Raw genomic sequence first — 51967 nt, 5'->3', positions numbered from 1 at the left:
AGCCCAAGAAATAACCAACGGAGTAGCTCCACCGTTTACGTCTACCAACATTGCGTCATTTAATTCTGTAACAGCAGCTTTATTGAAAGCCAACTTGTTGTTTACATTTTGTTTTTTCATTTTCTTAAATTATTTTTAGTTAAATGTGCCTACTCTTTTTGAGGATTTTCGGCTTACTCCTTTTATCTGACTTTTTTAAAACGATTCTGATTTACTGATGAATAATTTAGATCTATTGTTATAACTAAAGCAGTTTGTGCGTCATCATTCATCCTGAAATTGAAATAATTTTAAAAAATATATATTTAATTTGAGGCTTTGTAATCTTGATCGTCAATCAACTAATCCGGATTACTTCATTACAGTTTTTTTGATAGATTATTAGTCTAATGCCCAAGCTACCAAAGCTCCCACCACTGCACTTGCCAATCCGGCACAAGGTCCTGATGAAGCAATAAGTGGAGTAGCACCACCATTTACATCATACAGTTCAGTATCATTCAACTCAACCACAACCGCTTTGTTGAAAGCCAACTTCCCGTTTAAATTTTGCTTTTTCATCTTAATTGAAATTAGTCGTTTTACAATTCTCTAGTAGCCATATACAATCCTACAGAAAGAGCAAACCCTTCCACAGCAGCCCAAGCGATAACCAACGGAGTAGCTCCACCGTTAACATCTAGTAACATTGTATCATTTAATTCAGTAACAGCCGCTTTGTTGAAAGCCAACTTGTTGTTTACATTTTGTTTTTTCATTTTCTTTTTTATTGATTACTCCATAAAATAAATTATTAAAGACATTGCCGCCAGATGTAACAGAGGACTGGTTCCACCATTTATCCCGATTGACTCGGCATCATTTAACTCAGTAATAGCTGACTTATTAAAAGCCAGGGTATTATTTGCATTTTGCTTTTTCATTTTTTATGGCATTTAAATTTAAAATGCTTACTATTTTAAGGATTTTCAGCATCCTCCTTTATGTATTTTTAGGAATTAAGATTTATATCAGGATTAATTAATAAGATGGTATAATGGACTAAAGCAGTCTGCGCATAATTATCCCTGTCAAAAACTTCTTTCTTAAAATTTTTATTAGAACTGGATTACTGTTCTTGTTACTTTAATAGTAACATTAACACATACACATCCTGTACATGTAGGACCGCCAATGATAGTTGAACCGTCTTCTGCCATAACTTCTGCAGCACCACCATTGATGCTTCTTAACATTGAGTCATTTAATTCAGTTACAGATGCTTTGTTGAAAGCTAATTTTCCGTTTAAATTTTCTTTTTTCATTTTACTTGTTTTTAATTATTAGTTATTATTTAATTACTTGATTAATAGAGCCGTGAGCTGAATAACAACTTCATTAAAGGCACTTCCGCCGTTAATTTGTTGCATTAGGGAATCTCTCAATTCGGTAACTACCGCTTTATTAAAAGTCAGTTGGCTACTTTTTTCCAGCTTCTTCATACTATTTCATTGCTTCTTCATGCATCATATCAATAACTTTGATGGTTATGATGATGATACTGATTGAAATACCCACGGTTTCAGTAGATCCACCATGAACATTTGACATTGAAAAATCGTTGAGTTCAGTAACAGCGGCTTTGTTGAAAGCCAACTTGTTATTTACATTTTGCTTTTTCATTTGTAAAGTCCTGGGTTAATTATCGGATAATTGGACGCGTCATTTGGCTAACTGCATCTTTGATGGCATCTCCAATGGCGTCGATAAGATCATTAATTGAAGCACCACCATTGATTTCAGCCAATACATTCTCGTTTAATTCGGTAACAGCCGCTTTATTGAAAGCCAACTTGTTGTTTACATTTTGTTTTTTCATAATCTTTTAAATTACATTTCAGCAACTACTATTGTTAATCTTGTTGTTACAGGAAGGCAAAAACATCCTGAGCAATTATTGCTGCTTGTGATGATTTCCGGTGCCCCACCATTTACAGTTTTCAATGAAGATTCGTTTAATTCGGTAACAGCGGCTTTATTAAAAACCAACTTGTTGTTTACATTTTGCTTTTTCATGATGCTTACAATTGAATAATTGTCTCCTGACGGGTTAATTTGATAGTAACCGGATAACAAACACATCCTGAGCAAGTTTCACCTCCAACGATAGTTGAAGCAATTCCTCCGTTTACTGAAGTCAATAATGAGTCATTCAATTCGATAACAGCTGCTTTATTAAAAGCTAACTTGTTGTTTACATTTTGCTTTTTCATGATGCTTACAGTTGGATAATTGTTTCCTGACGTGTTAATTTGATAGTAACCGGATAGCATACACATCCTGAACAAGTTTCTCCTCCAACGATAGTTGAAGCAATTCCTCCGTTTACTGAAGTCAATAATGAGTCATTCAATTCGATAACAGCTGCTTTATTGAAAGCCAACTTGTTGCTTACATTTTGTTTTTTCATTGTTTTTGTTTTATAGTTTATTAAATTTTATACTTACTGTTTCCGGCCGCAAAACCGAAGAAGACAAATTCATACACAGACAATTGGATCAACAAGTCAAGGGAGCATTTGCTTTACTTTGGGCAATATTTCTCCTGCCTTTAATTCAGACTTGCAAAGCCTAATTAAAAGTTTTGTTTGCCGGTGTTGGTTACACGCAGCCAATCCTAAAATCTGTATTTATTTATTCGGCATCCACGCCTATATCCATCAGAATAATCGTGAATACACTGATTGGGCCAACAACAGTCAAGTAACTGGTTCCTCCGCTTACTGAAGCTAATGCCTGATTATCCAATTCGGTAACAACCGATTTATTAAAAACCAAGCTGCCATATGTTTTTTTACTTTTCATATTACTGAGCCGTTTGTTTGATAGTTCTTGTAATCAGGGTACATAAGCACCCTGTAGAAGGCCAGTCGATAGATCCGTCTGCACCGCCGTTAACTCCCATTAACTGGCTTTCGTTCAATTCAGCAACTACCGTTTTACCAAACCATAATTTACTGTTCTGCTTATCCGTTTTCATTATAAAGTCTGAAATTGATAATTCTCTTCCCTTGTCCAATTACCGTTGCTGCTAGAGATACAAAAAGTACAGCTCATGTCGCTTGGAAGCGTATTCATAGGGTTTGGAAAACGTGTTCCCCCACCAACTTTAATCATTTGGTCTGCATTTAATTCAGTTACAACAGCTTTGTTAAAAGCCAGTTTGTTTGCGTTTTGTTTTTTCATAATGTTTTTAGTTTTATTAATTATCAGATTGTTATATGCGATATTTGGTTCAAATTCTGGATCATGGTCGGTACCGGCATATCTTCAGTACCTTCCACAATTGCTAATGGTTTCAGATCAATCAATTCGACAGACACTGCTTAATTGAAATACAGTGCTTTCATTAATTATTTGATTATACCATTAACCTTTTTAAGCGTTAGCTAATTCCAGTTCTCTTGTTGTGAAACAGCAGTGTCCAGAGGTTTCCAGTGTTCCGCCGTTTACTTCTAACAATGAACTTTCATTTAATTCTAAAAGAGTAGATTTATTAAAGGCCAGAGTGTTTTTTGTGCTAGTTTTCATCTTTTGTCTATTTATAATTCGTTTTGTGTAAAATTCCCGTTGCTGCTTGATATACAGAATGAACAACCGGTTGTCATAATTGTAATTACTGTCATTGGTCCTATTGTTGATGTTGTTGGAATTGCTCCGCCTACAACATTCATTTCAGAACTGTTCAATTCAGTAACGACAGCCTTATTAAAAGCCAATTTGTTATTGTTTTGCTTTTTCATAATTAATGTGTTTACAGTTTATAAAATAATGATATGCAATACCATGACTGCAATCTCTTTAAGAGAAAGCATAAGCAACGTGTAAATCAGTCAAAACTGGATTTAAAAAACTTTTAGTGTAAAATTCATTTCCAAAACATGATTCTTTTCAAAAAAGACTGGATTTGATCCAGAAAGGATTGCTGCGGTACATGCAGATCCTTTTCATTGATTTTGAAAATTGAATTCGAACTTAATCTGTTTCTTTTGTAATTGCTCATTTTCTTTAATCAGACCTATAAGCAATGCTAGTGTAGACATTTTGAATAGTAACTTTTATAGAATAAAAAAATTACTATATTTGCAGAATGTAAATTCTAGCAATAACTTGTTAGGTTTATATTTTGTTAAATTTTCTTATAAAACAGAGTCTTCCACACTCTGTTTTATTTTTTCTGTTTTATTTTGACTTTAGGTGGCTACTTAATTTCACCACCATAAAAAGTCCAAAGCAGAAATAATCAGATTTCCTTCAAATTTCTTCGACAAAGTAAACAGGTTAATTTCGAATAAAAAAACGAACACGCCCCATATTTATAAAATACAGGGCGTGTAGATGAATTTTAAATAATTGATTTGCAGCGATTTAAACTCAAATCTAATTTATTTCATTTATTTTTTTGATATATACCGATGGACTGATTCCAGTGGCTGCTTTGAAGTATTTAGTAAAAGATTCAGGACTTTTATAACCTATTTCTTCGGCAATTGCGCTAATGGAATATGACCTCAATTTAGCATTGTTCTTCAATTCGAGAATGATATAATTTATCCTTAATTCGTTTGCATACGTACTAAAACTCTTTCCTAATTCGGAATTAATAATTTTAGAAAGGTAAGCGGTATTCGTTTTTAGCTTTTTAGCCACATAGTGCAATGTGAAATCCTGTCTTAAAAACTGTTTTTTCTCTTCCAGCTTTATGAGTTTCTCAAGGATATCGGCCACCGTTTCATCTTTTATATTGAAACCTGAATTACTGTTTTGTACTTCGGTATCACCTGTATCAGGTTCTTCATAGTTTAATTCAGATTCCGAATCATCTAAAAATTCATTTTCATTGCTAATTTCCTCTGCAAAAGCTTCAACTTCAGCATCTTCCTGAATGGTATCTTCATATAAATCCTCCGTCTCTATCAAAGAACCTATAATCGGCTCATTAACACTTGAAAGTTGGATATTTTTAGTTTCTTCTTCGTAGTTTCTGATTTTAAAAAGTAATTCATCAAATTTCAGCTGGTTTTGCTTTTCAATTCCCCTTTTATTGATATAAACGACAAATACAACCACAAACAAAATCAAGACTATCAAAAACAAGCCCCATTTCTGGTTAATAAGTGAAGCTTCCCTGTTTTGCAATTCTGAAATATCGATTTTATGCAAGTGGTCGATTGTATCGATTTTTTTCTGTCCTATTTTTTTTGATTTGTCTATAAAAAGTTGGAAATAATAGTTTGATTTTTCTGTATTCCCCAAAAATTTATAGTTTTCAGCCGTCAGATAGTACATCTCTGATAGATATTCGATAGGCATTAACCCAACATCCTTGGAGTCTATCATTTTCAACAAAGTGGTAATTGCCGGATTATAATCCTTCTTTAACGTGAAAATTTTTGAAATATCAATCTGAATAGGTGCAATCACATTGATATTCTCTGTTACTTCTGCAATCTGCAATGCATTTTGCATCACTTTTTCTGCTTCGCCCAATTTTCCTTTATCAATATAGTAAAGTCCAAGTTGCTTTAAGAAATGAATTTCATGCTCTTTCAGATTATTCTCCCTACACTCCTTAATACTTTTATTGATATAGATATAAGCAGAATCAGGTTGTTTCAATTTGATGTAAGACTTAACCAGTCCAAGTTTCACATCAAGCAACCGTACCTCATTAAGATCTTTCTTCAGATTTTCTTTGTATATGACCAATGCTTCATCATACTTTTCCAATTCGAACAGGATACTCGCCTTTTTAATCAGTATGTAATTGTATGTTTTTTCATCATTTGATTCCTGGCATATGGCCAATACCTCATCGTATATATTCAAGGCTCCTTCAAAATCAAACTGATTGAACAAATAATTCCCTTTGTTAACTTTTACAATCAATTCAAAGTCCTTGTCATTACCCGAAACCTGTATGGCTTTATCGAAATAATAAAAAACACTGTCCTTTTCACTTAAGGCTCCGCATAAGTCGGCTAGCATACAATATGTGAAAACAATTTCCTTGGTCTGACCACTGTTTTTTAATGACGATAGTAACTTATGGGAATATTTTTTTGCTTTTTGCGGATTTGCATATATATACTTTTTGATAGAATCATTGATTCTGTCATTTTTTTGAGAAAAAATCGGAGTATTTATGAGAGTTAAAAAAGTGACACAAAATAGCCAGTTTTTTTTATTTAATTCAAGCAACCTATTGAAAATCATTTATTTAAAAAAATTAAAATTATCCATTTTTTATAAATTTAAGGCTTATACATTTTTCCGGTCAGCTTTTTTCAAATAGATTTGGGTATCAAATTAAAAAGCCAAAGATTATGAAAAAAATTAGATTTCAAAAATTAGATTTTAAAAAGATTAACATTGTAGAGTTAAATTCTGAAGAAGCAAGCAAAGTTTATGGGGGAACAGCTGCTGGAATCGATACTGATCCAAGAAGTATTTTCACAGGGAGATATTGCCTTAACGTTCAGGTAGAGTTACAAATAAGTCTTTAAAAGAATTAAAAAAATAAGAAAAAGCCAGGCTCAAGAGTCTGGCTTTTTTTTGTCAACAAATCTGATTTAATTTTTAAAACTTTATTTAATAATTGGGCGTGTGAAATCCTTAGTGACTTCCACAATTGCATCAACTACTGCGTCACAAATACAACCGGAACAACTTCCTCCGTTTACAATATACAGTTGGTCATTGTTTAATTCTGCAACACTGGCTTTTGTAAAAGCCAGTTTGTTAACTGATTTTGATTTTTTCATGACAAATCAATTATGGTAAACAATATTCAGCAATACCAATATAGGCACCAAAAATAGCCCCATAAGCTGCTCCAAAACCAGTTCCTAAGCCAGGAATCACTGATCCGGCTGCAGCTCCGGCCAGTGCTCCTGTTCCTGCTGAACCAATAGTTCCCAATACACATTGTGCACTAATATCTGCACCTCCGGATATAGCATTCAATTCGCCGAATGTTAATTCTGCAGTTTGATCGAAAATCAATTTATTTGTTTTCATAATACTGAATTTAATGGTTTATATTTTAAATTTTCTTCCTTACTCTCTTATGGATTTTCAGGTTACTCCATCTCAAAAAACAGATTAATCAAAAATTGTTTTGATACCAATTGCTACGGCTGCGATACAACCAGTTGATGAAACTGCAGCAGCTTCAACTGCAGCAGCACAAGGCATCGAAGATGTCACAGCAGGAGAAGTACCTCCGTTAATATTATACATTTGATAGTCATTTAGTTCTGCTACATTAGTTTTAGCAAATACAAGCTTGTTTACATTTTGTTTTTTCATTTTCTTATAGTTTTATTTTCCCTACTCTGTTAAAGAATTTTCAGGTTCCTCCTTGCTTTACAAATCAAAAACCAGTTTAATTAGGTCCGCATTCTGTTTCTCTTTCTGTTAATTTGAGCGAAAGTGTATAACCTATAATGTAGGAAAAACACCCAGGTGTTGAACCTCCGTTCACACCATTCAACTCGCTATCATTCAACTCGAAAAGAGCTGTTTTAGTGAAAACCAGTTTGTTTACATTTTGATTTTTCATTTTCATATGGTTTAAATTATTTCCTTACTCTTTATAGGATTTTCAGGTTACTCCTTACAATTGAAATTCCTGACATCATTCAAAATTAAGCTTTACATCGTATCATTTTTTTAATAACCTAAGCGGCTTGGGCATGATATAAACTTCAATCAATAAGTCATAAATCAATTGCTACTCTTTATATTCTATTGCAGAATATTTTTAGGTTTCATTGCATCCACCAATGGGTCACAGCAACAGCCGGAACAGTCAATCCCACCGTTAATAGTTGAGCCGCCGTTGATTTCTGACAACAAAATCTCGTTTAATTCGGTTATTGAAGCTTTTGCAAAAGCCAAAACATTTCCACTTTGTTTTTTCATAATATTCAGATTAATAGATTAATTAGCATTCCCTTCTTCCCCAATAAGTCCTGATGTGAAGATTGCCGGAGTCATGTAAATAACAACCTGTGGATAACCAAAAGCATTTGTTCCTCCAAGTACATCTTCCATTTCTTTACTGTTTAATTCTGCAACTGACTTTTTATCAAAAGCCAACTTGCTGTTTACATTTTGTTTTTTCATAATTGATTATTGCAGAATAATTGTTTCATAATACTCCCCAATAGTACCGGGCCCGTTACTGCTGGCTATACAGTAAGTACATCCTAAAGGATTAGTTGGATACTGATTGTAATACCCGGTTCCTCCTTGGATTTTGTTCAACTCTTCAATGTTCAATTCGGTTACGTTTTTTTTGGCAAAAGCCAATTTGTTTGCATTTTGTTTTTTCATGATTATAAAATTTTAGTTAATTAATTGATTTATGGCAATTGCAACGTCTGTGCAAAATTCACTGCTGCCGAAACGATAGCTGCATTAGTCCCTGCGGGCATGTTTTGTACAAAAGATGCTACTGCCGATTGTATGGCATCTCCCAAACCGGCTCCATGAAAAGCCATCAACTGATCATCGTTCAATTCAACAATGGCTGTTTTTTCAAAAAGCAGTTTGGTATTCGCTGATTGATTTTTCATTGTTCTTAATTTTTGAATTAGTCCCTACTCTTTGACAGGATTTTCAGGTTCTTCCCCGAAAGAATTAATTACTTTAAAAACAATGGTTTAATAAGGATTACACTTTAAAGGATTCTTTTCAGTGCCTCTTTAAGCCTGAAGACAATTAACCTAACTCCGGTTTGCTTATGATCAAGTTCCTCTGGATCATTCAATTCAAAAATTGTATTCCGGTTCAGTCTTTTGTTTTTTTTCAGATGCATTGTTTGTAATTAAAACTTTCTTTCAACAAACAAGCCTTGTGAGAAGTAATGGAAGGGCAAAAACATTTATCAGATTATAATCTGCTTCACCTCTGTACAATAATTCCTTACAACAACTTGCCGGTTTTTATTTTGTTAAATTTTCGGATAAAACAGCATCTTCCACATCTGTTTTAAGCAAGCGAAATTGAATGGCGCCTTATTCATTTTCGTTGAGCCAAAGTAAAAGAGGATTTAGGAAGTAAAAAAATGAGAAACACACCTTTTTATAAAAAAGTGTGCTGAAAAACTAATACAAATAACACAAAATCAAATAATTACACTATTTAGTGTTTTCCATGTGCTGATTGATCTTTTTAATATAAATAGTAGGAGTTATACCGGTTGCTTCCTTAAAATAACGGGTAAAAGCATCAGGCCTTTTGTAACCGATTTCGACTGCAATCGCGTTAACAGAGTAAGATCTTAACCTCGCATTGTTCTTTAATTCGACAATAACATAGTTAATGCGGAGCTCATTGATATAAGTACTGAAGCTTTTCCCCAGTTCGTTATTCACGATTTTAGAAAGATAAGCCGTATTGGTTTTGAGTTTCTTGGCTACGGTATGCAGCGTACACTCCTGTTTCAGGAAGTATTTCTTTTCTTCAAGTTTGACTAAACCTTCAAGGATTTCATTAACGGTTTCATCCTTAATTATGAATCCGGAACTGGTTTCATTAGCATGATTTTCATTAAATTCTTCCAATCCTTCTGATTCTTCATCAGCAGTTACTGAATCAGTATCGGATTCATTTTCGGTGAAAACAGGCTCATTTCCCCCAACTTCAATATAGGTAATGGTGTTTTTGGCTATATGATGTTCCTGATCTTCGGTATAAGATTCCTTTTCGGCATTGCGCTCGGCTTCATATTCATCTATTCTTCTGATAAGACTTTCAAACTTCGATTGGTTTTCACGATCGTTTCTTCTCTTTCTGAAATAAAGAAAAATTACAAAAACACCTAAAACCGAAAAGGCAGTTATTAAAAACCATTTCTGCATAACCAGGGAAGCTTTCTGGCTTTCTATTTCAGAAACATCCATAGAATGCAGGTAATCAATGGTATCAATCTTTTTCTTACCTATTTTTTTGGATTCGGCTATATATTTTTGGTAATACTCATTGGATGATACTGCATTATCTGTCAAACGGTAACTCTCTGCCAGCAAATAGTAGATTTCTACTAAATATTCTACCGGTATGGTATCCGCATTATTTTTCTTTAGTAAACCTTCCAAGGTTGCAATTGCTTCTTTCTTCCTGTCCTCAAGCAGGTACAATTTCGATTTATTGAGCAATACATGATAAATTATATCCTGATCGTTAGTTTGGGTTACCATTGATTCCGCTTCAGCAAAAACTTTTTCAGCTTCACTGAATTTCTTTTTGGCAATCAGGTAAATCCCCTTTTCAACCCGGAAATTAATCCCGAAAACAACATGTTTATGTATTCTCGAGTTCCTGATTCCCGAATCAATGTAGACCAATGCCTGCTCAGGCTGCTTCAATTTTATGTAAGTCCGGGCAATGCTGAGTTGAACCTCCAATCCAATTGCCGGCTCAAAACTTTTAACCTTACTGCTCTTTTTAAAAACTTCTAATGCTTGGCTGTACTTTTCAAGTTCATAATCAATGCGCCCTCTTTTAAACAAAACATATTCGTAAAGACTCTCATTATTATTGCTTTTGGCCAACTCAAGAGATTCATTATAAGTAACAAGTGATGCTTCATAATCAAATTGACAGAAAAAATAATTCGCTTTATTAATCTTGTAAATAAGAACCAGATTATACCTTCCTTTTTCCTCTGCCTTTTGTATTGCCTTATCATAATAATACAATGTGCTGTCTTTCTGCTCCATTGCACTATAAATATCAGCAAGATGAAAATAGGCGTTGCACTCACCGTTGATCAGTTTGTTTTCTTTTGACAGTTTCAATAATTCAAAGCTGTAATGCTTCGCTAATTCTGAATTGTTAAACTGGTATTTAACAATCGAATCATATAATGCCATCTGATCTTGGGCATGGACACTACCTATAATAACAAAAAGAAAAAAAAAGTACTTTTTCATGGTAAACAATTGTAAACACTGGGTATTAGCAAAAACGTTTTTTATAAAAAAAGGTGTTTGTTTTTTATTTTCAAAAGCAGAAAACAATACATTTGAAAAAAAATCAGACAAATATTATGAAAAAAAACAAAGTAGAAAAATTAGCCTTTAAAAAGATTGGTGTTTTAGAACTTAACGGGCAACAATTAATGGAAATCAACGCCGGTGGTATTACAACAAATGGCAGTATTTCAGATCAGAGAACCATAACCACCACTTCTTTGAATTGCAGAACAGAAGACGGTGCACTACCTACAACTAATCCATAAAAAAATGATATGAAAAAAGAAAACAGACTGAAATTACAATTCAACAAGCAATCTGTAACTGAACTGAATGCTGACCAAATGAAAAATTTATATGGTGGTGATAGTGGCATACCAACATCTGACAGAACTGTTTCATCCCTATGTTCAGCTCTTTGCGGAACAGAAGACGGCGGACTACCTCCAACTAATCCATAAAAAAACGATATAAAAAAAGAAAACAGACTGAAATTACAATTCAACAAACAATCTGTAACAGAACTGAATGCAGATCAAATGAAAAAGCTATATGGTGGCGATAGTGATGTGCCAACATCTAACAGAACAATTTCATCCCAATGTTCATCTGTTTGCGGAACAGAAAGCAAAAGTAAATAACACCTAATTAAAAAGGAGAGCCATTGCTCTCCTTCTTATTATATGTAGTAAATTCCTTTTAAAACACCACCCTTACAAAAGGCATCCACGGATCTGAATAAATCCGGTTATCATCATCATACAGCACATTATAACGGATTCCTATCGTAAAATTATTACTGCGGTAACCTGCTCCTATAAATAAAGCTGTGTTCCAAAAATTGTCTTTCATCCCGCCTACACTTTCTTTAAACTCTACATTGGCACGAAGTTGCTCTAATTCAGCCGAAAGTTGTATATAATCTATAGGATTCACAATAGCTCCTACGCTTCCTCCGTAAATCCATGACTCATAATAGTTTTTGTCTTTCGAGTAACTCCCGTTTAAACCCACTCCTAAAGATAAAGTAGGGTTTACATTATAATACATCATCGGGGAAACGGATACATTCGTGTAACGGTTCCCGAAACCAAGTCCTATCCCTCCGCCAAATTGTACTTTCTTCCAGAATTCTCCTTTAGCCTTTGGTATTGAATCGTTTTGTGCTCCGGAAATTGCACTATTAAAAAATATCCCGAAAATAAAAATCATTTTAACAAAGTTCCCACCAATTTTTAACATCATTTTAAATATTTAAAAATTAAACACATAAATGTACTATTTTGTTTAAAAGATTAGCCGAAAAGTTTATACTTTTGCATAAATTTTTTAACCTAAATCGTCCTCAGACCAATATTATGGATAGGTTTTCCTTTTTAAACGCAGCACACACGGCCTTTTTCGCCGATTTATACGAACAATATCTACAAAACCCTGATAGTGTAGAGCCTAGCTGGAGAGCTTTTTTTCAAGGTTTCGACTTCGCAAATGAATTTGGAAGTCCGGTTGACCAGTTAAATGCGATCTCAAATGGTGACGCACCCATCAGCGGTAATGCCGAAAAGTTACAAAAAGAATTCAACGTTCTTAAACTAATTGACGGGTACAGAACCCGTGGACACTTATTCACTAAAACCAATCCGGTACGCGACAGAAGAAATTATGCTCCTGTTTTATCATTGGAAAACTTCGGATTAAGTGATGCCGACTTAAACACTGTTTTCGATGCCGCTAAAGTGGTGAACCTACAACCATGTTCTTTACGCGATATCGTAAAACACCTTGACAATGTATACTGCCAACACATCGGTGTGGAGTATATGTACATCCGTGACCCGAAAGTAATCGACTGGATCCAACGCCGTTTGGATATCAACGACAACTTACCTAATTTCAATACCGACCAAAAGAAACGCATCCTTAAGAAATTAAACGAAGCGGTTTCTTTCGAGAACTTCTTACATACTAAATATGTAGGTCAGAAACGTTTCTCGTTAGAAGGTATCGAATCTGCAATCCCGGCTTTGGATTTCTTAATCGAAGCTGCTGCCGATAAAGGTGTGGAGCAATTCGTAATGGGTATGGCCCACCGTGGACGTTTGAACGTTTTGGCTAATGTTTTCGGAAAACCGACTCAGGATATCTTCTCTGAATTTGACGGAAAAGATTACGACGACGATGCATTGTTTGACGGTGACGTAAAATACCACTTGGGTTTAACGGCCAACAGACAAACCGCTAACGGAAAAAACATCAACATCAATTTAGCACCAAACCCTTCGCACCTTGAAACTGTTGGTGCCGTGATTGAAGGTATTACCCGTGCCAAACAGGATAAATATTACCCACAGGATTTCTCTAAGGTATTGCCTATCGCCGTTCACGGTGACGCTGCCGTAGCCGGTCAGGGTATTGTCTATGAAATCATCCAGATGGCTAAACTGGACGGATATAAAACCAATGGTACCATCCACGTGGTGTTCAACAACCAGGTAGGATTTACCACTAACTATTTAGATGCACGTTCATCTACTTACTGTACCGATATCGCCAAAGTAACCTTATCTCCGGTATTACACGTGAATGCTGACGACGCTGAAGCTGTAGTACACGCTATGTTATTCGCCCTTGAATACCGCATGGAATTCGGGACTGATGTATTCATCGATTTATTGGGATACAGAAAATACGGGCATAACGAAGGTGACGAACCTAAGTTTACACAACCTATTTTATACAAAGCAATTTCAAAACATAAAAACCCAAGAGACATTTATGCTGAACAATTAACAGCAGAAGGTGCCATCGACGGAAATTATGTAAAGTCTCTTGAAGACGAATACAAAGCTTCTTTGGAAGAAAACCTGGAAAACTCACGCAAAAAAGACTTAACGGTAATTTCTCCGTTCATGCAGGATGAGTGGAAAGGTTTCGAACAAGTGGAAGCGGAAGGAATGCTTCAGAAGTATGAGACAAAAGTAAGCAAGGAAGTAATTGACGCTGTTGCCAAAACAGTAACCGAATTGCCATCCGATAAAAAATTCATCAGCAAAATCACAAAACTGATCGGTGACAGAAAAACCATGTATACCGAAACAGATAAACTGGATTGGGCTATGGGTGAAATGTTAGCTTACGGATCTTTATTAACGGAAGGATACGATGTACGTATTTCCGGTCAGGACGTTGAGCGTGGTACATTCTCACACCGTCATGCTGTTATTAAGGTAGAGGATTCAGAAGAAGAAGTAATCTTGTTGAATCACATCCCTAACAAAAAAGGTAATTTCTCAGTATACAACTCACACCTTTCAGAATATGGTGTGTTAGGTTTCGAATACGGTTATGCTTTGGCTAACCCGAATGCCTTAACGATCTGGGAAGCTCAGTTCGGGGATTTCGGAAACGGTGCTCAAATTATGATTGACCAGTACATCTCTGCTGCAGAAGACAAATGGAACAACCAGAATGGTATTGTAATGTTATTACCGCACGGATACGAAAACCAGGGAGCTGAACACTCTTCGGCACGTATGGAGCGTTTCTTACAACTATGTGCACACCATAATATGTATGTAGCCGATTGTACGACACCGGCCAACTTCTTCCACTTATTAAGAAGACAGATGGTAACGAAGTTCCGTAAACCATTAGTAGTAATGACACCTAAGAGTTTACTACGTCACCCGGAAGCGGTTTCTTCGGTAGCTGAATTTACTAACGGTGAATTCCAGGAAGTAATAGACGATGCAAACGTAAATGCTGCTGATATCAAAACATTGGTATTCTGTACGGGTAAATTCTACTACGACTTAAAAGCGGAAAGAGAAGCAAACGGAAGAAACGATGTGGCCTTGGTAAGATTGGAGCAATTGTTCCCGTTACCGGTGGAACAAATGAAAGCCATCATTGCCAAATACCCTAATGCGGATGATTACGTTTGGGCTCAGGAAGAACCAAGAAACATGGGTGCTTACGGATTCATGCTGATGAACTTCAACGAAGTGAAATTCAGAGTGGCATCACCTAAAGCATACAGTGCACCGGCAGCGGGAAGTTATGTACGTTCCAAAAAACGTCATGCCGCGGCTATTGCGATGGTTTTTGACAAAACCTTATTCCAATAAAAATTGTATTTTTGATAAACTGATATATAACAACACTTTATAAAATTATAACCGATGATTTTAGAAATGAAAGTCCCTTCACCGGGAGAGTCAATCAAGGAAGTAGAAATTGCAACTTGGTTAGTAAAAGACGGAGACTATGTAGAAAAAGACCAAGCCATTGCAGAAGTTGATTCAGATAAAGCAACACTGGAATTACCGGCTGAAATGAGCGGAATCATTACGCTTAAAGCAGAAGAAGGTGATACGGTAGCTGTAGGTGCTGTAGTTTGTTTAATCGATACGGATGCAGCTAAACCGGATGCTTCGACAAGCTCAGCAACCGTAAAAGTAGAGGAAGCTCCAAAGGCTGAAGCGCCTAAAGCTGCTCCAGCTGCAGAAACTACGTATGCTACAGGTTCAGCTTCACCGGCTGCCAAAAAAATATTAGCAGAGAAAAACATCGATCCTGCAACTGTATCCGGTACAGGTAAAGCAGGAAGAATCACTACCGAAGATGCAGCAAACGCTGTACCTTCAATGGGAACTCCAACAGGAGGTTCTCGTGGTTCTGAAAGATCAAAATTATCAATGTTACGCCGTAAAGTAGCAGAGCGTTTGGTAGCTGCTAAAAACGAAACAGCGATGTTGACTACTTTCAATGAAGTTGACATGACTGAAATTTATAAATTACGTGATCAGTACAAAGAAGAATTCAAAGCAAAACACCAAATGGGATTAGGCTTTATGTCTTTCTTCACTAAAGCGGTAACACGCGCTTTACAATTGTACCCGGATGTAAACTCAATGATCGACGGTCAGGAGAAAATTTCTTATGACTTCTGTGATATCTCAGTTGCAGTTTCAGGACCAAAAGGATTAATGGTTCCGGTAATGCGTAACGCTGAATTGTTATCTTTCCGTGGTGTGGAAGCTGAAATCAAACGTTTGGCTTTACGTGCACGTGACGGACAAATCACTGTGGATGAAATGACAGGTGGTACATTCACGATTTCTAACGGTGGTGTATTCGGATCGATGTTATCGACTCCTATCATCAACCCTCCTCAGTCTGGTATCCTTGGAATGCACAATGTAGTGGACAGAGCGATCGTTAAAAACGGACAAATCGTTATTGCTCCGGTAATGTTCGTAGCATTGTCTTATGACCACAGAATCATCGACGGACGTGAGTCGGTTGGTTTCTTAGTGGCTGTGAAAGAAGCATTGGAAAACCCAACAGAAATCTTGATGGGTGGTAATCCAAGAAAAGCATTGGAATTGTAGCTTCGACAGGCTCAGCTACCGTTTCAAGATGGTTTAGCCTAACCTATAAAGAATAAAAAACATAAATCCCGAACGGGTCACTGAGGTTCTCGAAGTGACGTTCGGGATTTTTATTTACTACCTATAACGCTGCATAAACTCCGAAGGCGTTTCACCACACTTCTTTTTAAACAGTCGGGAAAAGTAGGCATAATCAGCATACCCTAAATCGGTGGCAATTTCACTGAAACTGAATTTCTGCGTGATCAGTTCGCGCTTGGCTTCCAGAAAAACCCGTTCCAGGATAACATCGGTCGTGGTCTTGTTCACCATATCCTGCGTGATGCGGTTCAGGTGCTTTGGGGAGATGTGCAGCCAATCGGCATATTGCGACGCTGCTTTTTCGGTTTTGTAATGCTGCTCCACCAAACGCTCAAACTGCTGAAACTTTTCGGAATAGGAATTCAATTGCAATTGCTCCAAAACAGCATCTCCTATATATAAACGGGTACTTCCGATATAAACCAATTCGGTCAGGGCGATAATTTTAGGCACCTTCAACACATGGGCCGAAATCCCTTCGCTCAAAATCTGTCCAAACAACCCACTGAAATATGAAAGATCCTTCTCCTCCAGATACAAAACCGGCGGATTCTGGATGCTGTGAAAAAAAGGATAGTGGTTGATCTTCCCACTGGCAAAGTGTACATCATAAAATGATTGCGAGTGCATAAAAATAAATCCGCGGATATCATCCGACAGTTCCCAGTGGTGCATCTGTCCCGGATTCAAAAAGAAAAGACTGCCCGGTTTGATGTCATACGTCACAAAATCAACTTCATGGATACCGCTTCCGTGTGTGAATAGTACAGTCAGGTAAAAACTGTGCTTGTGGGGCTTGTGGATGTTCTTATGCGCCGTAACAATATGGTTTTCCATCGTATTCACATGAAAACCTTCCACTTTATTCCGCCCTTCAAAGTGCTCCAGATTCAGTACCGCAAAATTCTTCATAACCTACTACTCTCTTTTATGTCCTAAAAGTACAAATAGTAGCGTGATTTAGCAATAGACAAACGGCGACATCACCCTACCTTTACCTAAAAAATAAGTCATGTCAACTTTCTTAAATATTATCGGGGAAAAATGTCCAAAATGTCATCAGGGACAGGTATTTGCTAAAAAAGGGAACATCTTTCTTTTTCAATTACCCAAGATGCATACGAACTGTTCACACTGCAACCACAAGTTTGAAAAAGAACCGGGGTATTTCTTCGGATCAATGTTTGTGAGCTATTCGCTTTTAGTAGCCGAAATGGTGGTCTTCTTTTTGATTGCCTTCCAGTTCATCGAGAGCTTCTTAACGATTGTGGGCTTAATTGCAATGCTGGCCGTGATGTGGAGTACCTTCAACTTCCGCCTCTCTCGGATGATCTGGATCTATTTACTCGATGGCCCGAAACGCCGTCTTTAAAATGTGAACTGATAATTGAGTTATGAGTTTTTTGTGATTATCTGATGAATGTATTAAACAAACGCACAAAATTAATCTTTCTTCAAGCAATACTATGGACTAAGTGCTAAGGACTAAGAACTTTAAAACGTGAACTCCAAACTAAATACGGAGAACTACCAATTAAGTTTGGTGAACTACTTACTTAATTAGGTGAACTCCAAACTAAATACAGAGAACTACCAATTAAGTTTGGTGAACTACTTACTTAATTAGGTGAACTCCAAACTAAATACGGAGAACTACCAATTAAGTTTGGTGAACTACTTACTTAATTAGGTGAACTCCAAACTAAATACAGAGAACTACTAATTAAGTTTGGTGAACTACTTACTTAATTAGGTGAACTCCAAACTAAATACAGAGAACTACTAATTAAGTTTGGTGAACTACTTACTTAATTAGTAGTTCTCATTTTCAACTAATTTTTATAAAAATTAAAATTATTTCTTCGGCTTTGAGAATTATTTTATTTATTTACAAATCATTGAATATCTGTGTTTTATAAAATTAAAACAATACTTACCTTCCTCTTTTTGTATACAAAATTGGCTTTGCAAATTAAAAAAATAAGAATATTCCTATAGTTTGGCATGAGTTTTGGTTTTTGATAATTAATCATCTAAATAATAACTAATTAAAAAACGAAAAATCATGGCTAGAAAAAAACTTTCACGTGTACTTGACTTAGAAAAAGCACGCACACGACTGGCGGCAATCAAGAGTATCGAAAATACTTTGGATTTGGGGAGCGGCTTTACTGCCCGCAATTATGAAGATCAGATTAATTCGCTTAATGCTGATCTCGAAGCGTACAACACGGCACTGAGTACCGTAGACAATTTGTACAACAACTGCATCACCAAGATTGATGCGATAAAAGACTGGAACGAACGTATATTGGCCGGAGTAGCCACCAAGTACGGAAAGAACAGCTCACAATATGAAATGGCCGGCGGTGTCAAGAAAAGCGACCGCAAGAAGCCAATACAAAAAAGGATGGATACATAGCGTCCCTGTTTTTGATTGATGATTGCCCGCTCTCCTTAAAAAGAGGCGGGTTTTTTTTGTAATTTTACCAACCCAAATTTGAACTGGAGGGAAAACACAATAACATGAGAGCAAACCTGTCCCTTTTCACCAGACCTTTATTTTTACTGGGTTTGGTACTACTCATTGCCAATGACTTTTATTTAAAATATGCCTTTCCGGGAATAGTGTCCGGAAAACTCTCGGATTTTGCCGGTTTGTTCATTTTCCCGTATTTCTTTTCGGTGTTTTTTGAGAAGAGAACCAAAATTGTTTACGTGGCTACGGCTTTGTATTTTACTTTCTGGAAACTGGAGATTTCACAACCCTATATCGATTGGCTTTCATCACTTACTCATCTTCCGGTTTACCGAACCGTTGATGTAACAGACTTGATTGCTTTATTAATTCTTCCGGTATCCTATCAGTATTTCAGGAAAGAATTAGTGTTGCCGGTAAAAGGGAATTTAGCAATCCAAATGACCGTCATACTAATCAGCGCTTTTTCATTTGTGGCGACAAAATTGCCGGAAGATGTTCCCGTTATTAATATAAAATCCGGAAAAGCGTATATGATCCCGGTATCAAAGGAGCAGTTACAAAAAGAATTCAGCGATCTAATATCAAGCAACACGTTTTATGATTCTTTTTATTTAAATGGATATGAAACAACTATTTATGTAAAGCTAGAAGTAAAAGAATATGACAAAAACAACTCCATAATAATTTTAGAAGAAATCCTAGATTATAGTATTAAAGGTAATCCATCAAGAGAAAAAGAAGAAGAAATAACAAAAAAGTTAAACCGCTTAACACGCAAAGATTTTGAAAAACACTTTAAAGCCCACCTAACGCAAAAGTATGGTTCGGCAAGAACACTTAAATCCGGATTATCAACTCAATAAATCCCAAACTAAATCCGTAACATGAAAGCAAACCTCAACCATTTATACCGTCCCCTTTTTTTACTTGGTTTAGTACTACTCATTACCAATGACTTGTATTTCAAATATGCTTTTCCGGGAAAAATTACAGGAAAACTGTCTGATTTTGCAGGACTTTTCATCTTCCCCTACTTCTTTTCGGTGTTTTTTGTGAGACAGGCCAAATACATTTACATCGCTACCGGATTGTTTTTCATCTACTGGAAACTGGAAATTTCCCAACCATTTATTGATTTTATTTCGGCAATGACAAATCTGCGCTTTTACCGTACGGTTGATTTCACCGATTTATTTGCGTTGCACATCCTACCTTTTTCGTATCACTATTACAGGAAAGAAACACAAACCTCAACAAAACCAAATTTCGCCATCAATGTAATCCTTCTTTTCATTTGCTGCTTTTCGTTTGTGGCCACAACGCTTCCGGAAGAACAGGATATCAGTTTAGACCTTACTTCCGGAAAAGGGTATATTCTTTCGGTAAGCCAACAGGAGATAAACAAGGAATACAACGATCCAAGCCACATGTCCACCGGCAAAGATGCCTTCAGGATTGACGCTTTGGAGACTATGGTATATACCGATATTGAAGTTAAGAAATACGATGAAAAAAAGACTTTGGTCATCCTAAAAAAAATAGACCGTTATACTCTTGAAAAAGCAACACTTTTCGGAAATGACGAAGAAAAGTATGATGCCATGGAAAAATTGCAACTGAAGGATTTTGAAAAATACTATGAAGACCACCTGACCGAAAAATATGGCCCGGTGAAAATCTTACAGCCGAAATAAAACGAAACTTTATACCCAAAAAACAAGCAGAAGAAAATCCCAATCATTTAAAATGATACTTACCGTAAAAAGAGACAGGATTTTTTGTAAGTTTAGTTGCTTTAATCTTAATTACCGGAATTCATCGTTGACATGAGAACAAATTATACCCTTTTCTCCCGACCGCTATTCATACTCGGATTAACACTCCTTATTGTCAATGACTTTTACTTAAAGTATACTTTTCCTGGCATCATTACAGGGAAACTTTCCGACTTTGCCGGACTGTTCATCTTTCCGTATTTCTTCTCGGTTTTTTTTGAAAAAAGGACCAAAATAATTTATATGGCGACCGCCTTGTTTTTTATGTATTGGAAACTGGAAATCGCACAGCCGTTCATTGATTGGCTTTCGTCTGTCAGCAACATTACCTTTTACAGAACAGTTGATAGCACCGATTGGATTGCACTTTTAATTTTACCGGTTTCTTACCGCTATTTCAAACAGGAATTGGCACTACCGGCAAAAGGAAGTTTAGCCATCAATTTTGTCATTATATTGATCAGTGCTTTTTCTTTTGTGGCCACATCGAGAGCAAGATCAATGCCTTCCTTTGAAGTCAATCTTAGTTCAGGAAAAGAATTCATTGTCCCTTACGGCAAAGAAAGAATCATAAAAGAATATTCCTCTTTTACTCAAGAAGAATCAGGTGATACTTACGATTATTTCCCAATAGAAAACACAGCCGCATTGGTTGATGTTGAAATTGAATTAAAGGAATACGACAAAACGAATACAATCATTATCTTAAAAAGAATCATCAACTATCAATTGGATACAGATGAAATTACCAGAAGCCAACAAGAAGATATTGCCCGCATGATGAAATTTACGGCAGAAGATTTTGAAAAAAATTACGAAAAACACTTAATCGAAGAATTTGGTTCGGTAAGAACCTTACCAAAAAAGTAAAACTATGAAAAAAAGCCAGAAACAAGCCGCTATCGGTTTTATCTTCATCACGATGCTTATCGACATCATCGGCTGGGGAATCATTATTCCGGTTATCCCGAAACTAATCCAGGAACTTATTCACGGTGATATCAGTGAAGCCGCAAAATACGGCGGATGGCTGACCTTTGCGTATGCCATTACCCAGTTTGTATGCGCACCATTGGTAGGAAACCTGAGTGATCAATACGGACGCCGGCCGGTATTGCTTTTATCGTTGCTGGGATTCAGTCTGGATTACCTTTTCCTGGCTTTTGCACCTTCAATTGTCTGGTTGTTTGTGGGACGTATTATCGCCGGGATTACCGGAGCGAGTATCACCACGGCTTCGGCTTATATTGCAGACATCAGCACCAATGAAAACCGTGCGAAGAACTTCGGAATGATAGGCGCTGCCTTCGGATTGGGATTCATTATCGGACCGGTTATCGGTGGGTTATTAGGGCAATACGGTTCCCGTGTTCCGTTTTATGCCGCTGCTGTTTTGTGTATGCTGAACTTTTTATACGGTTACTTTATCCTTCCCGAATCGTTGTCTAAGAAACACCGCAGGGAATTTGATATCAAAAGAGCCAATCCTATCGGTTCTTTTATGAGTTTAAAGAAATACCCGAAATTGATCGGACTGGTTATAGCCGTTTTTATTCTGCATACCGCTTCGCATGCCGTACAAAGCAACTGGAGTTTCTTTACCATGTACCAGTTCAAATGGGATGAAAAGATGGTCGGGATTTCGTTGGGAATCATCGGACTGTTAGTAGGTATCGTCCAGGGCGGTTTGATCCGTTGGATTAACCCCAAACTGGGCAACGTAAAAAGTATCTATGTGGGAATGGCTTTATATACAATAGGAATGTTTCTGTTTGGTTTTGCATCAGAAAGCTGGATGATGTTTGCTTTCCTGGTTCCGTACTGCTTGGGCGGAATTGCAGGGCCGGCACTTCAGGCCGTTATCGCTTCACAGGTACCGCCGAATGAACAGGGAGAAATTCAGGGGACTTTAACCAGTTTAATGAGCGCATCGGCCATTGTAGGTCCGCCCCTGATGTCAAGTGTATTTTATTACTTTACCCATGACGAGGCACCTTTCAAATTTGCAGGAGCACCGTTTATATTAGGCGGACTGGGAATGCTGTTGAGTACCTTTGTAGCTTATTTTGCATTGAAGAAACACCATGCTACAGAACCTATTCTTGAAGTTGCAGAAGTAGAAGAAGCATAAAAAATAAAAAAGCCCGCCCTGTGATTAAAACAAGGCGGGCTTTCTTTTTGTACTATTTTCTTAGTGTTTCACCACTTTAATCGTCTTTTGCTGTTGGCCGGCTTTCAGTTTAATGAAATACATTCCGTTAGCCAGTGACGTCAAATCTACGGTAGCATTCAGATTAGTTACTGTCTTTTTGAAAAGAACTTTACCCGAAACATCCATTACTTCTGCTGAATCAACAGCCACATTACTATCGTTCATTGCAATATTTACGATTCCGTTAGTCGGATTCGGATACAAAACAAAAGCCTCTTTACTGAAGGTATCAGTACTTAACGAATTCACGAATTCGGTGTTACAGACATCCGTTACAATGGGCGGATTGAAATCAAAATAGATCGAAGCCGTGTTCGGGATAATATCACCTATTGCATAACCGGCTTTCGGTTTTACTCTAAACGTAATATACCCGTGACCGATGTTTGTATTGGCAACAGAAGGCGGTAATTGAATCGCATCGAATTTCCAGTTCAATACATTGTTTTTACGCTCCAGAACATAAGAATGGCTCGTACTGATCGTTTCAACAGTTGTTTCATCCAACTTACCATCCAATACATCATTCACCTTTACATTCACGGCTTCATAGTTTCCGGTATTTTCAAAACGGATGGTATACTTCAGGTAATCACCGGAAGAAAACTGGGCATGTACAATTTTACCCCCATGACTTTCAGTCTTGTCATTCGGATCATAAGGCCCTACAATAATCTGTGTAAGATTACTGCTGTTGTTTTGTGCATTTATGTCTCCTGCAACACCGCTTGAAGCAATACTGTTCGTAAGTGTTTGTCCCAAAGTGACCGTAGGAATCGTTGGCACTTGCATATCAACCGTGATATACCGTATCTGGTTAGGCATCAGGTTTGTGAAGTTATAGGTAAATCCGTTCGCAATAGGAGTTGTTCCTGATTGTGAAACTGAACTTATACTCACTGCAGCATCATGGGTAAACGTCAAAGTTCCGTTTGCAATCGTTGTATTCCCGCTGTTCTTATAAGCAATCTGGTTTTTATAAGTAAATCCCGGCCTTGGTGCTGTTAAATAAGGAATTACATTCACACCCAAATCGGTGTATGGCATTTCGGTTAACGCAAAATTAAGCGTCGTGATTCCTGAATTGGCAGGAACCGATATATTATTATAAGTAGCATTTACAATACTGTATCGTGGCAATAACTCAGGACGGATTGCATACGTTACATTATAAACAGATGAAGGGTTTGATTCGTAAACCGTGTATCTGCCGCTTGCCGAACTCACAGAAGTAACCGGACCACTATTAATATGATAATTAAAAGTACCGGCATCCACATTGGTTTCACCTGCTTCCTGGGTACCGTTGTTATTGGTATCCACAAAAGCATTCATCCGGATACCGCTTGAAATATTCAGGGTTGTCAAAACACTTGTTTGGTTCGCAGCTGTTGAGCCATCATAATCAGCATCTGCAATAAAACCGGCATTGACATATCCGTTGTTAATATCGTTTTGGGTAATCACGTGTCTGGCCGTATAAGCCGTTGCGTTTGTAGCTCCGACATTTAAAGTAGCGATTGGACTACCTGTAATCTCTGCATTCGATCCCGAAACAGTCACATTCGTCATGGCAGAGTACCCATTATTGGTAAGACTGATTTGGTAATCCACAACGTCCCCAACACTGGTAAATCCGTCCCCGTTCAAATCAACATATTGATTTTGTACATTTAAATCTATGAACGAAATATTAGCACTGGTCACAGCAACACACCCGTTACTATCGTAGACATACAGATCATAAAAACCCGGATCAGGAACAACAAATACACCGAAACTTTGTGTAACGGGTGCCGTACCATTACTGGAGGATATTAAAGTATAGGTAAATGGTGGTGTCCCCCCTGTTACTAAAGCTGTTATTTGCAAACCGGATATGGTATGTGTCAGATTGATAGGCTGTGGACTCAAAATAGTAGCATTAAGCGTTACGGTAGCATTATCGGAATCGGTAACAAGAACTGTATATGTTCCGGCTGGCAATCTTGAAAAGACAAAAGTATTGGGATTAAAAACTTGAGGAGACAATGCTACAGGTGCCAAACTAACAAAGTAAGGCGCAGTGCCACCTGACACATTGATGGTTATTCCTCCGTCATTTGAACCGGAACACAAAATATTCTGAATTGTTGTGGTAACCGTAAGTTGGCTATAGATTGCATTACAACTAAACAATACAATTAATAAACATATTTTTTTTATCATAGATTGGGTTTTGTAGACTTGAAAGCAAGCAAAAGTAAAAAAAAGCCCGGATGGTTACGGACTTTCTTTTTTACTACTCTTTTAGTATTTAACCACTTTAAGGGTCTTTTCCTGTTGGCCGGCTTTCAGTTTGATGAAATACATTCCGTTAGCCAGTGACGTTAAATCGACAACAGCATTCGGATTATTTATTGTCTTCTTAAAAAGAACCTTACCTGAAACATCCATTACTTCTGCTGAATTAACAGAAACTGAAGCATCTTTCAATGAAATGTTCACGATTCCGTTTGTGGGATTCGGATACAGCGTGAATGCTCCATTAGTGAATTCATCATTACCCAACGAATTCACAAATTCGGTAGTAAAAGTATTCGTCACGATTGCCGGATTGAAATCAAAATAGATCGAAGCCGTGTTCGGGATGATATCGCCTATTGCATAACCTGGTTTTGGCTTGATCTGGAAAGTAACCTGTCCTTTTCCGGCAGGCAGTAAATCGATTCCGTCAAAACTCCAGCTCAGGTTATTCCCAATCCGCTTCAGGTCGTAACCATGACTGGCATCAACCATTTTCACGGAAGTTTCATCCAAACCGGCATCCAAGACATCATTGATCCTTACGTTTTCTGCATAATAGGTTCCGGTATTTTCAAACTGAATGGTGTAGGTCAGATAATCATTTGCCGTAAAAGCCGAATGAAGAATCTTACCACCATGGCTTTCGGCTTTATCATTGGGATCATATGAACCCACAATAATCTGGGTCAATGCAAATGCATTATTATTCGGATTGATATCATTCACTGGGACCGTTGCCGAAACAGTATTTGTCAGTGCCTGCCCAAGACTCACCGTTGGAATCGTAGGTACCAGCATCGTAACGGTAATATTTCGTGTTTCCCCCGGCATCAGGTTACTAAAATCATAGGTAAAACCTGTAGCAGTAGGATTAGTCCCTGATACAGAAACATTAGTTACCGTAACATTGCTGTCTTTAGTAAAAGTTATTGTTCCGGATGTTACCGGCAGGTTACCGTTATTCTTGTAAATGATTTTGTTCTGGTAAGTAAATCCGGGTCTGGGCGGTGTTCCGTTTAACAAAACCTTAGTTTCCAAATCCAGAAAAGGAGCTTCAACGATTGGGAAACCATATAAGTTAACCCCTGAAGCAGGATCAAAGCTAACATCTGTATAACTTGCCGTAGACAACGTATACTGTGAAGCAAAATCCGGATTGATCACATACGTCAGATCATACGAATTAGCCGGATTCGACTCATTGATAAAATAATCCCCATTTGACGATGCAACATAATTGACAGTACCACTATTGTTCAGCTCATAGCCAAATTGTCCCTGGGTAAAGTAAGGCTCGCCAACTTCTTTAATTCCGTTAGCATTCGAATCGATAAAAGCATGCATTCCAATTCCTTCATTGACAACGGTAACAGTGGCAATGGCGTTATCAAAAATTAGAATATTGTTTGTACCAAACACCGAGTATTCAAAAGTATAAACTCCAGTGGGTATTCCTGATAAAACACTTACAGTTCCGTTTGGATTCAGGGTAAAACCGGAAGGCATCGATGTTGCCGATACAGAAAAAGAAGACGGGTTAACCAGATTAGGTCCTTGGTAATCATTACTCAAAACCGAGTAAGTCGAAGTTGAAATACCTCCATTTACAGGATACACCGTAAAAGCATCATCATTGGCAATAACCGGAAGTAATGTTACTGTGGTTGTGGCTGTACAATTCCTATTATCTGCAATCTCAACAGTATAAGTTCCAGCCGGCATATTTGTAAATATCCCTGAGGCCATATAAGGCGTTGCGAATGCGGCAGGTGCTATAATCCGGCATCTGAGAGGTGCCCCTCCGGTACCGTTCACCACAATGTTATTGTTAACCACAGTTGCCGTCACAGTTGGCTGGGTAAGTGGCATAATCATAATTGAACCGGTATAAACAGAACAGTGCAAAACGCTGTCCCATACCTGAAAAGTATAACTCCCTCCTTGGGTTATGGTAAAAACATTAGGAATTTGATACGGACCTCCATTTACCGAATACTGATAAGTACCGGAACCTCCTGTAGCCATTACTGTCACTGTTGCAGGATTTGTACAGTTCAGATTTTGTGTTAAAACCGCACTCGCACTGATACCCGGATTCGACCCAAGACTTAAAGGCCCTGACCAGTTACTTCTGGTTGTCGCATCACAGACCGTACGTACATAAACATCATATGCCGTACAGGGAACCAAACCTGTAATTATGTATGAATTTGCACTTGCAACAAATGATGGCGGTTGGGTTGTGGGAGCCGGTGAACCGGCAGGCTGTATAAAAATTTCCCAGGCAGTTGCCGGCCCTGAATACGTCCAGTTTGTTGTAGCCGTGGTACCGGTTAAGTCAGATGCACTTAAGTTGGTTGGTGCATCACAGGTTTGCCCGTAAACGGAAAACAAACTATTCAAAACCAACAAAAAGAACAGTAGGTAGCTTTTCTTCATAGAAAAAAGTTTAAAAAATTTAAAGCGAATAAATTTTTTGAAAAAAATCAACACTTTAACAGAAGAATACAGTACATCTTTCAAAATTCAGTGATTCCATAAAATAAAAAAACCGGAACACTCCGGTTTATTACTTTCACTTGTCTTATGATCACTTCACGCCCTTGGGAAGCGCTGCTGTTTTCCTTCTCATGTTTCGGGCCATATCCGTAATAATCGTGGCATAATCAGGATTGTGGTTATCCCAGATTTTCCAGGTCCCGTTTTGCTTCTTGATAAAATACGTTTGCATGTTCACATGACTGTAGATATTTCTCAGATTCCCGTCGTCATCCCTAAAATCGAGGTTCCAGAATTCCTGTACCGTAACCACGGCCATCGTTTCATTCAGGGAGCACAGCTTAAATCCATACAGCTCAAAATTAGAGCGGTTGTTTGTACTGTTGAGTAAATACCCCAACTGGGAAATCTGGCTGATCAAATCGTGTATTCTTTGTGTAAGCGGACCGTCATCAAAAATAAAATCCGACAGGTTGCCCAAATCAACTTCCGGTAATTTCAAAAGACTATTGAACTCTTCCTGGCAATAATTGGTAATCAATTCCTGAAACTCCGAAAGCGCTTCTTCTTCTTTCTTCATTTCACTATTAACAGGCACTTCATTAACCACAATTGATCCGTCATGCGACAAAAAATGATTCAGGGAAGAAAAACCCAAAAAGATGGCCAGCTTATCAAGTGTTTTAAGAAAGCGGAGATCCGGATTTTCATAACCGGAATAATCATTGGTAAAAATACGCTGGAGTGTCGCACTCGAAATAGTAGTCCCCAATTCATTCTTTCTGTTCCCCTGAAGAAAAGCAGATTGGGCTAAATTCACGGAAATAATCTCGGATAAAATAATGAATTGTGCCCTCTTCCAGTTTTTGACCCCGTTCAAAGAACTGTTAAGAACAGGAGGAGCAGAAACTATGGTCTTTTTCAGTTGTTCAATAATGTTTTCCATAATTGGAATAGGTTAAATCAGTTCGCATGTCCTTCAAAAATTTATGTTGAAGATAAGTCAAACTTATGGTTGGTTTCAATACTAATTTACAAAAAAATTAACAATAATTTTGACATATTAAATTAACAAACCAAAAAAACCAAACAAATTATGAAACCAACCAACCTAAAATCATGGGCTAAAAAGCTTGGGGTGCTGCTCCTTGGAGTTTTCACCCTAGCCGCCTGTGAAAACGACAAAAAAGAATCCGGCCAAGAGCAGGAAAAATTAATGGACGGACACGTAAACCTTTTAGACAAAGGACGATACGGATGCGAACCTTTCTCAGAGCAGTATTTAAAAAGTATCAAAGTCATTACTCCGGAAGAATATCAGGCCAGAATTTCTGAGTTTCGTCCCGATTTAAGCGCTGCTGAACAACGAAATGCATTCACGGCCAAACTGGATGTTTCAAAATACCTGCCTTCACCACCGGTAGGCGATCAGGGAAGTGAAGGTTCGTGTGTAGGCTGGGGTGTTGGATATGCAGCACACGGTATAACACGATACATCAACAACACTATCCATCAGTCTAACTGGGCTGGTGCAACAAGAAGTGCTGCTTACGTTTACAATCAGATTAAAATCAGCAATTGCGGATCAGGATCATATCCGAACGACGCCATGAACCTGATTAAAAACCAGGGACAGTGCAGTAATTCCCAAATGCCTTATGTAGCGGGAGGCTGTTATACCCAACCAACAACCCAACAAAGAACGTGGGCATCGGGAAGAAAAACCGGAGGATGGTTCAACATCAGTACTACCAATGTAAATGACATCAAATACTATTTAAGTCAAAACTATCCCGTAGCTGCCTGTTTTGATGTAAATCAAAGCTTCTATGACATGCGCAACAACAACCACGTATGGGCCAACTTATACGGAGCGCGTCAGGGCGGTCACTGTGTTTGTATCGTAGGATATGATGACAACACACGTCAGTTCAAAGTACTAAACTCATGGGGAGCCAATTGGGGACGCAGCGGATATTTTTATGTAACCTATGACAACATGGCAAGAGGAGCCTTCAACTGGCTGGGCTGCATCACCCCTAATCCGAATGCCAACTCACCACAACAATAGTTTTGCTCTGTAATTTTGGTTAAGTTTGTACAGCAAGACAGAAAGAAAGCCTCACATGGTGAGGCTTTTTTTATGCAATAAGCCGAATGCTGTTAATTAATGCAACAATTAGTATCTTTGAAGCAAATAAATCAGAATGACACTTTCCTCTTCATCAAAAATATATTTTGCCAGCGACCAGCATTTGGGAGCACCCACACCTGAAGCCAGTTTCCCTCGTGAACAAAAGTTTGTAGCCTGGCTGGACGAAGTGAAACAGGATGCAGAAGCCATTTTTTTGTTAGGTGATTTATTCGACTTCTGGTTTGAATACAAAACTGTCGTCCCAAAAGGCTTTGTACGTGTATTGGGCAAACTGGCCGAAATACGCGACAGCGGAATTCCGGTGTATTTCTTTGTGGGCAACCACGATTTATGGATGGACGATTATTTTCAGATGGAACTTAACATTCCGGTTTACCACACCACCAAAGAGTTCACTTTCAACAACAAGACATTCCTTATAGGACACGGAGACGGTTTAGGCCCGGGCGACAAAGGATACAAACGGATGAAGAAAGTATTTACCAATCCGTTTTCAAAATGGTTGTTCAGATGGCTTCATCCCGATATCGGAGTAAAACTCGCACAATACCTTTCTGTTAAAAACAAATTGATATCAGGAGATGAAGACGTTAAGTTTTTGGGTGAAGAAAACGAATGGCTGGTGCAATACGCGAAACTGAAGTTAACCACGAAACATTATGATTATTTTGTTTTCGGGCACCGTCATCTTCCAATGGAAATCGATTTAAACGAAACCTCGAAATACATCAACCTTGGTGATTGGATTGGGTATTTCACCTATGGTGTCTTCGACGGAACGACCTTCGAACTCAAAAAATATTGATTCACTTTTTATTTCCTTAAAATTAAAGTACTTTTGTGCCGTCTCAAAGGGGTGCCGATTTCCACATTAAATCAGGAAAAAAGCTGAGATTATACCCAACGAACCTGGAACAGGTAATGCTGTTTAGGGAAAAAAAGTGCAAAACGCACCATGATCCGCTTTGCGGAAAATCATTAATTAATATAATAAAGAATAATTGCCCCTTTTATTTGTAAACTTTTTACGAATGAAAAATTTATTCGACCGTACGAAACGTACATCCACAGTAATTGCCTTATTGAGCACTTTACTGTACTCATTAACTTCTTCTGCCCAGGAAGAAGCCAAGGACTCCGTTAAAACAAAACCCCTCGAAGAAGTTATTGTAAAAGCAACAAGAGCCGATGAAAAAACACCCGTTACTTTTTCCAACTTTACCAAAAAGGACTTTTCAAAGCGAAATTTAGGCCAGGACATTCCCGTATTGATGAACTACCTGCCTTCGGTAGTAACTACAACTGATGCCGGAAACGGAGTGGGCTATACCGGAATAAGAGTTCGAGGAAGTGATGCCACACGCGTAAACGTAACCATCAACGGAATTCCGTACAATGATTCTGAAAGCCACGGAACCTATTGGGTAAACATGCCTGATTTTGCATCTTCAACCGAAAGTATCCAATTGCAACGCGGTGTGGGAACTTCAACAAACGGAGCCGGAGCATTTGGCGCCAGCTTAAACCTGGCAACTGAATCATCAGCTAAAGCCGGAGGTGAAATTGCAAATTCTTACGGAAGTTTCAATACCCACAAACACACGGTAAAATTCAGTACCGGATTACTGAACGAAAACTTTGAATTAAGCGGACGGTTATCACAAATCAAATCAGACGGTTATGTCGACAGGGCATTTTCCGATTTAAAATCATATTTCTTACAAGGTAATTACTTTGGAAAAACTACCCAGATCAAAGCCTTGGTTTTTGGAGGAAAGGAACACACTTACCAATCGTGGAACGGCATTGATGCAGCTACCTTGCATGACGACCCAACTTTCAATTCGGCTGGAATGTATACCGACGAATTTGGAAACACACGTTATTATGACAACGAAACAGACAATTACCAACAGGATCATGCCCAGCTACACTGGAACGAAAAACTGAATGATAACCTGAACCTTAATATGGCTTTACACTATACAAAAGGAAAAGGATATTACGAAAATTATAAAGAAGATGCTGCCTTTAATGATTACGGCATGACTCCTACTGCAGGACAAACCTCAACCGATTTAGTACGCCAAAAATGGTTGGACAATCATTTTTACGGTACCACTTTCTCTTTAAATTATAAAACAGAAAAACTGGACGCTATATTTGGCGGAGCCATAAACAAATATGAAGGTGATCATTTCGGAAAGGTAATCTGGGCACGTTATGCATCTACCAGTGAATTGGGAGACCATTATTATGATGATTACGGAAACAAAACCGATGCAAATGCATTCTTAAAAGCTACTTATCAGATATTAGATAATTTAAGCCTTTACGGAGACCTTCAATTGCGTAATGTAAATTATGAAGCAACAGGTGTACAAGCCGATAAAGTAACCGATGATTTTAATTTCTTTAATCCGAAAGCCGGTTTAACTTATGAATTCAACACACACAACAATCTGTATTTTTCATATGCCAAAGCACACCGCGAACCTAACCGCACCGACTATGAGAACGGCTCCCCGAAACCTGAAAAACTGGATGATTTCGAATTAGGGTGGAGATATAACACTGAAAAAATCAAAGTCAACCTGAACGGATATTACATGGCTTATAAAGATCAGTTAGTATTAACCGGAAAATTAGACGACGTAGGATCGCCCATTCGTGAGAACAGTGGAGACAGCTACCGTTTAGGAATTGAAGCTGAGGCTAAAATTGCCCTTAGCCCAAAATGGTTCATCGCACCAAACATCAGTATCAGCGAAAGTTTAAATAAAGATTTTTATACAGATGCTTCGGGAACATTAGAGCCTTTAGGGAACACCAATATTGCGTATTCTCCAAAATTCATTGCCGGAAACATGATTGCTTTTTCTCCGGTTAAAAACGTAAGCATTGCATTGCTTTCTAAATTTGTTGGCAAGCAGTACCTGAATAACATCAATGATAAAAACTCTTATCTGAGTGATTATTTCATCAATGACTTTAGCTTCAACTGGAACATCCCAATGAACAAAGTGTTCAAAGAAATCAGCATCAACGTATTGTGCAATAACGTATTCAACAGAAAATATGTTTCCAACGCTTTTGATTATGGCGGAGGCTATATCTATTATTACCCACAGGCAGGTGCCAATTTCCTGACCGGCGTAACATTGAAATTTTAATTAAAAAGGAGCCTGACGGCTCCTTTTTACATTATTAATTATACACTGTTAATATATTACCCGATACTTGTGCCCTGTAAGCTTTCAAAGGATATGGCGCTCCATTGGCGCTCGACCCGACAAGCAGACTATACTCATAATTTTCACATGAACACTTCACATTTAGTCCGTTAATACTCATCCTCGAACAGGAACTAGGCTCATGACTTGGGCAACTCAATTCAAAAGCATTATACATACCTTCTCCCACTTTCATTACCACAACCCCTTTAATACCTATACCTGCATTGTCTATTATAACAGGAAAATTCACAAAATTAAGATTATTATAAGCCGGTAGGTTCATATTAATCTCAGTAGAAAAACGAACATTCGGTAAATATGGGTTATTGTTGTTAAATCCTTCGGGATTACACGAAAACAAAAAAACACTGATTAAAGCTAAAATCTTCTTCATTTAATTTATCAAAACTTGTTCAGAACAAATTTAATTTAATTACATTTGTATAACGCACAAACAAACAAATAAATTACAAACTGAAAAAAAATAGTATCTTTGTATAAAGAAATCCCGTCGCGATGGGATTTTTTCTATTTATATAAATATGACGTTATGAGCACAGTATCTTATTATACAGCCGCAGGATTAAAAAAACTAAAAGAAGAGTTAGACCAACTTAAAAATATTGAACGCCCTAAAGCATCACAGGCAATTGCCGAAGCAAGAGACAAAGGTGATTTATCAGAAAATGCCGAATACGACGCTGCGAAAGAAGCACAAGGCCTTTTGGAAATGAAAATTGCCAAAATGGAAGAATTATATGCAAATGCACGTTTAATTGACGAATCACAATTGGACACTTCAAAAGCATTAGTATTGTCACATGTGAAAATCAAAAACCAGACAAACGGAATGGAATTGTCTTATCAGTTAGTTGCAGAAAGTGAAGCTGATCTGAAGAAAAACAAAATTTCGGTTACCTCTCCAATCGGAAAAGGTTTATTAGGAAAGTCTGTAGGTGAAATTGCAGAAATTCAAGTTCCTAACGGTATTTTAAAATTTGAAGTATTGGAAATTTCAAGAGACTAATTACAGAGAGTCATGGCATCTATATTCACAAAAATAGTAAACGGCGAAATCCCTTGTTACAAAGTAGCCGAAGATCAAAATTACCTTGCCTTCCTGGATGTAAATCCGAATGTTAAAGGACATGTATTATGCATCCCGAAACAGGAAATCGATAAATTATTCGACATGGAAGACGAACTTTATATTGGTCTGATGAAATTCTCAAAGAAAATAGCCATTGCACTCGAAAAAACAGTTCCTTGTAAAAGAATCGGAATGACAGTAATTGGATTGGAAGTACCGCATGCGCATGTACATTTGATTCCATTAAATATCATGGACGATGCCCGTTTCCACAACAAGGTAAAACTAACACCTGAAGAATTTCAGGATTTAGCAAATGCAATTGCAAAGAATCTATAAATAAAAATCCCAACCTTAGGTTGGGATTTTTTATGCTTATGCTTTTTGCGTCTTAGTACTTTTTCGTATAAAGTAAACCCCATACAACAACCCAGCTGCAAGCAAATACAACACTCCGTCATTGATTGGTAATCCTGGAGGAGGAGGAGTTGGCGGCGGCGGGCCACCGGCCGGCGGTGCAGCATAAGTAGAAACAGATACCAGTGTAGCCAGTATCATTAGGTTAATGTGTTTTGGAGCAATCTTCATGTTTCTAAAATATATAATAGTTTTTCACGAGCAACTTACCGAAGCAAATTATTCTAAAAAATTTACTTCCGCAATATTAAACGAAATATTTGACTATTCAAACTTATTGAAGTAAAAATACAATTAATTTTTTTGATTTGCAGTAAAAAACTCCAATAGAGCCTTATCTTCTTTTATTTTTTAACTCTTTGTAAGACAAGTAATATAGACCAAAAAAATAACAACATTAAGATTCAAAACAGCTACAAAGGAATAAATTCTACAATATTGCACAACACGTATTTATACTTGTTTTCCTCTTAAGGCTTTTCAATAACTTTACTGAACACCAAATTATGTTGAAACTATAGTTAAACCAACAATTACAAACAAATCAAATCATGAACAAAGGAATAGTCAAATACTTCAACGACACAAAAGGATACGGATTTATCAAAGAAGATGCGTCAAACGCAGAATACTTCGTACATGTAACAGCATTAGCCGAACCTGTAAAACAGAATGATGCTGTATCTTTCGAATTGGCAGATGGACGAAAAGGACCTATGGCAATTAATGTAAAGAAGGCTTAAATTTGACCAAAGAAAAATATAAATCAGTATAAAAACACTCTACCTATTCAATTTCTTAAAAGCTCATTAATAGAAACATACAAACCCAATATCAAAAACAATAATCCTCCCGTAAAAATCAACAATCGGGAAGAAAATTCCTCATCCTTACTACTCATTTTATAAAATGGCTTTGTCACCATTACTTTTATCCCAAGCACAATGGTAAAAAACCCAATAATTAAAACCTTATAATTCATCATTTTTTTTAGCAACTATAACTTCTTACTGTTTAAAATCCATTTTCTTCAAAAGTAAGACCAATAAATCTCTGGTAAATATATCATATCCTACAACAAAATAAAAATCCCGGCAAGGTACCGGGATCAATATCTTTCAAAAAGGAAAATCTCTTTTGTTTTTGAAATTAAAATCAAAAATAGGCTTCTTCTTTTGTGGCTTTTGATTTTCTTACATGGCGTTTTATTAATTCAATCCACCCGTGTGTTCAACAGCATCTGAGTAGCGCTCATTTACTTTTCCCATGAATGGTTTTATTTTGAAGAAGCCTATATTTTCACATCTAATGAACCTTTCTTTGTTTCCCTTTCGTCAACTTCATCTTTTTTCTCATTAACAGGCTTGAAATTACCGAAATTATAAGTAACCGATAATTTAACTCTTTGAGTGTCATTTTTCAGCATCACATTACTGTTCAAATCTGCATTAGTAAATAAAGCATAACGCCTACTTCCAGTATTTAAAAGATCATTATAGGAAAATTGAATTTTGGTTGAATTCTTAAAAATCGATTTTGTTAGTGTCAGATCCAGTTTATTATAAGATTTCTCAACATTATAAATCGTGAAATTACCTCTTGTAGAGTAGGAATACTGAAGGTTCCCTTTTACCCCATATGGCAAGACGAACTGCCCATAAACACCCAAATATTTGATATTTTTAAAATCATTTTCAAAGCCCACTTTATCGTACTTAACCGAATTAATTCCTCCAAAAAAATACAAATAATTAATCTCGTTAATATTACTGACAGTGCTCAGATATTTTATCCCTTTGGTAAATAAACCCAATGGAACAGGAACTCCTAAATTGGAATTAAAAGTCCTAACATTATCAAACTGTTCTATGGTTTGCTTATATGTTCCATCATCTTTAACAAATACCAGAAAATTATCTGATTTAGCCTTTGAATAAGAAAAGCTCAAGTCAGCATATTTAAAGAAATTAAATTTCAATTCTGAATTATGGTAAAAACTTGGTTGCAAAAAAGGATTCCCTCCATCTCCTGACAAATTACTCATGAACCCACCTGAATTTGGGTCGAGTTCTTGATAGCCTGGAAGCCTCACCTTTCTCGAGTAAGACAAATTCACTTCAGTGAATGAATTCAATTGATACCCTAAATTAAAACTTGGAAAGAAATTACTAAATTGCTTATCAACTTTTAAAGTCGGCACTACTTCACTTTCCATCTTAAGATATTCATATCTCATCCCCAACGTTACACTTAATTTCTGAATTTTCTTAAAAAGTTCTGCATACGCAGCAATTGAATGATCCTTATAATCAAAAAAAACTGCTTCAGTTGCATTTGAAAGACTGTTTGTGTAAATCCCATCGGAATCAACTCCGGAATCTGAATATTTTAACCCGGAACTAACCTTAACCCCATCAAAAGGAAGCACTAAATCAATCTTAAGGCGGTTTACATTCGAGCTAAACTTATTTGAATTATCATTATAATAACTTACATTATTTAAAACAGATTCATTAAACAAATCCAATTCTCGGTCAAAATCAAAATATTGATAATTAACCTTTAGGATTTTATCAGTTTTATTAATCCTATAAACAAATGAAGTCGTTAATTCATTTCTTTTACTGTCTACATTCTGAATTCCTTCACTATTTTGAGTAGTTTGAACCCCATCTTCATTACCCATAAAACTTGATGTTGCTTTTGTTTCCTGATTCATTCCTGAAAAGGAATACTTAACATCAAAATTTATACTGCCATAGGAATAACCAAGTCCAAACCGAGCATTTAAAGGCTTCTGGTTAATACTATTATCACCCTTATCTATAATATAGTTTCCGGTGTCTTTGTCGACAATTTCTTTATCCATACCACTTTGGGTATCAATATCATTATAACCAAAACTGGCATTCCAGCTCATTTTTTTATACAAACCATTTAATGACAATGAGTTTTCGTATTTCTTTTCCTGATAGAAAGTAATCCCTGAATATACATTACCATTTACCCCTTTTTGGTTTTTGAATTTGGTTATTATATTTACAACATCAGCAGTTGTACCTGCTTCGTAACTTGCACCGGGGTTATTGATTATTTCAATTTTCGACACAGAAGATGATGAGATACTACCGAGATAATTCGACAAATCCTGACCACTCATATTAATTGGTAAGCCATCCATGTACACTGTAACACTTTTCCCTTTCAAACTTAAACCTCCGTTAATATCACTCATTACACCCGGTAATTTTTTTATCGATTCTAATACATTACCGTTATTCAAAGCATCGTTATTTTGAATTGAGTAAGATGTTTTGTTTCCTTCCATCTTAATTAATCCACCTGTACTCTTTACCGAAACCTCATTTAGGTTTCTTACTCCACCTGATTTAAACAGTTTAGCTTTTAAAACAATTGTATCCTTGGAATTTTCGGTTATTTCAAAAGCCATCTCGGAAGGCAGATACGACTCCGATTGTATTTGAGCTTTATATTTCCCTTTCATCCTGTTTACAACATAATAATTCAAACATTTCGAAGCATCAAACTTCTTTACAGAAATATAATTTCCGTTGTACAACATATGCATATCAACTTTTCTTACAGTACTTGTATCTTGTTCACAAGAAATACCTTCCAGTTCAAATTCAGTTTTCACAACAATTTTATTTCCTTGTGAATACAAAGAATCTGTTGTCATCATAATAAAAAGCAAGAGCAAAAAAAGTTTCAAATAGTTCATTTTTTATAGTATTTATAATATTAAGTGACTTCAAGGTTTGCTATTCAGTCTGTAATTAAATTATAACATTTCTGAATTTCAGTTCCTCCAGAATTTCCGTTTGAATTAACTCGAAATCATCCTTCCTCAAGGCTTCATATAATTCATCATCAATAGGATAAGACTGGTAATCTAACATATCAAACAAAAAAATCGATTGTCCTAAGAAAAAAGTAGTGTATCGCTCCTTATTAAAACATCCCTCGACATGTTTTAAACTCTCAAAAGAAACAGAATCATCTCTCATGAACCATTTATGGATATACAACCAACATTCCCATTGTTCAGGGCATTGGATCAATTTTTCTTCCAATTTCAAATAAGCCGCTTCAATAGAACGAACTGCAAAATCATCTCTCGACACAAAATCACCCATTTTAATCTCCTTATGAAATTCAATACTATTTCTATCTGATTCATCCCTAAATGAAACAACCGGAACAATTTGGGCATTTAATAATGCCGCAAGTTTCCCCACTCCGTTTTTGACAAATATTTGACTTCCAAAAAATGGGATTGAAATAAAGCTTTTCGAAAAATCCTGGTTTTTATCAGTCATCGCTGAATTACCGTCTAGGTAAACAGACATTACATATCCATCTTCTATATACTGTTTAAGTTTAAAAATGGAGGAGCGGTCTTTTATATTAAGAATGATCATTTCCGATGTTGGCTTACCTTGTAATACATCCCTGCACACTCTTAGCATTTCTTCCTGCTGTTTATTATAGACACTGTCATCTATAATTAAAACCACTTTATAACCCTGCTCGTATAAATAACAATTCATAAGCCGGTATGATCCTAAATGAAAAGTAGCAAAAACTGTATTTTCATTCACTTTTCCTTCATTTAATCTAATATTGGAATGATTAATAATTTCAGTTCTTTTCAAATAATCCATATCAGATTGTTCAACACCTGATTTCTTCTGATAATAAATCACCTCCCCATACATTTTTTCATAATCATGAGTTGGAATCGCAGGCAAAAATTTTTTAATATTTGCCGAGAAAAGAGCTAAACTGTAGCTCGTCTTTTTCCTTTCCTCAGCAGTAGGATTTAAAATACGGCTTCTAAAATTTTCAAGTGAGTTCATCCTTTTTGATTTTTCTTTTTTTAAAAATTCTGTATAAAAACACAGTTACAAGAACTGTAACAAAAATGCCTGAGGAATCCATTTTTCCAGTCATACATATCCTGTAAATGCTCATAAAAAGGAGCCTGATAAAAGTTGATATAATGAATATCATAAAAACCATCCTCAACATCGTATAAACAATCATTACCGATTCTTCTTCACTTTTTTTGAAACACAACCATTTTCTCATGATCCTGTTTGAAACTGAATTCAAGTCCTTACCTTCCAATAAATCTGACAAGACCCAATATCCATCAAACTTCAGAAAAGGATTCAGATTGAGTATGACAATGGAAAAATTCATAAAAAAGGCCGCCATAAATACATTGCTGTATTGATTTACAAAAAGCGATAATAGAAGAAGTAAAATTCCACAAACCAACTGCATATAAATACCTGACAAGTTAATTATGATTCTTTTCTTACTGCTTAATTTCCACACTTCATTAAGATCAATATAAAAAACAGGCAAGAAAATATACCATCCTAAACCTATTTCCCTCACATTGGTATCGTATTTCTTTGCAGCCAGAAAATGTCCCATTTCATGCAATAATAAAACACTTAAGAGGACAGTATAAACGATACCGGCTTCAAACACTGAGTTTGTCTTGTATCGTATTGATTCATAATAGAAATAACCATTAAACAAAAAAAGAATTAACCCTGACGTATAAAAAAAGAGTCTACTGAATATTTCCAGAATAATCTTCGGAACAGACAATACCGACGGATTGAATAAAGTCAAAATCTTATTGAAAGATGTATCCACATGCTTAATTACAAATGGATTAATTTTATTCTCAATAATATCATCAATTACATATTGGTCAATAAGTAATTCATATTTTCTTTTGAAATGATTTTGCATTTCCCGACTACTTTTTTCCTCCTTCAAAAATTCAACAATATCCTTTACCATAAATCCAACCTGCATGGTCTTGTCATTCAACCGGATCAAATACTTATTATCAAAATCAGTATTTATTATCTCAATCTCTTTGTACATTTATATTGTTTCTAATGTCTAAACTGGTAAAGACTCATCAGGAAAAGTATCCGAAGGTATCCCCAGACATTTCAAATCACAGGATACAACTCCATCAACCGCTGTAAATTCATTTCTTTGTTGTAACTCCTCAATCGAAAATGATTCTAAATATGCATTTTTCATAATCTTGTTCATTAAATTAGTTAACCTATTTCTTCTATTTATTAAAAAACAACCGGAGAAAAAACTTCTCCGATTGCTAACCAAACTAAACTATTACACCCCAATAGGACCTGTTGTAATATCACATTTATTTGAACAACATCCGTCTTCTTCAACGATAGCCGTGAACTCATTTCTCACTTGTAACTCTTCAACTGAAAGTCCTTTCAATAAATCTAAATTTTTCATAATTTTGTTTCTTTATTTAATTAATTACAGTCATTCCTTTGTGTCTTCGAAAACATTTTTAAAGGTTTGGCTGTTTTTTTTATGACCGGTTTACTCTTCTACTGTTCTACCAACCGGCTTCAGATAAAACAGCTTCTTCTTCTATTTCGGCATACAAGATTTTCCTATTGTATTTTTTCTATTGGAATACACAAACCGCAATTACTGATCAGATAATATTTTTATTCATTTTCAATTTAAAAGCCCAACGAGATAAAAAATGAAAAAGAGCGCTGGGCTTTTGACTAAAACTATTGTGACAAATCTATAAGGGCTTTCAGAGTATTGCAAATGAAGTAATCTGGAATTCATAAATTCAGGGTTGCTATTTATGAATCCGGATTAACCCGGATTCCTGAACTTATTGAAAACACAGGTATTAGTTTTATTTTTGAAAGAAAGAAAAATCTCACATATTTTAGTATTTTCGCCAAATAATAAACTCCATGAAGTATGAAAAAAGCCTTATTAATCACATTTTACTTGATATCTATTATTGAAAATCCGGTATTTTCACAGACAAACAGTTCTAAATTCCAACATTTATCGTACGATGAATTAAAAAGACACTATTTTGAAGTTGTAAAAACGAATACAGAAAAAAGGGAATTAGCTGATCTCTATATTAAAAAAGGAATAAAAGAAAACAACCGGATAAAGATTGCCAGAGGTTACTATTATACAGCTATCTTATTCTATGAAAACAATCCGGAGAAAGCTATAACATATTTGGACAGTGTCATAAAATATTCTAAAAACAACCCTGACAAAAGCTTCCCGTTATCCGGTTACAGAGAAAAAGCTTACATGTTAAGAAAGCTCTACAAATATGAAGAAGCCATCGAGAATTATATGCTAGCCGAAAAATTGGCTAAAAAAACAAACCTAAACTTTTACTATAAAGTACGATTAGACATTGCTGCATTAAAATCGGAAGAATTAAGCCAAACTGAAGAAGCCTTACCAATCTACAGGGAATGCTATAATTATTACAAAACTAAAAATACTAAGAGCACAGAATATGGTTATTGTTATAATCAGACTTTATTTGCACTGGCTGACGCATATAAAACACTGCACAATACAGACTCAACGACATATTACAATCAATTGGGCTATAATAATTCCTCACAAACGAACAAGGAAGAATCCAAATACTTATTTGTTTTAAATGAAGGGGCCAATCTCATATTAAAAAAGAAATACAAAATTGCCATAGACAGCATTACCAAGGCTTTGCCCAAAATGATTCAATACAATAACAATATAAATACAATAGCAACTTACTATTATTTAGGTAAAGCATACGAAGGCTTAAATAACAAAAGTGAAGCTTTTCGAAATTACATCCGTGTCGATTCGGTATATCAAAAAACTAAAGAAATTTATCCTGAATTTATTGACGGCTATAATTTTTTAATTAACCATTACAAATCAACCGGCAATCAAAAACTGGAACTAAAATACCTCAATATATTAAGAAGTATTGACAGTACGCATCAAATAAGATATAGAAATCTGAATAAAATCATTACTAAAAAATATGAGATTCCAGAGCTGATTGCCAACAAAGTAACTACCATACAATCATTAAAAGGCAAAAACAGGATTGCCACTTGGATTATTTCATTTTTGACGGTATTTGCTCTAGTGTTAAGTATCTATCTATTTTCTCAGCGAAAACAAAAGATTAAATATAAAAAACGATTCGAAAAAATCATTGCTGAATATAAATCTGTTAAGTCTCAAAATTCTGATTGTGAAACTATCGCTCAAAACATAGAAAATAAAACTGAAAACAACGATATAAGCAAAACCGTCATCAATCAAATATTGACTAAACTTCAAAAATTTGAAACTAAAAAAGAATTTCTTGTCCCTGATATTTCATTACAGTCACTTTCGGAAAAATTTGAAACCAACACCAGCTATCTCTCAAAAATCATTAATGAATACAAAGGCAAAAATTTTGTACAATACATTAACTCATTACGGATAGATTATGCTATAAAAACACTACAGGAAAAATCGAAATTAAGAAATTACAGTATCAGTGCTTTGGCAAATGAGTTTGGTTTTAATACTTCCGATTCATTTTCAAAGGCCTTTTTCAAGCAAACAGGCATAAAGCCCAGTTTTTTCATCAAAGAACTGAATGAAAATGAAAATATTGAAAATCAATAACTTAAACCGACACCCAACCTTGAATTTATGAATTCCGACTGCTAAGAAAACATTTACAATTAATATTTCAATTAGCGATTCTATATTTGACCTACAACTTTAAAAAATGAAAAAATAAAAAAGATCAAAAAAGAAAAACTGAGTTTTGACAAACTAACTGTGTCAACTTTATCAAACAAAAATATGCTAATTGTAAAAGGTGGGGATACAGATCGTCCCGATGATCCTGATACAACTACAGATTATGGCGGAGGTTTTTCAACCGTAGATTGCTAGTATAATATTATTACCTAAAAGTAAATAATACATATTTATAAAATGAAATCACAATCTTTAAAATATTCTTATCTAATATTAATCTTGATTTTTAGTTGTAAACCAACAAATGTTAAACTAACTGATAACACTGAAACAGATTTAAAAATTTGGTACCACAAAGATTATAAGAGAGATAATATTCCAGGTATCTCTCTTGAAAAATTCTTATCGAAATCAAAAACGCTAAAAAGCAATAATCAAATAATTGTAGCCGTGTTGGATACTCAGATCGATACCAATCATGAAGATTTAAAATCAGCTATTTGGGTTAATACAAGTGAAATTCCCAATAATAAAATCGATGATGACAAAAACGGTTATATTGATGATGTAAACGGCTGGAACTTTATCGGCACAAAATCAGGAGACTATACCGTTTGGGGTAATTTCGAATACACCAGATTTGTGCGAGAGTACACACCTATTTTTAAAGACAAAAGAAGAGAAGAAATTACTCAAAATGACGTACGCAATTATGATGAATATCTGAGAGCGCTAAAATATCAAGACAAATGGTATGTATATTATAAAAACTTCCTGAGATCACTAAAATATAGATCTTCATTATATTATACAGCCAAAGACACATTAAAACATTATTTCCCAAAAGAAGACTACACAATTAAACAATTGGATAGTATGTATACTTTACATAAAATAAACGATAAGACCTTTAAAGAAAGAAGAGATACAGATGATCGGGATTTTGGAGCTTTAATCTCAATAATGAAAATCACTATCGAAACCGAAAATAATTCTATTGAAAAATTAGAAGATAAAAAAACACAAATAGACTCCATCACCCATAAAAATGTAAATATAGAATACAACGAACGTATTTTTATAGGTGATAATGAAAAAGTGCTGGAAAAAGGGTATGGGAATGGTAAAATAAACAGTAAATTATCGGGTACCAGAAGATTATTTGGCCACAGTACAAAAGTTTCCAGTATCATCGCTGCCAACAGGAACAATAATATCGGTATAAAGGGTTTCTCGGATAACATCAAAATAATGCCGCTTTCCATCTCGCCTTCTGGCGATGAAAATGATAAAGATGTTTCGATGGCAATCCGCTACGCGGTCGATAACGGTGCCAAGGTTATCAACATGTCCTTCATGAAGGAATTTTCATTACATCCCGAGTGGGTAATCGAAGCCATGCAATATGCCGAAGAGCACAATGTATTATTAGTCCATAGTTCTGGAAATGATTCTTTCAGTGTTGACACCAACCCAGCCTATCCTAGCGATTATTACTATGACAACAAAGAGGAAGTATGCAACAACTTTATCAATGTAGGATCTATTTCTGCTAAATTGGACAGTACATTTGTGTCCAGCTTTTCCAATTACGGTAAGAAAAATGTAGACTTGTTTGCTCCAGGCGACAAAATATATAGTGCTGTACCAGAAAACAAGTATACCTTTGATTCTGGCACTTCATTAGCTGGCCCTATGGTATCCGGAGCTGCGGCGTTGATCTGGCTGTATTACCCTGATCTTACTGTTCAAGAAATCAAACAAATTATCCTCGATTCCGGGACTGCTTATGACATCGAAGTGTTAATTCCGAGCGAAAAAGGAAAGAAAACCCATTTTAGGGAACTCTCCAAAACCGGCAAAGTACTCAATGTATACAATGCCATGGAACTGGCTAAGAAAATAAATAAGTTAAAAAGAAGTAAATAATCTCGTCTACATTCTCAAAAATATTTAGACAAATGGAATACAAATATGTTGGCTACTATTACATCTTATTAATCCTAGTTATTGGCTGCAAAACTGGAAACATTAAATCTCAAAAAAACAAACAAGAGAATTTAAAGACTTGGCATCAAAAAGATTACAATACCGATAAACTTCCAGGAATTTCACTTGAAAAATTCTTATCAAAATCAAAATCGCTAAAAAGCAACAATCAAATAATTGTAGCCGTACTGGATACCCAAATTGATACCAATCATGAAGATTTAAAAGATGCTATATGGGTCAACACGGATGAAATTCCCAACAATAAAATAGATGATGACAAAAATGGCTATGTGGACGATATAAACGGCTGGAACTTCATTGGCACAAAATCAGGAGACTACACGGTATGGGGAAATTTTGAGTACACCCGAATTGTACGCGACTATACACCTGTTTTTAAAGACAAAAAAAGAGAAGAAATCGCTGCAGGTGATTTATTCAAATATGATGAATATCTGAGAGCGCTAAAATATCAAGACAAATGGTCAACTTACTATACGAATTTTTTGAAATCATTAAAGTATAACACTCTTCTATATCCTTCAGCAAAAGACACACTCAAGTATTATTTTCCAAAAGAAGATTATACCCTCAAACAACTGGACAGTGTTTATAATCTATATAAAAAAAATAACAAAACATACAAAGAAAGAAGAAATAGCGGAGATACTGATTTTGCATCTTTGGTACTGATGATGAAAGTGAATTTAGAGTTATATAAAGATTTTGAGGAACTGAATGATAAAAGAACACAGTTGGACTCCATAGCCAATAAAAATCTCAATATAAACTACAACGAACGTATCTCTATTGGAGATAATGAAAAAGTACTGGAAAAAGGGTATGGTAATGGTAAAATAAACAGTAAATTAGCAGGAACCCGAAGACTGTTCGGTCATAGCACAAAAGTATCCAGTATCATCGCTGCCAACAGAAAAAATAATATCGGTATAAAAGGTTTCTCTGATAACATCAAAATTATGCCGCTTTCCATCTCGCCTTCGGGCGACGAATCGGATAAAGACGTCGCCGCCTCAATTTACTATGCGGTCGACAACGGTGCCAAGGTCATCAACATGTCTTTTATGAAAGAATTCTCACTACATCCCGAGTGGGTAATCGAGGCCATGCAGTACGCGGAAAAGCACAATGTGCTATTAGTTCATGGTTCCGGAAATGATGCTTTTGATATTGACACAAACCCTACTTATCCAAACGATTATTACTATGACGGCAAAGAAGAGGTATGTGGTAATTTAATCAGCGTTGGTTCAATATCTTCAAGGGTGGATTCCACCTTTGTGTCCGACTTTTCGAATTACGGTAAAAAGAACGTCGATTTATTTGCTCCCGGAGAAAATATTTACACTGCGATCCCTGAAAACGAATACGAAAGCGGTTCAGGAACATCCTTATCAGCACCTATGGTATCGGGAACCGCAGCATTGATCTGGTTATATTACCCTAACCTCACCGTTCAGGAAGTCAAACAAATTATCTTGGATTCCGGGACTGCTTATGACATCGAAGTGTTAATTCCAGGCGAAAAAGGAAAGAAAACCCATTTCAGGGAACTCTCCAAAACCGGCAAAGTACTCAATGTGTACAACGCCATGGAACTGGCTAAGAAAATCAGCAAAACGAAATCAGAAGAAAAAAAGAACAAACCACAGGGAATTAGCTACCGGAACTAACCAACGTGGTAATTCTGTACACATTCCCAAAATTCCTGTAACGTCTTAGCGGCTGTTTTGAGATAATTTTATACCATCACTTCTTTCAGACACTATTCCATTGAAGTAACCCTGAAAGATCTAAATGGAAACGATTATGAAAACACAGCTCTTAAAAACAGTATTGCTTTTCATCCTGATCAACATAAGTCTGCCGGGATATTCCTTTAGTTCAGATCCGGAAACACCAAACACCAAATCCGCCACTGAACTGAAAGAAGCCCGCGGACAATTCCTGTTGGAACGGTTGAAAGAAATAAAAAGCATGAAAAAGTCAGATATGTCAATGGAAGAGAGAAAAGCCCTCAGAAAGGAAGTAAAAGCTATCAAAAAAGAACTCTCCACAGACCATCGTGGTATATACCTCTCTTTCGGGGCTGCCATAATTGTTCTTTTACTCTTGATCCTGATTTTATAATATCCAAAAACAATAGCGGGGACCGGGTAACCGGTCAAGTATGCTGCGCAGGGACAATCCTTTACGCAGCATACCTTTTATATGGGTTATACCTGACAATACCAATGGATTTCTTCAAATTCATACTAAAAAGATTACATTTCTTCCGGTATTTCATCCTTTACGGTAATTTCCTTATCCTAAAATTCTTTAAAAGTTTTAAATTATTATATTTACTTTCCGGTTGACTAACAGACGTTATACGAACTTAGTTCAGAAAACGTTATGTCAATTAATTATAATGATTCAAAATGAAAAAAGATAATACATCATCAGCACCGTCGGCTCTTGGTGACAACCCAATACAGAACGGACAAATAAAGAAAGCCGATTTATTACCTGATCCCAAGTCCCGCCTGGATTCTCTCGACATGAAGGAAACACCGCTTTCTGATTCCGGTATTCCGTACAGGGATCTGACAGATGTGGAAAGCAAGAAAGAAAGCATCCACAGAATCATCGACAGACTTGATGTGGAAACCAATGCCCGCTACCAGAGAACGGTAGAGGACACCTACTGCAATGTGTACTCCTACGATTACTGCTATTTCAGCAAAGTATACCTACCAACGGTTTGGTGGACGGATGAATCATTGGAAAAACTAAAACAGGGACAGGATGTAGAGGCTGTTTTTGAGCAAACCGTTGACCGTATTTATTCCAGTGCCATCCACGACTGGTTCTTGGAATGGGGACCCCATTACGGCTGGGAAAGAATGCACAGCACTGAAGAAATCCAAAACAAAGTGAACGCCAATGGAGGAATCGGGATAATCTGTGCCAAAAGAAGGGAAAAAGGACTTTCCGGCCATATTGTACCGGTTGTTCCGGAAACAGACACACACAAAGCCTACCGCGAAAACGGCATAGTAGTATACCCTCTACAGTCACAGGCAGGAAAACTCAACTACAATTACTTTTCGGAAGTAAGGGAAGACTGGTGGAATGACGAATTATACTCCTCTTATGTATTATATTATCATGACTAAATAATAGCATTCCGCCCTATTTTCAGGCATTTAATAAAAATATTGATTATCAATATGTTAAGCACTTGGAAATAACGTAAGAAAGAACTACTTTTGCACCTTGGAAATAGCCAGGGACGCCAAATGTAGCAATACCACCGTCTTACCATCTAAATTATTGATATAAAAGCAATTAAAAACAACAGTGATTTTATAGCCCCAACTTAAAATTTCACTTTTATATCAGTCTTTCTGTCGGTACAAATGCACATTTTCTAAACCAGAATATCAATTCCTACCAGTTTAAAAGTAAAATGCTTTTAACGGATGCTTACCATAATGCTTAATCCGTTAAACGCTTTTTGTCTGTAATTTTCAACAGATTAGACTCGTATTGCCAAGTAAAACAGAATACCTTTAAAATAATTCAATTAATTCATAAAAAAAGAAAACAGTATAAATGAAAGACAATCAGGAAAAAAAATATTATTGGGGAATAGGATTAGAAAACGAAACCTACATGCAGTTTGAAGAATCCCTGGTTGTTTCCGGTGAATTTATACAAGAAAAAATTGGCTTTGAACGCTACAGCATCGACTATAGAAAATGCTATAAGCCCGATAGCCTTCCCTCTTTGCTCAAAAAAGCATTTGACCCGAATACAAACTATACCATAAGCCGGATGATCAACAGTCATTCGCTTGAAAAGTTGGATACCAACTACCAGCATAAAACATTACCTGCGGTTCAACCACTGTCAGATGATCCCGATGCAAAACCCCATCATCCCGAAAACCCTGATTATCTGGGCAAATCGATCATGGAGCTTTTTCTGGAAAACCAACCCTACAACATACAGAGTATGGTTACCCAGCGGAATAAAACCATGGGGGCTGTACATTTTGACGGTGATTCTATCGAATTTGTAACCAAATATTTTGAAAACCGTACCGTAACAGAATCATGCCGGGAGCTGAAAGCAACCAAGAAACTGTTCCTGGACAAACTCAATGAATCGAACCTACTGAACGGAAAACTGAACTATCCGGAGTACAACAACGGATTGAACATGTTCATGACCAATCAGGAAAATATCGTTCTGTTTAACAACGGAACCTACCATTTCCACATTACATTACCCACACTTACCGAAGACAGCAGAATTGTTGATTATGATGCTTTTGATGCAACACACGCCAATGCCATTTACTTATTGCAGTGGTTTGAGCCTTTTTTCATAGCAACGCTTGGAAGTCCGGATATCATGGGTGTAATCAGTGAGAAATACAACCTGGACAAAAACTTCACCTTAGGCTCCATGCGCAATGCCATGTCACGCTATATCGGTGTGGGAACGTACCATAAAACAATGCCGAAAGGTAAAATCCTGACCTACAAAGTAGACGACTTCCGTAAACTGTTAAAATTCGGGAAAGAAGAAAATATCTGGTGGCGTGATCAGATCGAAGCGCACATGGAATATGAACAGCTTTCGGAATTAGGCCTTGATTTCAATCAGGAGAAGATGTACCAGAGCGGTTTTGAATTCAGAAGCCTTGATGAATTCCCGGCCGACTATTTAAATGATGTTCTTTTGGCTATTCTCTTAATCTGTGAACATTCACTGAACCTTCCGGATGTACAATGGGGACATGACAGTGTTAACTGGAACAATCTGGTATTTAATTCTTTAAAAAGCGGATACCAGACCCAAATCGATGAAGCGGAAAAGAACGAAATACTTCATGTACTGCAAATCTTAAATCCGTCAAGTCCTGATTACGACACCCTGAAAGCAGCATTTGAAGCCATCACTATGCTGGATGAATTCTTCTTTAAAATACTGGCCGTTTTACATGATCAATACAAAGACAACAACCTGTGTATGGATGCTATGTACGGACAAAAAACAAATACACCTCCTACATGGGCCAACTTCAACAAATACCAAACCGAAAGGCATTTACAGCAAATAGAAGCTTTGCATGAAGTTTGTGAAGAAGCTGCCCTGTAGATCTAAATAATATAAAAACAGAAACCGGTTACCGGTCTTGCATGCTGCGTGAAGTACCTTTATTTCACGCAGCATCTTTTTTAAATGGAGTAACTTTTCCGTAGCTTTGTTAGGAACAGCAGAAATACCATTCTTCCTGTTGGATACGAAAACAACCCGCTTAATACCTCAAACAGCATGCAAACGATACTGGGTGCAAACGGACAGATTGCAGAAGAACTCGCCAGGGAATTACACCGGAATTATACGGCTGATATCCGCCTGGTAAGCCGGAATCCGAAGAAGATCAACGATACCGACGAACTCTTTCCCGCTAATTTAATGGACGCAGATGCTACCGATAAAGCCGTGAAAGGGAGTGATATTGCATACCTGACCGTTGGCCTTCCGATGGATTCCCAATTGTGGGAAGCACAGTTCCCCGTGATGATGCACAATGTGATTGAAGCCTGCAAGAAGCACAAGACCAAACTGGTCTTCTTTGACAATACCTATATGTATGCCAAAACCGATGCGGTACAAACAGAAGAAAGTCCGTTTGCCCCAATTGGCCGTAAAGCAACCGTAAGGGCTCAAATAGCTACTATGCTGTTAGACGAAATGAAAGCCGGAAACATTGAAGCCGTTATTTGCCGCGCACCCGAATTTTATGGTCCGGGAAAAACACAAAGCATTACCAATACCCTGATATTCGACAACATCAAAGCCGGTAAAAAACCGAAAGTACCCCTAAACGACAATACCCTGCGCACCCTGATCTGGACACCCGATGCCAGCCGCGCCGCTCATAGGCAACACGCCCGATGCTTACAACCAGACCTGGCACCTGCCCTGCGACGACAACCGGCTAACGTACAAAGAGCTTCTGGCGCTGACTTCAAAAGCATACGGAAAGGAACTGAAATACACCATCCTGAAAATGTGGGTGTTTAAAATAGGCTCTCTGTTCAACAAACAGGCAGCGGAATTACAGGAACTCTTGCCCCGCTATACCTGTGACAATATCTTTAGTTCGCAGAAGTTTAAAGAACGGCTTCCTGAATTTAAGGTTACAAGTTATAGTGAGGGTATTGAGCAAATATTAAACAAAGATAAGTCAGAAACCGATTATCATAATCGATGAATTCTACATGAAATCATCGATTACCACCTAGTCGATAATGTGTTAGCTGACATATTCAATTTTACCACAATGAATACTTAATCGAAAGAGAGAACTCTTGAGTTCGAAAGCAATTACTGATTTACAATGGAAAAATTTCGAGATTAAAACTTATTTCAATAAGAACAAAATGGTAGTATCTCACTAACTGTGTAAGTATAAAAAATAATGGGGTTTTAAAACCCCATTATTTTTTTGTTTAATTTTAAATGTTACACAGTCTTATGAAAAAAGAAAATTTATTATCAGATGATTTTTTGAAGCAGTTCAAAACCGGCGAAGACCTAAATGGTTTTCTTGCCCAACTACAAAAGCGTGGATTAGAGGCTATTCTTAATGGCGAATTGGATTCTCATTTAGGGTA

General features: G+C 36.5%; 62 protein-coding genes and 2 pseudogenes. 26 read left to right on the top strand and 38 right to left on the bottom strand.

Annotation, left to right across the window (positions count from 1 at the left end):
- From NAT51_RS19830 to NAT51_RS17875, 17 genes are all read right to left on the bottom strand, one after another.
- A partial coding sequence (locus NAT51_RS19830; protein ID WP_394799710.1) for a class I lanthipeptide occupies nt 1-120 on the bottom strand: 120 nt, incomplete at its 3' end.
- A 261-nt stretch (nt 121-381) separates the two neighbouring features.
- Entirely contained in the window at nt 382-561 is a 180-nt protein-coding gene (locus tag NAT51_RS17950) for a class IIb bacteriocin, lactobin A/cerein 7B family (protein ID WP_250601169.1), read from the bottom strand.
- 20 nt (nt 562-581) lie between these two features.
- Nucleotides 582-758: a class I lanthipeptide gene (locus tag NAT51_RS17945; protein WP_250601167.1), complete on the bottom strand. Its 177-nt coding sequence runs from the start codon at nt 756-758 to the stop codon at nt 582-584.
- 15 nt (nt 759-773) lie between these two features.
- Entirely contained in the window at nt 774-923 is a 150-nt protein-coding gene (locus NAT51_RS17940) for a class I lanthipeptide (protein ID WP_250601165.1), read from the bottom strand.
- 174 nt (nt 924-1097) lie between these two features.
- On the bottom strand, nt 1098-1304 hold the full coding sequence (locus tag NAT51_RS17935; protein WP_250601163.1) for a class I lanthipeptide: 207 nt from the start codon (nt 1302-1304) through the stop codon (nt 1098-1100).
- A gap of 33 nt (nt 1305-1337) precedes the next feature.
- Nucleotides 1338-1481 carry a class I lanthipeptide gene (locus NAT51_RS17930; protein ID WP_250601161.1) on the bottom strand — a complete coding sequence of 48 codons (144 nt, stop codon included), beginning with the start codon at nt 1479-1481 and terminating at the stop codon, nt 1338-1340.
- A gap of 1 nt (nt 1482) precedes the next feature.
- A complete protein-coding gene (locus tag NAT51_RS17925; RefSeq protein WP_250601159.1) occupies nt 1483-1662 on the bottom strand; it encodes a class I lanthipeptide in 180 nt (59 codons plus the stop codon).
- Nucleotides 1663-1681: 19 nt separating this feature from the next.
- Entirely contained in the window at nt 1682-1858 is a 177-nt protein-coding gene (locus tag NAT51_RS17920) for a class I lanthipeptide (protein ID WP_250601157.1), read from the bottom strand.
- Between the two features lie 11 nt (nt 1859-1869).
- On the bottom strand, nt 1870-2055 hold the full coding sequence (locus tag NAT51_RS17915) for a class I lanthipeptide (protein WP_250601155.1): 186 nt from the start codon (nt 2053-2055) through the stop codon (nt 1870-1872).
- A 5-nt stretch (nt 2056-2060) separates the two neighbouring features.
- The gene (locus NAT51_RS17910; protein WP_250601153.1) at nt 2061-2252 is read right to left on the bottom strand and encodes a class I lanthipeptide; all 192 of its coding nucleotides are present in this window, start codon (nt 2250-2252) and stop codon (nt 2061-2063) included.
- Between the two features lie 5 nt (nt 2253-2257).
- Nucleotides 2258-2449, bottom strand: coding sequence for a class I lanthipeptide (locus NAT51_RS17905; protein ID WP_250601151.1), 192 nt, complete (start codon nt 2447-2449; stop codon nt 2258-2260).
- A 223-nt stretch (nt 2450-2672) separates the two neighbouring features.
- The gene (locus tag NAT51_RS17900; RefSeq protein ID WP_250601149.1) at nt 2673-2843 is read right to left on the bottom strand and encodes a class I lanthipeptide; all 171 of its coding nucleotides are present in this window, start codon (nt 2841-2843) and stop codon (nt 2673-2675) included.
- A 1-nt stretch (nt 2844) separates the two neighbouring features.
- Complete coding sequence (locus tag NAT51_RS17895; RefSeq protein WP_250601147.1) at nt 2845-3018, bottom strand: class I lanthipeptide; 174 nt, start codon at nt 3016-3018, stop codon at nt 2845-2847.
- Complete coding sequence (locus tag NAT51_RS17890) at nt 3018-3224, bottom strand: class I lanthipeptide (protein ID WP_250601145.1); 207 nt, start codon at nt 3222-3224, stop codon at nt 3018-3020. Before NAT51_RS17890 ends, NAT51_RS17895 begins: the two co-directional genes overlap by 1 nt.
- A 192-nt stretch (nt 3225-3416) precedes the next feature.
- A complete protein-coding gene (locus tag NAT51_RS17885; RefSeq protein ID WP_250601143.1) occupies nt 3417-3569 on the bottom strand; it encodes a hypothetical protein in 153 nt (50 codons plus the stop codon).
- Between the two features lie 11 nt (nt 3570-3580).
- Entirely contained in the window at nt 3581-3781 is a 201-nt protein-coding gene (locus tag NAT51_RS17880) for a class I lanthipeptide (protein WP_250601141.1), read from the bottom strand.
- Between the two features lie 637 nt (nt 3782-4418).
- The gene (locus tag NAT51_RS17875) at nt 4419-6026 is read right to left on the bottom strand and encodes a helix-turn-helix domain-containing protein (protein WP_250601139.1); all 1608 of its coding nucleotides are present in this window, start codon (nt 6024-6026) and stop codon (nt 4419-4421) included.
- Between the two features lie 338 nt (nt 6027-6364).
- Between NAT51_RS17875 and NAT51_RS17870 the strand changes: the two genes are divergently transcribed.
- Nucleotides 6365-6544, top strand: coding sequence for a hypothetical protein (locus NAT51_RS17870; RefSeq protein WP_250601137.1), 180 nt, complete (start codon nt 6365-6367; stop codon nt 6542-6544).
- Nucleotides 6545-6625: 81 nt separating this feature from the next.
- Here the strand turns inward: NAT51_RS17870 and NAT51_RS17865 are convergent, their stop codons facing one another.
- The 9 genes from NAT51_RS17865 to NAT51_RS17825 form a co-directional block, all read right to left on the bottom strand.
- Nucleotides 6626-6802, bottom strand: a complete 177-nt coding sequence (locus NAT51_RS17865; protein WP_250601135.1) for a class I lanthipeptide — start codon at nt 6800-6802, stop codon at nt 6626-6628.
- Between the two features lie 10 nt (nt 6803-6812).
- Nucleotides 6813-7058 carry a Blp family class II bacteriocin gene (locus NAT51_RS17860; RefSeq protein ID WP_250601133.1) on the bottom strand — a complete coding sequence of 82 codons (246 nt, stop codon included), beginning with the start codon at nt 7056-7058 and terminating at the stop codon, nt 6813-6815.
- Nucleotides 7059-7142: 84 nt separating this feature from the next.
- On the bottom strand, nt 7143-7349 hold the full coding sequence (locus NAT51_RS17855; RefSeq protein ID WP_250601131.1) for a class I lanthipeptide: 207 nt from the start codon (nt 7347-7349) through the stop codon (nt 7143-7145).
- 76 nt (nt 7350-7425) lie between these two features.
- Complete coding sequence (locus NAT51_RS17850; RefSeq protein ID WP_250601129.1) at nt 7426-7602, bottom strand: class I lanthipeptide; 177 nt, start codon at nt 7600-7602, stop codon at nt 7426-7428.
- A gap of 185 nt (nt 7603-7787) precedes the next feature.
- Entirely contained in the window at nt 7788-7964 is a 177-nt protein-coding gene (locus NAT51_RS17845) for a hypothetical protein (RefSeq protein ID WP_250601127.1), read from the bottom strand.
- Between the two features lie 18 nt (nt 7965-7982).
- Nucleotides 7983-8168: a class I lanthipeptide gene (locus NAT51_RS17840; RefSeq protein WP_250601125.1), complete on the bottom strand. Its 186-nt coding sequence runs from the start codon at nt 8166-8168 to the stop codon at nt 7983-7985.
- 6 nt (nt 8169-8174) lie between these two features.
- Nucleotides 8175-8378 carry a class I lanthipeptide gene (locus tag NAT51_RS17835; RefSeq protein ID WP_250601123.1) on the bottom strand — a complete coding sequence of 68 codons (204 nt, stop codon included), beginning with the start codon at nt 8376-8378 and terminating at the stop codon, nt 8175-8177.
- A gap of 29 nt (nt 8379-8407) precedes the next feature.
- Nucleotides 8408-8620: a class I lanthipeptide gene (locus tag NAT51_RS17830; protein WP_250601121.1), complete on the bottom strand. Its 213-nt coding sequence runs from the start codon at nt 8618-8620 to the stop codon at nt 8408-8410.
- A gap of 564 nt (nt 8621-9184) precedes the next feature.
- The gene (locus NAT51_RS17825; RefSeq protein WP_250601119.1) at nt 9185-10981 is read right to left on the bottom strand and encodes a helix-turn-helix domain-containing protein; all 1797 of its coding nucleotides are present in this window, start codon (nt 10979-10981) and stop codon (nt 9185-9187) included.
- Between the two features lie 116 nt (nt 10982-11097).
- Between NAT51_RS17825 and NAT51_RS17820 the strand changes: the two genes are divergently transcribed.
- Genes NAT51_RS17820 through NAT51_RS19825 form a run of 3 tightly spaced genes read left to right on the top strand, consistent with a single transcriptional unit; the run spans nt 11098 to nt 11664 of the window.
- Entirely contained in the window at nt 11098-11289 is a 192-nt protein-coding gene (locus NAT51_RS17820; protein WP_250601117.1) for a hypothetical protein, read from the top strand.
- Between the two features lie 9 nt (nt 11290-11298).
- Complete coding sequence (locus NAT51_RS17815) at nt 11299-11484, top strand: class I lanthipeptide (protein WP_250601115.1); 186 nt, start codon at nt 11299-11301, stop codon at nt 11482-11484.
- Nucleotides 11485-11493: 9 nt separating this feature from the next.
- Nucleotides 11494-11664 (top strand): class I lanthipeptide, encoded by a 171-nt coding sequence (locus NAT51_RS19825; protein ID WP_394799709.1) that lies wholly within the window; start codon nt 11494-11496, stop codon nt 11662-11664.
- Between the two features lie 58 nt (nt 11665-11722).
- Here the strand turns inward: NAT51_RS19825 and NAT51_RS17810 are convergent, their stop codons facing one another.
- Complete coding sequence (locus tag NAT51_RS17810; protein ID WP_250601113.1) at nt 11723-12268, bottom strand: hypothetical protein; 546 nt, start codon at nt 12266-12268, stop codon at nt 11723-11725.
- 113 nt (nt 12269-12381) lie between these two features.
- Here NAT51_RS17810 and NAT51_RS17805 point away from each other — a divergent pair, with 113 nt between their 5' ends.
- Together NAT51_RS17805 and odhB are read left to right on the top strand one after the other, a co-directional pair.
- Entirely contained in the window at nt 12382-15150 is a 2769-nt protein-coding gene (locus NAT51_RS17805; protein ID WP_250601111.1) for a 2-oxoglutarate dehydrogenase E1 component, read from the top strand.
- A 54-nt stretch (nt 15151-15204) separates the two neighbouring features.
- Nucleotides 15205-16416: a 2-oxoglutarate dehydrogenase complex dihydrolipoyllysine-residue succinyltransferase gene (gene odhB / locus NAT51_RS17800; RefSeq protein WP_250601109.1), complete on the top strand. Its 1212-nt coding sequence runs from the start codon at nt 15205-15207 to the stop codon at nt 16414-16416.
- Nucleotides 16417-16533: 117 nt separating this feature from the next.
- On the opposite strand, the gene NAT51_RS17795 is transcribed toward odhB, so the two are convergent.
- Nucleotides 16534-17409 (bottom strand): helix-turn-helix domain-containing protein, encoded by an 876-nt coding sequence (locus NAT51_RS17795; RefSeq protein WP_250601107.1) that lies wholly within the window; start codon nt 17407-17409, stop codon nt 16534-16536.
- 100 nt (nt 17410-17509) lie between these two features.
- Here NAT51_RS17795 and NAT51_RS17790 point away from each other — a divergent pair, with 100 nt between their 5' ends.
- The 6 genes from NAT51_RS17790 to NAT51_RS17765 all read left to right on the top strand — a co-directional run bounded on the left by NAT51_RS17790 (nt 17510) and on the right by NAT51_RS17765 (nt 22885).
- Nucleotides 17510-17869: a DUF983 domain-containing protein gene (locus NAT51_RS17790; protein WP_250601106.1), complete on the top strand. Its 360-nt coding sequence runs from the start codon at nt 17510-17512 to the stop codon at nt 17867-17869.
- A gap of 693 nt (nt 17870-18562) precedes the next feature.
- Nucleotides 18563-18919: a hypothetical protein gene (locus NAT51_RS17785; protein WP_250601104.1), complete on the top strand. Its 357-nt coding sequence runs from the start codon at nt 18563-18565 to the stop codon at nt 18917-18919.
- A gap of 104 nt (nt 18920-19023) precedes the next feature.
- Nucleotides 19024-19842, top strand: a complete 819-nt coding sequence (locus NAT51_RS17780; protein WP_250601102.1) for a hypothetical protein — start codon at nt 19024-19026, stop codon at nt 19840-19842.
- A gap of 21 nt (nt 19843-19863) precedes the next feature.
- The gene (locus tag NAT51_RS17775; RefSeq protein WP_250601100.1) at nt 19864-20673 is read left to right on the top strand and encodes a hypothetical protein; all 810 of its coding nucleotides are present in this window, start codon (nt 19864-19866) and stop codon (nt 20671-20673) included.
- A gap of 132 nt (nt 20674-20805) precedes the next feature.
- Nucleotides 20806-21624, top strand: a complete 819-nt coding sequence (locus NAT51_RS17770) for a hypothetical protein (RefSeq protein WP_250601099.1) — start codon at nt 20806-20808, stop codon at nt 21622-21624.
- Between the two features lie 4 nt (nt 21625-21628).
- A complete protein-coding gene (locus NAT51_RS17765; protein WP_250601097.1) occupies nt 21629-22885 on the top strand; it encodes a TCR/Tet family MFS transporter in 1257 nt (418 codons plus the stop codon).
- Between the two features lie 60 nt (nt 22886-22945).
- Here NAT51_RS17765 and NAT51_RS17760 read toward each other — a convergent pair whose 3' ends face one another.
- The 3 genes from NAT51_RS17760 to NAT51_RS17750 form a co-directional block, all read right to left on the bottom strand.
- On the bottom strand, nt 22946-25174 hold the full coding sequence (locus NAT51_RS17760) for a DUF7619 domain-containing protein (protein ID WP_250601096.1): 2229 nt from the start codon (nt 25172-25174) through the stop codon (nt 22946-22948).
- An 81-nt stretch (nt 25175-25255) separates the two neighbouring features.
- Entirely contained in the window at nt 25256-27691 is a 2436-nt protein-coding gene (locus NAT51_RS17755) for a DUF7619 domain-containing protein (protein WP_250601095.1), read from the bottom strand.
- Nucleotides 27692-27842: 151 nt separating this feature from the next.
- Nucleotides 27843-28697, bottom strand: coding sequence for a hypothetical protein (locus NAT51_RS17750; protein WP_250601094.1), 855 nt, complete (start codon nt 28695-28697; stop codon nt 27843-27845).
- Between the two features lie 150 nt (nt 28698-28847).
- Between NAT51_RS17750 and NAT51_RS17745 the strand changes: the two genes are divergently transcribed.
- From NAT51_RS17745 to NAT51_RS17735, 3 genes are all read left to right on the top strand, one after another.
- Nucleotides 28848-29822, top strand: coding sequence for a C1 family peptidase (locus NAT51_RS17745; RefSeq protein WP_250601093.1), 975 nt, complete (start codon nt 28848-28850; stop codon nt 29820-29822).
- 136 nt (nt 29823-29958) lie between these two features.
- Nucleotides 29959-30711: a UDP-2,3-diacylglucosamine diphosphatase gene (locus NAT51_RS17740; protein ID WP_250601091.1), complete on the top strand. Its 753-nt coding sequence runs from the start codon at nt 29959-29961 to the stop codon at nt 30709-30711.
- 226 nt (nt 30712-30937) lie between these two features.
- The gene (locus tag NAT51_RS17735; RefSeq protein ID WP_250601089.1) at nt 30938-33079 is read left to right on the top strand and encodes a TonB-dependent receptor; all 2142 of its coding nucleotides are present in this window, start codon (nt 30938-30940) and stop codon (nt 33077-33079) included.
- A gap of 34 nt (nt 33080-33113) precedes the next feature.
- On the opposite strand, the gene NAT51_RS17730 is transcribed toward NAT51_RS17735, so the two are convergent.
- Nucleotides 33114-33536 carry a Rieske (2Fe-2S) protein gene (locus NAT51_RS17730; RefSeq protein WP_250601088.1) on the bottom strand — a complete coding sequence of 141 codons (423 nt, stop codon included), beginning with the start codon at nt 33534-33536 and terminating at the stop codon, nt 33114-33116.
- A 156-nt stretch (nt 33537-33692) separates the two neighbouring features.
- On the opposite strand from NAT51_RS17730, the gene greA reads away from it, so the two are divergent.
- Both greA and NAT51_RS17720 read left to right on the top strand, forming a co-directional pair.
- Nucleotides 33693-34169: a transcription elongation factor GreA gene (gene greA, locus NAT51_RS17725; RefSeq protein ID WP_250601087.1), complete on the top strand. Its 477-nt coding sequence runs from the start codon at nt 33693-33695 to the stop codon at nt 34167-34169.
- A gap of 12 nt (nt 34170-34181) precedes the next feature.
- Nucleotides 34182-34571 (top strand): HIT family protein, encoded by a 390-nt coding sequence (locus tag NAT51_RS17720; protein WP_250601085.1) that lies wholly within the window; start codon nt 34182-34184, stop codon nt 34569-34571.
- Nucleotides 34572-34607: 36 nt separating this feature from the next.
- Here NAT51_RS17720 and NAT51_RS17715 read toward each other — a convergent pair whose 3' ends face one another.
- Nucleotides 34608-34790, bottom strand: coding sequence for a hypothetical protein (locus tag NAT51_RS17715; RefSeq protein ID WP_250601084.1), 183 nt, complete (start codon nt 34788-34790; stop codon nt 34608-34610).
- A 410-nt stretch (nt 34791-35200) separates the two neighbouring features.
- On the opposite strand from NAT51_RS17715, the gene NAT51_RS17710 reads away from it, so the two are divergent.
- Nucleotides 35201-35392, top strand: a complete 192-nt coding sequence (locus NAT51_RS17710; RefSeq protein ID WP_250601082.1) for a cold-shock protein — start codon at nt 35201-35203, stop codon at nt 35390-35392.
- Between the two features lie 548 nt (nt 35393-35940).
- On the opposite strand, the gene NAT51_RS17705 is transcribed toward NAT51_RS17710, so the two are convergent.
- The 5 genes from NAT51_RS17705 to NAT51_RS19710 all read right to left on the bottom strand — a co-directional run bounded on the left by NAT51_RS17705 (nt 35941) and on the right by NAT51_RS19710 (nt 40973).
- On the bottom strand, nt 35941-38391 hold the full coding sequence (locus NAT51_RS17705) for a TonB-dependent receptor domain-containing protein (RefSeq protein WP_250601080.1): 2451 nt from the start codon (nt 38389-38391) through the stop codon (nt 35941-35943).
- A gap of 55 nt (nt 38392-38446) precedes the next feature.
- Nucleotides 38447-39529: an LpxL/LpxP family acyltransferase gene (locus NAT51_RS17700; RefSeq protein ID WP_250601078.1), complete on the bottom strand. Its 1083-nt coding sequence runs from the start codon at nt 39527-39529 to the stop codon at nt 38447-38449.
- Complete coding sequence (locus NAT51_RS17695; protein ID WP_250601076.1) at nt 39516-40580, bottom strand: site-2 protease family protein; 1065 nt, start codon at nt 40578-40580, stop codon at nt 39516-39518. Before NAT51_RS17695 ends, NAT51_RS17700 begins: the two co-directional genes overlap by 14 nt.
- A gap of 18 nt (nt 40581-40598) precedes the next feature.
- Nucleotides 40599-40757: a hypothetical protein gene (locus tag NAT51_RS17690; RefSeq protein ID WP_250601074.1), complete on the bottom strand. Its 159-nt coding sequence runs from the start codon at nt 40755-40757 to the stop codon at nt 40599-40601.
- 81 nt (nt 40758-40838) lie between these two features.
- The gene (locus NAT51_RS19710; protein WP_262921827.1) at nt 40839-40973 is read right to left on the bottom strand and encodes a hypothetical protein; all 135 of its coding nucleotides are present in this window, start codon (nt 40971-40973) and stop codon (nt 40839-40841) included.
- A 492-nt stretch (nt 40974-41465) separates the two neighbouring features.
- Here NAT51_RS19710 and NAT51_RS17685 point away from each other — a divergent pair, with 492 nt between their 5' ends.
- From NAT51_RS17685 to NAT51_RS19855, 8 genes and pseudogenes are all read left to right on the top strand, one after another.
- Nucleotides 41466-43196: a helix-turn-helix domain-containing protein gene (locus tag NAT51_RS17685; protein WP_250601072.1), complete on the top strand. Its 1731-nt coding sequence runs from the start codon at nt 41466-41468 to the stop codon at nt 43194-43196.
- Between the two features lie 318 nt (nt 43197-43514).
- Nucleotides 43515-45206, top strand: coding sequence for a S8 family peptidase (locus NAT51_RS17680; RefSeq protein ID WP_250601070.1), 1692 nt, complete (start codon nt 43515-43517; stop codon nt 45204-45206).
- 32 nt (nt 45207-45238) lie between these two features.
- Nucleotides 45239-46963 carry a S8 family peptidase gene (locus NAT51_RS17675; protein WP_250601068.1) on the top strand — a complete coding sequence of 575 codons (1725 nt, stop codon included), beginning with the start codon at nt 45239-45241 and terminating at the stop codon, nt 46961-46963.
- A 136-nt stretch (nt 46964-47099) separates the two neighbouring features.
- Complete coding sequence (locus NAT51_RS17670) at nt 47100-47420, top strand: hypothetical protein (protein WP_250601066.1); 321 nt, start codon at nt 47100-47102, stop codon at nt 47418-47420.
- Nucleotides 47421-47710: 290 nt separating this feature from the next.
- Nucleotides 47711-48448: a hypothetical protein gene (locus NAT51_RS17665; protein ID WP_250601064.1), complete on the top strand. Its 738-nt coding sequence runs from the start codon at nt 47711-47713 to the stop codon at nt 48446-48448.
- 439 nt (nt 48449-48887) lie between these two features.
- Complete coding sequence (locus NAT51_RS17660) at nt 48888-50441, top strand: hypothetical protein (protein ID WP_250601062.1); 1554 nt, start codon at nt 48888-48890, stop codon at nt 50439-50441.
- A 177-nt stretch (nt 50442-50618) separates the two neighbouring features.
- A pseudogene (locus tag NAT51_RS17655) lies at nt 50619-51564 on the top strand (NAD-dependent epimerase/dehydratase family protein).
- A 263-nt stretch (nt 51565-51827) separates the two neighbouring features.
- Nucleotides 51828-51967 (top strand): annotated as a pseudogene (locus tag NAT51_RS19855) (IS256 family transposase); the annotation flags it as partial.

The sequence above is a fragment of the Flavobacterium amniphilum genome (assembly GCF_023634845.1).
GTDB classification, from domain to species: Bacteria; Bacteroidota; Bacteroidia; order Flavobacteriales; family Flavobacteriaceae; genus Flavobacterium; species Flavobacterium amniphilum.
This window is presented reverse-complemented; position numbering and strand designations above follow the sequence as displayed.

Coding starts and splice junctions, on each gene's coding strand:
- NAT51_RS17895 (WP_250601147.1), bottom strand. CDS start 3,018: ATGAAAACGGATAAGCAGAACAGTAAATTATGGTTTGGTAAAACGGTA.
- NAT51_RS17695 (WP_250601076.1), bottom strand. CDS start 40,580: ATGTACAAAGAGATTGAGATAATAAATACTGATTTTGATAATAAGTAT.
- NAT51_RS17845 (WP_250601127.1), bottom strand. CDS start 7,964: ATGAAAAAACAAAGTGGAAATGTTTTGGCTTTTGCAAAAGCTTCAATA.
- NAT51_RS17925 (WP_250601159.1), bottom strand. CDS start 1,662: ATGAAAAAGCAAAATGTAAATAACAAGTTGGCTTTCAACAAAGCCGCT.
- NAT51_RS17910 (WP_250601153.1), bottom strand. CDS start 2,252: ATGAAAAAGCAAAATGTAAACAACAAGTTAGCTTTTAATAAAGCAGCT.
- NAT51_RS17705 (WP_250601080.1), bottom strand. CDS start 38,391: ATGAACTATTTGAAACTTTTTTTGCTCTTGCTTTTTATTATGATGACA.
- NAT51_RS17865 (WP_250601135.1), bottom strand. CDS start 6,802: ATGAAAAAATCAAAATCAGTTAACAAACTGGCTTTTACAAAAGCCAGT.
- NAT51_RS17680 (WP_250601070.1), top strand. CDS start 43,515: ATGAAATCACAATCTTTAAAATATTCTTATCTAATATTAATCTTGATT.
- NAT51_RS17875 (WP_250601139.1), bottom strand. CDS start 6,026: ATGCTAGCCGACTTATGCGGAGCCTTAAGTGAAAAGGACAGTGTTTTT.
- NAT51_RS17905 (WP_250601151.1), bottom strand. CDS start 2,449: ATGAAAAAACAAAATGTAAGCAACAAGTTGGCTTTCAATAAAGCAGCT.
- NAT51_RS17950 (WP_250601169.1), bottom strand. CDS start 561: ATGAAAAAGCAAAATTTAAACGGGAAGTTGGCTTTCAACAAAGCGGTT.
- NAT51_RS17835 (WP_250601123.1), bottom strand. CDS start 8,378: ATGAAAAAACAAAATGCAAACAAATTGGCTTTTGCCAAAAAAAACGTA.
- NAT51_RS17685 (WP_250601072.1), top strand. CDS start 41,466: ATGAAAAAAGCCTTATTAATCACATTTTACTTGATATCTATTATTGAA.
- NAT51_RS17780 (WP_250601102.1), top strand. CDS start 19,024: ATGAGAGCAAACCTGTCCCTTTTCACCAGACCTTTATTTTTACTGGGT.
- NAT51_RS17890 (WP_250601145.1), bottom strand. CDS start 3,224: ATGAAAAAACAAAACGCAAACAAACTGGCTTTTAACAAAGCTGTTGTA.
- NAT51_RS17830 (WP_250601121.1), bottom strand. CDS start 8,620: ATGAAAAATCAATCAGCGAATACCAAACTGCTTTTTGAAAAAACAGCC.
- NAT51_RS17945 (WP_250601167.1), bottom strand. CDS start 758: ATGAAAAAACAAAATGTAAACAACAAGTTGGCTTTCAACAAAGCGGCT.
- NAT51_RS17700 (WP_250601078.1), bottom strand. CDS start 39,529: ATGAACTCACTTGAAAATTTTAGAAGCCGTATTTTAAATCCTACTGCT.
- NAT51_RS17840 (WP_250601125.1), bottom strand. CDS start 8,168: ATGAAAAAACAAAATGTAAACAGCAAGTTGGCTTTTGATAAAAAGTCA.
- NAT51_RS17915 (WP_250601155.1), bottom strand. CDS start 2,055: ATGAAAAAGCAAAATGTAAACAACAAGTTGGTTTTTAATAAAGCCGCT.
- NAT51_RS17775 (WP_250601100.1), top strand. CDS start 19,864: ATGAAAGCAAACCTCAACCATTTATACCGTCCCCTTTTTTTACTTGGT.
- NAT51_RS17885 (WP_250601143.1), bottom strand. CDS start 3,569: ATGAAAACTAGCACAAAAAACACTCTGGCCTTTAATAAATCTACTCTT.
- NAT51_RS17715 (WP_250601084.1), bottom strand. CDS start 34,790: ATGATACTGGCTACACTGGTATCTGTTTCTACTTATGCTGCACCGCCG.
- NAT51_RS17665 (WP_250601064.1), top strand. CDS start 47,711: ATGAAAAAAGATAATACATCATCAGCACCGTCGGCTCTTGGTGACAAC.
- NAT51_RS17690 (WP_250601074.1), bottom strand. CDS start 40,757: ATGAACAAGATTATGAAAAATGCATATTTAGAATCATTTTCGATTGAG.
- NAT51_RS17785 (WP_250601104.1), top strand. CDS start 18,563: ATGGCTAGAAAAAAACTTTCACGTGTACTTGACTTAGAAAAAGCACGC.
- NAT51_RS17805 (WP_250601111.1), top strand. CDS start 12,382: ATGGATAGGTTTTCCTTTTTAAACGCAGCACACACGGCCTTTTTCGCC.
- NAT51_RS17855 (WP_250601131.1), bottom strand. CDS start 7,349: ATGAAAAAACAAAATGTAAACAAGCTTGTATTTGCTAAAACTAATGTA.
- NAT51_RS17710 (WP_250601082.1), top strand. CDS start 35,201: ATGAACAAAGGAATAGTCAAATACTTCAACGACACAAAAGGATACGGA.
- NAT51_RS17770 (WP_250601099.1), top strand. CDS start 20,806: ATGAGAACAAATTATACCCTTTTCTCCCGACCGCTATTCATACTCGGA.
- NAT51_RS17940 (WP_250601165.1), bottom strand. CDS start 923: ATGAAAAAGCAAAATGCAAATAATACCCTGGCTTTTAATAAGTCAGCT.
- NAT51_RS19710 (WP_262921827.1), bottom strand. CDS start 40,973: ATGAAAAATTTAGATTTATTGAAAGGACTTTCAGTTGAAGAGTTACAA.
- NAT51_RS17740 (WP_250601091.1), top strand. CDS start 29,959: ATGACACTTTCCTCTTCATCAAAAATATATTTTGCCAGCGACCAGCAT.
- NAT51_RS17825 (WP_250601119.1), bottom strand. CDS start 10,981: ATGAAAAAGTACTTTTTTTTTCTTTTTGTTATTATAGGTAGTGTCCAT.
- NAT51_RS17750 (WP_250601094.1), bottom strand. CDS start 28,697: ATGGAAAACATTATTGAACAACTGAAAAAGACCATAGTTTCTGCTCCT.
- NAT51_RS17660 (WP_250601062.1), top strand. CDS start 48,888: ATGAAAGACAATCAGGAAAAAAAATATTATTGGGGAATAGGATTAGAA.
- odhB (WP_250601109.1), top strand. CDS start 15,205: ATGATTTTAGAAATGAAAGTCCCTTCACCGGGAGAGTCAATCAAGGAA.
- NAT51_RS17670 (WP_250601066.1), top strand. CDS start 47,100: ATGAAAACACAGCTCTTAAAAACAGTATTGCTTTTCATCCTGATCAAC.
- NAT51_RS17745 (WP_250601093.1), top strand. CDS start 28,848: ATGAAACCAACCAACCTAAAATCATGGGCTAAAAAGCTTGGGGTGCTG.
- NAT51_RS17795 (WP_250601107.1), bottom strand. CDS start 17,409: ATGAAGAATTTTGCGGTACTGAATCTGGAGCACTTTGAAGGGCGGAAT.
- NAT51_RS17815 (WP_250601115.1), top strand. CDS start 11,299: ATGAAAAAAGAAAACAGACTGAAATTACAATTCAACAAGCAATCTGTA.
- NAT51_RS17920 (WP_250601157.1), bottom strand. CDS start 1,858: ATGAAAAAACAAAATGTAAACAACAAGTTGGCTTTCAATAAAGCGGCT.
- NAT51_RS17820 (WP_250601117.1), top strand. CDS start 11,098: ATGAAAAAAAACAAAGTAGAAAAATTAGCCTTTAAAAAGATTGGTGTT.
- greA (WP_250601087.1), top strand. CDS start 33,693: ATGAGCACAGTATCTTATTATACAGCCGCAGGATTAAAAAAACTAAAA.
- NAT51_RS17870 (WP_250601137.1), top strand. CDS start 6,365: ATGAAAAAAATTAGATTTCAAAAATTAGATTTTAAAAAGATTAACATT.
- NAT51_RS17675 (WP_250601068.1), top strand. CDS start 45,239: ATGGAATACAAATATGTTGGCTACTATTACATCTTATTAATCCTAGTT.
- NAT51_RS17720 (WP_250601085.1), top strand. CDS start 34,182: ATGGCATCTATATTCACAAAAATAGTAAACGGCGAAATCCCTTGTTAC.
- NAT51_RS17860 (WP_250601133.1), bottom strand. CDS start 7,058: ATGAAAACAAATAAATTGATTTTCGATCAAACTGCAGAATTAACATTC.
- NAT51_RS17850 (WP_250601129.1), bottom strand. CDS start 7,602: ATGAAAAATCAAAATGTAAACAAACTGGTTTTCACTAAAACAGCTCTT.
- NAT51_RS17810 (WP_250601113.1), bottom strand. CDS start 12,268: ATGATGTTAAAAATTGGTGGGAACTTTGTTAAAATGATTTTTATTTTC.
- NAT51_RS17735 (WP_250601089.1), top strand. CDS start 30,938: ATGAAAAATTTATTCGACCGTACGAAACGTACATCCACAGTAATTGCC.
- NAT51_RS17730 (WP_250601088.1), bottom strand. CDS start 33,536: ATGAAGAAGATTTTAGCTTTAATCAGTGTTTTTTTGTTTTCGTGTAAT.
- NAT51_RS17765 (WP_250601097.1), top strand. CDS start 21,629: ATGAAAAAAAGCCAGAAACAAGCCGCTATCGGTTTTATCTTCATCACG.
- NAT51_RS17880 (WP_250601141.1), bottom strand. CDS start 3,781: ATGAAAAAGCAAAACAATAACAAATTGGCTTTTAATAAGGCTGTCGTT.
- NAT51_RS17900 (WP_250601149.1), bottom strand. CDS start 2,843: ATGAAAAGTAAAAAAACATATGGCAGCTTGGTTTTTAATAAATCGGTT.
- NAT51_RS17930 (WP_250601161.1), bottom strand. CDS start 1,481: ATGAAGAAGCTGGAAAAAAGTAGCCAACTGACTTTTAATAAAGCGGTA.
- NAT51_RS17790 (WP_250601106.1), top strand. CDS start 17,510: ATGTCAACTTTCTTAAATATTATCGGGGAAAAATGTCCAAAATGTCAT.
- NAT51_RS17760 (WP_250601096.1), bottom strand. CDS start 25,174: ATGATAAAAAAAATATGTTTATTAATTGTATTGTTTAGTTGTAATGCA.
- NAT51_RS17935 (WP_250601163.1), bottom strand. CDS start 1,304: ATGAAAAAAGAAAATTTAAACGGAAAATTAGCTTTCAACAAAGCATCT.
- NAT51_RS17755 (WP_250601095.1), bottom strand. CDS start 27,691: ATGAAGAAAAGCTACCTACTGTTCTTTTTGTTGGTTTTGAATAGTTTG.